This is a genomic window from Sulfitobacter sabulilitoris, from assembly GCF_005887615.1.
Lineage (GTDB): Bacteria > Pseudomonadota > Alphaproteobacteria > Rhodobacterales > Rhodobacteraceae > Sulfitobacter_E > Sulfitobacter_E sabulilitoris.
Genome location: NZ_VANS01000009.1, coordinates 1 through 54,586 on the forward strand (window position 1 = coordinate 1; position 54,586 = coordinate 54,586).

At 64.3% G+C, this 54,586-nt stretch carries 37 protein-coding genes; 19 read left to right on the forward strand and 18 right to left on the reverse strand.

The genetic code is table 11. From position 1 onward, the window contains the following. From FDT80_RS18955 to FDT80_RS18160, 9 genes are all read left to right on the forward strand, one after another. On the forward strand, positions 1-289 hold a 289-nt coding region (locus FDT80_RS18955; RefSeq protein ID WP_425472048.1), incomplete at its 5' end, for a hypothetical protein. 61 nt (positions 290-350) lie between these two features. Next, complete coding sequence (locus tag FDT80_RS18125) at positions 351-1,190, forward strand: sulfotransferase family protein (protein WP_138663747.1); 840 nt, start codon at positions 351-353, stop codon at positions 1,188-1,190. A 145-nt stretch (positions 1,191-1,335) separates the two neighbouring features. Then, a complete protein-coding gene (locus FDT80_RS19200; protein WP_138663748.1) occupies positions 1,336-4,179 on the forward strand; it encodes a calcium-binding protein in 2,844 nt (947 codons plus the stop codon). 110 nt (positions 4,180-4,289) lie between these two features. Further along, positions 4,290-6,599, forward strand: coding sequence for a glycosyltransferase family 2 protein (locus FDT80_RS18135; RefSeq protein ID WP_138663749.1), 2,310 nt, complete (start codon positions 4,290-4,292; stop codon positions 6,597-6,599). Between the two features lie 180 nt (positions 6,600-6,779). Beyond that, positions 6,780-7,550, forward strand: a complete 771-nt coding sequence (locus FDT80_RS18140; RefSeq protein ID WP_138663750.1) for a hypothetical protein — start codon at positions 6,780-6,782, stop codon at positions 7,548-7,550. A gap of 10 nt (positions 7,551-7,560) precedes the next feature. Then, positions 7,561-7,806, forward strand: coding sequence for a hypothetical protein (locus FDT80_RS18145; protein ID WP_212733882.1), 246 nt, complete (start codon positions 7,561-7,563; stop codon positions 7,804-7,806). A 4-nt stretch (positions 7,807-7,810) separates the two neighbouring features. Then, on the forward strand, positions 7,811-9,076 hold the full coding sequence (locus FDT80_RS18150; RefSeq protein WP_138663751.1) for an AMP-binding protein: 1,266 nt from the start codon (positions 7,811-7,813) through the stop codon (positions 9,074-9,076). Between the two features lie 12 nt (positions 9,077-9,088). Further along, positions 9,089-9,820, forward strand: a complete 732-nt coding sequence (locus FDT80_RS18155; RefSeq protein WP_138663752.1) for an SDR family NAD(P)-dependent oxidoreductase — start codon at positions 9,089-9,091, stop codon at positions 9,818-9,820. Next, the gene (locus tag FDT80_RS18160) at positions 9,801-10,211 is read left to right on the forward strand and encodes a hypothetical protein (RefSeq protein ID WP_138663753.1); all 411 of its coding nucleotides are present in this window, start codon (positions 9,801-9,803) and stop codon (positions 10,209-10,211) included. Before FDT80_RS18155 ends, FDT80_RS18160 begins: the two co-directional genes overlap by 20 nt. Here FDT80_RS18160 and rfbA read toward each other — a convergent pair whose 3' ends face one another. The 6 genes from rfbA to FDT80_RS18190 form a co-directional block, all read right to left on the reverse strand. After that, the gene (gene rfbA, locus FDT80_RS18165; RefSeq protein ID WP_138663754.1) at positions 10,212-11,117 is read right to left on the reverse strand and encodes a glucose-1-phosphate thymidylyltransferase RfbA; all 906 of its coding nucleotides are present in this window, start codon (positions 11,115-11,117) and stop codon (positions 10,212-10,214) included. It lies immediately after the preceding gene. Then, positions 11,114-11,968: a dTDP-4-dehydrorhamnose reductase gene (gene rfbD, locus FDT80_RS18170; RefSeq protein WP_138663755.1), complete on the reverse strand. Its 855-nt coding sequence runs from the start codon at positions 11,966-11,968 to the stop codon at positions 11,114-11,116. The genes rfbA and rfbD overlap by 4 nt, the downstream gene beginning before the upstream one ends. Beyond that, positions 11,965-13,005, reverse strand: coding sequence for a dTDP-glucose 4,6-dehydratase (gene rfbB, locus FDT80_RS18175; RefSeq protein ID WP_138663756.1), 1,041 nt, complete (start codon positions 13,003-13,005; stop codon positions 11,965-11,967). The genes rfbD and rfbB overlap by 4 nt, the downstream gene beginning before the upstream one ends. Before the next feature lie 3 nt (positions 13,006-13,008). Continuing rightward, the gene (gene rfbC, locus FDT80_RS18180) at positions 13,009-13,572 is read right to left on the reverse strand and encodes a dTDP-4-dehydrorhamnose 3,5-epimerase (protein ID WP_138663757.1); all 564 of its coding nucleotides are present in this window, start codon (positions 13,570-13,572) and stop codon (positions 13,009-13,011) included. A gap of 96 nt (positions 13,573-13,668) precedes the next feature. Further along, positions 13,669-14,325: an ABC transporter ATP-binding protein gene (locus FDT80_RS18185; RefSeq protein WP_138663758.1), complete on the reverse strand. Its 657-nt coding sequence runs from the start codon at positions 14,323-14,325 to the stop codon at positions 13,669-13,671. Between the two features lie 4 nt (positions 14,326-14,329). After that, the gene (locus tag FDT80_RS18190) at positions 14,330-15,766 is read right to left on the reverse strand and encodes a KpsE/RkpR family capsule polysaccharide export protein (protein WP_138663759.1); all 1,437 of its coding nucleotides are present in this window, start codon (positions 15,764-15,766) and stop codon (positions 14,330-14,332) included. Between the two features lie 117 nt (positions 15,767-15,883). On the opposite strand from FDT80_RS18190, the gene FDT80_RS18195 reads away from it, so the two are divergent. After that, positions 15,884-16,708, forward strand: a complete 825-nt coding sequence (locus FDT80_RS18195; RefSeq protein ID WP_138663760.1) for an ABC transporter permease — start codon at positions 15,884-15,886, stop codon at positions 16,706-16,708. A gap of 6 nt (positions 16,709-16,714) precedes the next feature. Further along, entirely contained in the window at positions 16,715-19,216 is a 2,502-nt protein-coding gene (locus FDT80_RS18200; RefSeq protein ID WP_246039999.1) for a glycosyltransferase, read from the forward strand. A 29-nt stretch (positions 19,217-19,245) separates the two neighbouring features. Here FDT80_RS18200 and FDT80_RS18205 read toward each other — a convergent pair whose 3' ends face one another. Continuing rightward, a complete protein-coding gene (locus FDT80_RS18205) occupies positions 19,246-19,566 on the reverse strand; it encodes a hypothetical protein (RefSeq protein ID WP_138663761.1) in 321 nt (106 codons plus the stop codon). A gap of 11 nt (positions 19,567-19,577) precedes the next feature. Continuing rightward, a complete protein-coding gene (locus FDT80_RS18210; protein WP_170311937.1) occupies positions 19,578-21,002 on the reverse strand; it encodes a DUF2793 domain-containing protein in 1,425 nt (474 codons plus the stop codon). Positions 21,003-21,180: 178 nt separating this feature from the next. Here FDT80_RS18210 and FDT80_RS18215 point away from each other — a divergent pair, with 178 nt between their 5' ends. The 4 genes from FDT80_RS18215 (at position 21,181) to FDT80_RS18230 (ending at position 25,694) form a co-directional block, all read left to right on the forward strand. After that, positions 21,181-22,116, forward strand: coding sequence for a glycosyltransferase (locus FDT80_RS18215; RefSeq protein WP_138663763.1), 936 nt, complete (start codon positions 21,181-21,183; stop codon positions 22,114-22,116). 212 nt (positions 22,117-22,328) lie between these two features. Then, complete coding sequence (locus tag FDT80_RS18220; protein ID WP_138663764.1) at positions 22,329-23,618, forward strand: coiled-coil domain-containing protein; 1,290 nt, start codon at positions 22,329-22,331, stop codon at positions 23,616-23,618. Position 23,619: 1 nt separating this feature from the next. Continuing rightward, on the forward strand, positions 23,620-24,756 hold the full coding sequence (locus FDT80_RS18225; RefSeq protein ID WP_138663765.1) for a class I SAM-dependent methyltransferase: 1,137 nt from the start codon (positions 23,620-23,622) through the stop codon (positions 24,754-24,756). Continuing rightward, positions 24,753-25,694, forward strand: coding sequence for a sulfotransferase family protein (locus FDT80_RS18230; RefSeq protein WP_138663766.1), 942 nt, complete (start codon positions 24,753-24,755; stop codon positions 25,692-25,694). Before FDT80_RS18225 ends, FDT80_RS18230 begins: the two co-directional genes overlap by 4 nt. Positions 25,695-25,727: 33 nt before the next feature. Here the strand turns inward: FDT80_RS18230 and FDT80_RS18235 are convergent, their stop codons facing one another. Next, positions 25,728-26,906: a nucleotide sugar dehydrogenase gene (locus FDT80_RS18235; protein WP_281278408.1), complete on the reverse strand. Its 1,179-nt coding sequence runs from the start codon at positions 26,904-26,906 to the stop codon at positions 25,728-25,730. Positions 26,907-27,283: 377 nt separating this feature from the next. On the opposite strand from FDT80_RS18235, the gene FDT80_RS18240 reads away from it, so the two are divergent. Both FDT80_RS18240 and FDT80_RS18245 read left to right on the forward strand, forming a co-directional pair. Further along, positions 27,284-30,634, forward strand: a complete 3,351-nt coding sequence (locus tag FDT80_RS18240; RefSeq protein ID WP_342777659.1) for an exostosin domain-containing protein — start codon at positions 27,284-27,286, stop codon at positions 30,632-30,634. 246 nt (positions 30,635-30,880) lie between these two features. Further along, positions 30,881-37,834, forward strand: a complete 6,954-nt coding sequence (locus FDT80_RS18245; RefSeq protein ID WP_138663768.1) for a S8 family serine peptidase — start codon at positions 30,881-30,883, stop codon at positions 37,832-37,834. 125 nt (positions 37,835-37,959) lie between these two features. Here the strand turns inward: FDT80_RS18245 and FDT80_RS18250 are convergent, their stop codons facing one another. Beyond that, on the reverse strand, positions 37,960-39,390 hold the full coding sequence (locus FDT80_RS18250) for a mannose-1-phosphate guanylyltransferase/mannose-6-phosphate isomerase (protein ID WP_138663769.1): 1,431 nt from the start codon (positions 39,388-39,390) through the stop codon (positions 37,960-37,962). Positions 39,391-39,769: 379 nt separating this feature from the next. Here FDT80_RS18250 and FDT80_RS18260 point away from each other — a divergent pair, with 379 nt between their 5' ends. Next, entirely contained in the window at positions 39,770-42,271 is a 2,502-nt protein-coding gene (locus FDT80_RS18260; RefSeq protein WP_138663771.1) for a calcium-binding protein, read from the forward strand. Positions 42,272-42,388: 117 nt separating this feature from the next. On the opposite strand, the gene FDT80_RS18265 is transcribed toward FDT80_RS18260, so the two are convergent. From FDT80_RS18265 to FDT80_RS18295, 7 genes are all read right to left on the reverse strand, one after another. Further along, positions 42,389-43,348 carry an SGNH/GDSL hydrolase family protein gene (locus FDT80_RS18265; protein ID WP_138663772.1) on the reverse strand — a complete coding sequence of 320 codons (960 nt, stop codon included), beginning with the start codon at positions 43,346-43,348 and terminating at the stop codon, positions 42,389-42,391. 2 nt (positions 43,349-43,350) lie between these two features. Further along, entirely contained in the window at positions 43,351-44,358 is a 1,008-nt protein-coding gene (locus tag FDT80_RS18270) for a GSCFA domain-containing protein (protein ID WP_138663773.1), read from the reverse strand. Positions 44,359-44,389: 31 nt separating this feature from the next. Continuing rightward, positions 44,390-45,364 carry a GDP-L-fucose synthase gene (fcl, locus tag FDT80_RS18275; RefSeq protein WP_138663774.1) on the reverse strand — a complete coding sequence of 325 codons (975 nt, stop codon included), beginning with the start codon at positions 45,362-45,364 and terminating at the stop codon, positions 44,390-44,392. An 11-nt stretch (positions 45,365-45,375) separates the two neighbouring features. Continuing rightward, a complete protein-coding gene (gene gmd, locus FDT80_RS18280; protein WP_138663775.1) occupies positions 45,376-46,497 on the reverse strand; it encodes a GDP-mannose 4,6-dehydratase in 1,122 nt (373 codons plus the stop codon). A gap of 181 nt (positions 46,498-46,678) precedes the next feature. After that, the gene (locus FDT80_RS18285) at positions 46,679-49,729 is read right to left on the reverse strand and encodes a hypothetical protein (RefSeq protein WP_138663776.1); all 3,051 of its coding nucleotides are present in this window, start codon (positions 49,727-49,729) and stop codon (positions 46,679-46,681) included. 95 nt (positions 49,730-49,824) lie between these two features. After that, positions 49,825-51,510: a M10 family metallopeptidase C-terminal domain-containing protein gene (locus FDT80_RS18290; RefSeq protein ID WP_170311939.1), complete on the reverse strand. Its 1,686-nt coding sequence runs from the start codon at positions 51,508-51,510 to the stop codon at positions 49,825-49,827. Between the two features lie 482 nt (positions 51,511-51,992). After that, positions 51,993-52,991, reverse strand: a complete 999-nt coding sequence (locus FDT80_RS18295) for a hypothetical protein (RefSeq protein ID WP_170311940.1) — start codon at positions 52,989-52,991, stop codon at positions 51,993-51,995. 224 nt (positions 52,992-53,215) lie between these two features. Between FDT80_RS18295 and FDT80_RS18300 the strand changes: the two genes are divergently transcribed. Next, positions 53,216-54,259, forward strand: a complete 1,044-nt coding sequence (locus FDT80_RS18300) for a tyrosine-type recombinase/integrase (RefSeq protein ID WP_138663779.1) — start codon at positions 53,216-53,218, stop codon at positions 54,257-54,259. Between the two features lie 38 nt (positions 54,260-54,297). On the opposite strand, the gene FDT80_RS18960 is transcribed toward FDT80_RS18300, so the two are convergent. Next, positions 54,298-54,586, reverse strand: a 289-nt coding sequence (locus FDT80_RS18960; protein ID WP_425472048.1) for a hypothetical protein, incomplete at its 5' end; no start/stop codon positions are given.

A 54,586-nucleotide genomic window follows, 5' to 3' on the forward strand; every position in this document is an offset into this window, starting at 1 on the left:
GACGCTGCGGCGCGGGTCGACGCGGTCGATCGACCAGTTCCTGATCGGCGCGCTGGGGTTCGAGGAGCTGCTGGCGAGCAGCCCGGCGGAATACGTGGCGCTGGCGCAGGGTCTGGCGCGCGACCCCGCCCGGCGCGCCGCCCTCGCCACGCGCCTGCGCCAGGCGGCGCGCAACCCGGTCTTCGTCGACAGCCCCGAGCATTCCCGGCGCATGCAGGCCGCCCTGGAAACCCTCATGCACTGGAAAAACACCTCAAACCCCCAAAACCACACACCAGACACACCATAAATCGCGCTGGCCAAGACTGCGCGATCAGCCTAAGTCATCCTGTGTTGCGCAAGGAGAAAAGATGATGACACAAAAGCCCGCGATATCGCCCGAGGACAACGCACCGCAAAAGGTGATCTTTGTCGGCGGCGCTCCCCGGTCGGGTACCAGTGTGACTCACGCGCTTTTGTGCACGGCCGAGGCGTGCAACCGCTATCATCCGGAGATCAGCTTTGTGCGTCCGGTGCTGGAATCCTATTCCGTCGGCCTGGAGAAGTGGCAGGCTCATACCTACTGTTTCTTCAAGGAGCCGCATCATTTCAAGCTGCATGTGCGCAAGCTGTTGCATCAGCAAATGGCCCATATCGCCAAGGTGCTGTCCAATCCCCGGGTGCTCTGTGTCAAGGACCCGCTGCTGACGCCATATTTTCCCGCCATGCGCGAGGTTCTGGGCTGGCCGTCCCAATACGTGACGGTCCTGCGCCATCCTCACAACGTCATACGGTCCTTGCAGGAAGTGGTCGAACGCAGGGGCGGCGAGTTCGGCAGGGGGCTGATCGACTTTGCGGTTCATGACTACATGAACAGCTATGCCCATCTCGAAGATCCGGCATTGGAAGGATCGCTTTTGTGCCTGCGCTACGAAGATCTCAACGAGCCTGAAACGATCGAGGCGTTGCGTGATTTCACCGGATTGCCGGGCATCAACCCGAATTCGATCTGGAAAAACAACAAGGGCCGCGAGTACACGCCGACGCCCCAGGAGCAGGCCGACCCGTGGTTTTCGCCCAAATACCACCGGCCCATCGACACCCAAAGCCGGTTGTCACCGCTGGCGCCGCATATTCGCGATGTCGTGAACGATGTCTGCGGTCCGATCATGGCCGATTACGGCTATGGTCCCGACGGCAGTTTCGACTGACCTCGAAGACCGGTCCACAAGCGGCGAAATTCAATTGTATTGTTCCGATTTGCCCCGGTTCTGCCACAGTGCGGCTAAGGTCCATTAAGGCCGTTTCCCTATCTTTTCCCGTGCACGGGGGTGCGTGGGAAAAGGAAGTTGTAGGATGGTCGGCTTGCGCTATGTGGCGACGCTTTCGGGCGACGCCGCGCCATTTTCACTGGGCATCACGGATCTGGAAATCGCGACGATCGGCGATGGCGTGCAGCTTTACGCGACCAACCGCTCCGATGGCGGATTAAGCGCTTTCGACATCTCGTCTGTCGAGGCGCCGGTGCTCTTGTCCCAACAGGATTTCCGGTCCGGTGTCACGCATCTGGCCACGCCGCAGATATCGATCCTGCACAGCGATGGCGGCCCTTTCATCCTGCCGGTGGGCATGACCCAGTCTTATGCGGCGGCCTACATGCTGGGGGACAGCGGCGAGATCGGGGCCCAGATGCGGTTTGCATCGCAGACGCCGCCGCCGACCGACCTGATCGCGCTGACCGAGGTCACGACCGGACCGCACACCTATATCGTCGCCGCACGGTCGGGCATGGCGGTGCCGTCCGTCTATGAAATCGGCGCGGACCAGCAGTTGAACCTGGTCAGTGTCGCGCAGGGCCAGACATCGGGGTCGGATCTGACGGGGCTGACGGGCATCACGCTGGGCGGCGGCCATTATGTGCTTGGCGTTTCTCCCGTCGGGAACCGGATCACCAGCTACCGGGTCGGGAACGACGGCCAGATTTCCGAGGTGGCCACCCTCGACAGCCTGACGAGCGGCCTGGGGTTCGACACGCCTCATGTGGTGTCGGCCGTGGCGGTCGGCGGTGTCGGCTATGCGGTTCTCGGCAGCGCGGGCAGTTCTTCGCTGACGGTGCTGCGGATCGGGGCCGACGGCAGGATGCAGCCGGTGGAGCATGTGGTCGATAACCTGCACACCCGCTTTCAGGGGGTCTCGGCGCTCGAGACATTCACGCTGGAGGACCGGGTTTTCGTACTGGCCGGGGGCGCGGATGACGGTGTCAGCGTCATGAGCCTGCTGCCCGACGGGCGCCTGATCCATCTGTCCACGCTGGCCGATACCGATGCGACGACCCTGCAGAATGTCACGGCGATTGCCGCAGGCTGGGCGGGGGGGCAGGCCCAGGTTTTCGTAACCAGCGAAACCGAGGCGGGGATTTCCCGCTTCGCGTTGGACCTGGGGGATATCGGCCTGACCCGGCAGGGCGGCAGCGGCCCGGTTGCGGGCACGGCGCAGGCCGATGTGCTGATGGCGGGCGCAGACACCACCGCGCTGAACGGCGGCGCGGGCGGCGATATCCTCGTTGCGGCGGGGCAGGCGGGCGGCGCCTTGCAGATGTCGGGTGGCGCGGGGCAGGACATCTTCGTGGCGGCCCACAACGGGCAGGTCCTGACCATCATGGATTACCAGCCGGGCCTCGATCAGCTGGACCTCAGCCTGTTTCCCATGCTGCGCAGCATGCAGCAACTGCAGATCGAATCCACCGGGCGGGGCGCCCGGCTCGAGTTCGGCGACACGGTCATCGAGGTCGTGACACAGGCGGGCCGCCCGCTCGATGCCGCCCATTTCACCGATGCGAACGGTCTGGCGCTGACCCGGTACAGCCCGCCGTCCGAGCCGGACCAGCTGACCGGAACCGACGCCGGGAACCTTCTGGAACTGGGGGCGGGGGGCGGATCGGCTTTCGGTCTGGGGGGCGACGACACGATCACCAGCAGTTGGGGAGATGCCTATATCGGGGGCGGCGCGGGCAACGACCTGATCGTGGGCGGGGCGGGCAACAACCTGATCTATACGGGCACCGGCAGCGACACGGTTCAGGGCGGCACCGGCGCCGACAAGATCCACGGGGCCGGCGGCCCGAACCGGCTGTTCGGCAACGACGGCAACGACTGGATTTCCGGGGGCGCGGCCGGGGATGGCATCGCCGGGGGTGCGGGCAACGACAGCCTGTATGGCGGGGCGGGCAACGACGCGATCTACCTGGGGCTTGGCGACGATATCGCGGGCGGGGGCGCGGGCAACGACCTGATCGTGGGCGGGGCGGGCAGCAACCTGATCTATACGGGCACCGGCAGCGACACGGTTCAGGGCGGCACCGGCGCCGACAAGATCCACGGGGCCGGCGGCCCGAACCGGCTGTTCGGCAATGACGGCAACGATTGGATTTCCGGGGGCGCGGCCGGGGATGGCATCGCCGGGGGTGCGGGCAACGACAGCCTGTATGGCGGGGCGGGCAACGACGCGATCTACCTGGGGCTTGGCGACGATATCGCGGGCGGGGGCGCGGGCAACGACCTGATCGTGGGCGGGGCGGGCAACAACCTGATCTATACGGGCACCGGCAGCGACACGGTTCAGGGCGGCACCGGCGCCGACAAGATCCACGGGGCCGGCGGCCCGAACCGGCTGTTCGGCAACGACGGCAACGATTGGATTTCCGGGGGCGCGGCCGGGGATGGCATCGCCGGGGGTGCGGGCAACGACAGCCTGTATGGCGGGGCGGGCAACGACGCGATCTACCTGGGGCTTGGCGACGATGTCGCGGGCGGGGGCGCAGGCAACGACCTGATCGTGGGCGGGGCGGGCAGCAACCTGATTTACGGCGGCGCCGGGGACGATACCGTTCATGCCGGGGCCGGCCGCGATGTCATCACCGGCGGTCCGGGGGCGGATGTCTTTGTGTTCGCCTCTGCCGCGCAGGCCGGCGTCGGGGCCGGTCGCGACGTGATCACCGACTTTACCGCGGGCATCGACAAGATCGACCTCAGCGCGCTGAACCTGACCTTTGTCGGCACGGCGGAGTTCAGCGGCACGAACCAGGAACTGGGGTGTGTCGCCAACTATGTCATAGGCGACATCGATGCGGACGGACAGAATGATTTCGCCATCGAACTTTGGGGCGGAGTGACGCTGACGGAGGATGATTTCATTCTCTAGGCAAACCCGTGCCGGGTTGCGCAGGAGGGGGGTTTCTGGCACCTCCGTCTGTGTTGCTTGAGATGCGGACGGCAGATCAATGCAGGATTAAAAATATGGATTGATCGAACATGCCAGTTGAGCGACCCGCCGTTAGTGTTCTGATGCTGTGCTTCAACGAGGCCGTCTTTATCCGGCGCGCGGTCCGGTCCGTCCTGGCACAGACATATTCGGGACAGATCGAGATCGTTCTGGTCGATGACGGGTCTTCCGACGGCAGCGCCGGAATTCTGCGCGAGGAACTGCGCCTGGCCGCCCGCGACACTGTCACGCTCAAGGTCATCACCAACGCGGCCCCGACAGGCAATGCGGATGCCTTTGTCGCCGGCCTGGAAGCGGCCCGCGGGCGGTTTTACCATGTGCTCGACTGTGACGACTACTGGATCGATCCGGACAAGCTGCTGATGCAGGTCAATCTGCTCGAGGCCCGGCCGGAGCTGGCCGGGGTGGCGCACCGGACCATCGTGCGCAACCAGATCGACCGCACCGAAAGCTTTCACCCCGAGCAGGAGCCGGCGAAGAACATCCTCACCTTCGAGGACCTGGCGGTCGACGGGATCTATTTCCACACCAGCGCGATGCTGTATCGCAACGATTTCTACCAGCCGCAGACAGACAGCGTTTCGGTGCCCGACATCTTTCACGAAGTGCGTGGCGATACGATCCGGCTGTATGTTCATGCGACGCGCGGGCCCATCCTTTACGTCGCGCAAAGCATGTCTGTCTATGACGACCACGGCGGGGGGATCTGGACCTCGCTGGACTGGCCGGGCAAGCAGGCGCTGCTGCGCAACCTGTATGACAGGATGGCCAAGCGGGGCTATCTGGCCGGGATGGGAGACGCCCGGGCAACGAGCTATCTGACCCAGCGCCTGACCGAGATCGCGGCCTATACGCCCACCACCCTGCGGCCGGTATCGCTCTATCCTGCGCAGGTATCCGTGTCGCCCCGCTACCGGCTGACGAACATCAGCCACATCGGCAGCCTGCGCGACATGGAAATCCAGATGGATACCCTGGTGCAGGAATCCCACTACGAGGATGCCCTGCAACTGCTGCAGCGGTTGCTCACGGCGGTCGCCTATGACCGCAACCTGGCACGGACGGGCACGCACCGCCGGATCGCCAGCTTCGAGGTGGATTGGCAATGTGCCCGGCTGGGCGAGATGATCGGGGCCAAGTACAATGTCCTGCCGCAGGCGCCCGCGGGCGATGACGAGGGGCCGGTGGTCTTTGTCGTCTCCGGCGTCGTGGACGACCAGGAAGGTCTGTGGCAGGAAACCCGCGACATTCTTGCCCTGTATCAGGGGCGGCGCCCGATCAAGATCATGTCGACCGAACTGCTTCCCAGCTCTCCGGCGCTGTGCGACATGCTGCGCGAGGAGGGGATCGAGGTGATGTGCAACAACGACACCCTGTCCGAAGCAAAGGTCGCCTGGGTGATGTGGCACCTGGCCCGGCAGGGGCCGTCACAGGTTTTCGTGAACCCTGCCCGGAACGACGTGGCCCTTTTGGCCGGTCTGCGGCGCGAACATGCATCGCGGATCCATCTTCTTACGGCCCTGGGCACCGGCTTTGCCCTGGGGCGCCTGAGCCAGGTGATCGACGGTTTCGTGGCGCGTCGCCCCTATGACCTTGCATATTATGCCAAGATCGCACCGGGCCGCGAGATTGCCCATGTTCCGTCCTATCCGCGCAAGGGCCGGATCGAGCCGCTGGCGCCGCTGTCGACCGATCCGCTGGTCAGCGTGACGGTCTGCACCGATCCGCGCAATATCGAACAGATCTATGACTACAGCTTTGACCGGGCGATTCCGGCGGTGCTGGAGTCGGGCGTGGCGCGGCATATCCACGTCGGAGAGCTGTCGGATGCCACGATCAACCGGATCCGCAAGGCGCTGGCGCTGAAGGGTCTGCCGCCAGAGGCGTTCGAGGTGCACCCCCACCCCGACGACCTGGCCACCTTCCTGCGCGACTGCGGCGCATCGGTGTTCCTACAGGTTTTCCCGGTGCCCGAGCATCGCCCGATGCAGGCCGCCCTGGCGGCCGGTCTGCCGACCGTGCTGCATTACGGCTATCTGCATCCGATGCTGGCGCTGGATGACATGTGCTATCCCGGTGCGCCGATCTGGGGCACCATCGGAGAGCTGTGCGCCATCCTGCGCGGCATAGATGACGCATGGCTGGCCGATCAGAGGGCGGGGATCGAGGCGCATCTTGCCCGCTTCGGATCCGCGGAGGCCGTCCTGAACGATCTTGGCGAAGGGCTGATGGCCGCTGTTCCGCAGGATCGGATCCCCGAGATCGCGGTGCCTGAAACGCACCACGAATTGCGCCGCCTGCTGACGGAACTGATGGGGCGGACGGTTTTCAAAAGCTGACAGGGCGCCGCGGGGCAGGCCGGCAAGGGTCTGCGCGGCGGTGCCGGCAGGGCTTACCCGGCCCAGGTTGTTATGTTAGACGCGGCCTGCATCACATGCTAAAGCCTGCGTCAAGATCTGTCGCCTTGCATCCTTTTCAAATTTTATAACGATATATCAGTAAGATAGAAAGACAAGACGATGGAAAGCAGCCTGATTGACCCCGCTGCCAAAATTGGCCGGAACGTCACGTTCGGCCACGGCGTCCGGGTCTATGGCAATGTCGAGATCGGCGACGATTGCCGGATCGGGGATTTCAGCGTGATCGGCCACCCGTCGGCGCAACCCGATACGGCGCAGCCGCTGCGCCTGGGGGCGGGCGCGACCATCCGGTCGCATGCCGTCCTCTACGAGGGGTCCGACATCGGCCCGGCGCTGGAGACCGGGCATCACGTCGTGATCCGCGAACAGTCGATGATCGGCGAGAACCTGCGCCTTGGCAATTTTTCGGATATCGAGGGCGCCTGCCGGATCGGGGATTTCGTGCGCATGCACGGCTATGCCCATGTCGGGCGCAATGCCACCGTGGGCGATTTCGTCTGGCTGTTTTCGCTGACCACGCTGATGAACGATCCGCTGCCGCCGTCGCATCTGTCTGATCCGGTGACCATCGGGGATATGGCGACGGTCTGCGTGAATGCGCAGCTGATGCCGGGTGTGCACGTCGGGCGGGGATCGTTCATCGCGTCGGGGGCGTCGGCGCATGGCATCATCCCGCCGGGGGTCATCGTGACCGGCCCGGACGGAGAAATCGCGGGCCCCGTGCGGTTCATGATGCATATGCAAAGCCGGACGCGCCACCCCTGGCCCCGCCATTTTACCGATGCCTATCCGACGCGGGTGCATGACCGGATCACCCGGCTGGCCGCAGAAATCGAAGCCGAAGCGGCAGCCGCCGCCCAGAATGACTGAGGAATGTTTGATGGACCGCAGTGAAATCCTGAACCTGATGAATACCGTGATGACCAAACGGGGCCGCCCGACCCTGACGGACGAGGCGCAAGGCACCCGCGAGGCGGGTTTCCGCAGCCTCGATTTTTCCGAAACCGCGCTGCGCATCGAAACCAGGATCGGCCGCGAGCTGTCGTTTGACGCGGCCTCGATGCGCCGTATCGAAACCGTGCGCGACGTTCTGGATTTCTTCGAAGACGCCACCCGCGCGGCGTGATCCGATGACCGGCATCCGCCTGCAGAACCGCATCTTCTTTACGGCCGGCGACGAGTGCATTGACTGGTCCGCGGCCCTGTCCGAGGCCAGTGCCTGGGCCGGGGCGGCGACACGGTTTGCCGGGCTCAGGGTCGTCTTCGTGGTGCGGGACATGCGCGCGGCACTGGCGGTTGTGGCCTACGGCATGGTCCACGACCTGGACTGGGGCGTGATCGAGGCGGCCCGGCTGAGCCCGGAGGTCGAGACACGGTTCGCAGAGGCGGGCGTGACCCTGATCGAGGCCGGCACGGGGGCCGCGCTGGGTCAACCTGCGCAGCCGGGCGACGTCGTGCCGGGGCGGGTCACGGTGCTGACCTCGGGCACCACCGGTCTGCTCAAGCTGATCCCGCACAGCAAGGCGACGCTGAACACCTTCGACCGGGTGCAGGGGCTGCCCGCCAACAGCTGGTTCCTGCCCTATCAGATCGGGTCCTATGCCTGGTATCAGATGGTCGCGCTGGGGGTGTTCGTGCCGGGCCAGGATCTGGTGCCGGGGGATTTCGCCGATCTGGCCCGCAGTTTCGAAACCGCCCTGCGCCGGGGCCGGGTGACGGCGATTTCCTCGACGCCGACATTCTGGCGCCATGCGCTGATGTCGATCGACCAAGACGTTCTGGCCGCGGCCCCGCTGCGCAACCTGTCGCTGGGCGGAGAAATCGTGGATCAGCCGATCCTGGACCGTCTGGCCCAGCTCTACCCGCAGGCCAGGATCCGGCACATCTATGCCTCGTCCGAAGCCGGCGCGGCGATCGTCGTCAGCGACGGGCGTGCGGGGTTCGACGCCAAGCTGCTGGAACACGATGACCGCACCATCGGGATCAAGGTCGAAGAGGACCGGCTCTATATCCGCTCGCCTTACGGCAATCACGCGGCATCGGGGGGGTGGATCGACACCGGCGATCTGGTCGAGGCGCGCGACGGGCGGATCCATTTCTGTGGCCGGGCGGGCAACACGATGATCAACGTCGGCGGACAAAAGGCCTTTCCGCCGGATATCGAGGCCCATCTGATGGCCCATCCGGAGGTGATCTGGGCACAGGTGACCGCGCGCCGTGCGCCGATGGTCGGGCACCTGCCGGTGGCCAGCGTCGTGTTGCGCACCACCATGGACGAGGACGCCGCCGAGGCGATGCTGACGCAGCATTGCGAGGGGCGCCTGGCGGAATACGCCATTCCGCGGATCTGGGATTTCCCGGACCGCATCCCCCTGCGGTCAAGTCTGAAAAGCTGAAAGGTCAAGCTCATGCATACCACCAACCAATCCATTATCGTCTCCGGCGGGTCGCGCGGGCTGGGGCTGCACCTGACCGAACGGCTGCTGGAGGCGGGCAACAAGGTCGCCACCTTCGCCCGCAGTCATACCGAGGCCATGGACCGGCTTGCCGGAACATACGGCGATGCGTTCTATTTCACGCCACTGGACGCGGTGGATGCACCGGGCGTGGCCGCCTTCGTGGCCGAGGTCGCCGACCGTTTCGGGGCGGTGGACAGCGTGGTCAACAATGCCGCCATCGGTCAGGATCAGCTGTTGATGCACACCGATCTCGACACCCTGCGCGGCATCGTGGATGTCAATGTCATCGGCCCGACCCTGCTGACCCGCGCGGCGATCAAGCACATGATCCTTCAGGGCGGCGGCAACATCTGCAACATCTCGTCGATCTGCGGGTCGCGCGGCTATGCGGGGTTGTCGATCTACGCGGGTTCCAAGGGGTATCTGGATGCCATGATGCGCGCGTTGGCCCGCGAGGTCGGCGAGGCGGGTATCTTCGTCAATAGCGTGGCGCCGGGCTTTTTCGAATCCGAGATGTCGTCGGTGCTGCTGCCCGAACAGCTCAACACCATCAAGCGCCGCACGCCGTCGGGGTCGTTGTCGAATGACGAGAACATCTTCAAGGTGGTCGATCTGGTGATCTCAGGCACGACGAACATGCAGGGACAGGTGGTATTCGTGGATGGCGGCATCACCACCTGATCCGGTCCGCGCCTTTGGCGGTCGCGTGATCCTCGACGCCGGGCGTGCCGGCCCCGCGTCCCATGACCGGACCGGGCTGCGCCACGTGTTCGTCCCGTCCCCCGAGGCGGCGGGGTGGCGCTATGCGCTGGATGTGGAACGCAAGGATACGCCGCTGGATCCCGGTCTTTCGGCGGTCCTGAGCGCGCTGGACCCTTCGGCGGACCCGTTGCTGACCTGGACCCGGATCGAGGTCGCAGCCAAGCTTCTGGATCGGCCCGCCCATCTGCTGTTGCGCCGCGCGCAGGCGCAGGGCTTGCCCGGTCTTGCCGCCGCCGCGGGGATCGAGGTGGCGGACCCGCCCCATCCGCATCACTGGATCAGCGTGGCCCGGATCCCGGACCCGGCGTGATCAGTCGCTGAGCAGACCTTTGAGATAGCGGCCGTAATCGTTCTTGGCCATCTGCCCTGCAATCCGGTTCAGATCGGTGCGGTCGATCCAGCCCTGGTGGAAGGCGATTTCATCCAGGCAGCCGGTTTGCAGACCCTGCCGTTTTTGCAAGGTCCGCACGAAGTTTCCGGCGTCGAGCAGGCTGTCATGGGTGCCCGTATCCAGCCAGGCGAACCCGCGCCCCATGCGCTGCACATCCAGGCTGCCTTCGTCGAGATACATTTCCAGAAGGCTGGTGATCTCGACCTCGCCCCGCTCGGAGGGCTTGACCCGGTGCGCCCATTCCGAGGCGCGGGCATCGAGGAAATACAGCCCTGTCACCGCATAGTTGGAGGGGGGCTTGCTGGGCTTTTCGACGATGCGCGTGACCTGCCCGCTGCTGTCCATCGCCACCACGCCATAGCGTTCGGGATCCGCCACGCGGTAGCCAAAGACGGTGGCGCCATCGGTCTTTGCGTCCGCATGGGTCAAAAGCTCCGACAGGCCGTGGCCGAAAAAGATGTTGTCGCCCAGGACCATGCAGGACGGCGCCCCGTCAAGAAAATCCTCGGTCAGGGTATAGGCCTGGGCCAGCCCGCCGGGATGCTCCTGTACGACATAGGTCAGGGCCAGACCCCATTGGCTGCCGTCACCCAGCATGCGGCGGAACTGATCCTGATCCTGGGGGGTGGTGATGATCGCGATCTCGCGGATGCCGGTCAGCATGAGAACCGACAGCGGATAATAGATCATCGGCTTGTCGTAGATCGGCATCAGCTGTTTCGACACGCCAATCGTGATCGGATACAGCCGGGTGCCGGACCCGCCGGCTAGAATGATGCCCTTGCGTGCGGTCCGGGCGCGCGCCGTGGGGGAATGGTCGGTCATGGAAAAGAGCCTTTCAAGTCTGCCAGCACGGATGCCAGCCGGGTCCGCCAGTCGGGGCGGGAAATGTCGAAAACCTGTTCCAGGCTTTTGCAGTCCAGCCTCGAATTGGCCGGGCGTTGCGCCTTTTGCGGATAGTCCGCGCCGGGAATCGGGTCCACCGCGCAGTCGAGACCGCTTTGGGCAAAGATTTCCTGCGCGAAACCGGCCCAGCTGACATCGGGTGCGCCCGACAGATGATAGATGCCCGAAAGGGCCGGCCGGTGGCGCAGCGTCTCGGCCAGCGTCAGGCAGCAGGCGGCGATATCCGCCGCGGGGGTCGGCCCGCCGATCTGATCGGCGACCACGCTCAGCCGGTCGTGCCGGGCCCCAAGCCGCAACATGGTCTTCACGAAATTGGTGCCATGGGCCGAAAACACCCACGAGGTGCGCAGGATCGCAAAGGGCCCGCCGGCCTGCGCCACCGCATGTTCACCCCTCTGTTTGGAGCGGCCATAGGCCCCCAGGGGCGCCACCGGGCTGTCGGGGCGAAAGGGAGCCGTGCCCGTCCCGTCAAACACGTAATCGGTCGAAATCTGGATGAATGGAATGTCCAGATCGGCACAGGCGCGGGCCATGGCGCCGGGGGCCTCGGCGTTGATCACGGTGGCGGCCGTCTCATTGTCCTCGGCGGCATCGACCGCCGTCCAGCCCGCGGCATTGATGACGGCGTGCGGGGCATGGTCGCGAATGGCGCGGGCGCAGGCCGCGGGATCGGCAAGATCGGCGGCCTGGCGGTCCAGCGCGATGACATCCGCCTGCGATTGCAGCGCCTGCGCGACCTGCCCCGTCTTGCCGAATACCAAAAGGGTCATGCACTCTTGCCCAGGCGCACCCCGACCCCGGCACGCTGCTGAAGCGCGCGCCACCACGGCGCGTTGTCCAGATACCAGCGCACCGTCCGCTCCAGCCCCTGTTCCAGGGTGACCGAAGGGCGCCAGCCCAGTTCGGTGCTGATGCGGGTCGGGTCGATGGCATAGCGCGCATCATGTCCGGGGCGATCGGTCACGAAAGTGATCTGTTCGGCATAGGGCCGGGCGGCCGGGCGCATCCGGTCGAGCAATCCGCAGATCATGTGCACCAGATCGATGTTGCGCGCCTCGTTCTCGCCGCCGATGTTGTAGCTGCGCCCGGTTTCGCCGCGGGTCAGAACCGTCAGCAGGGCGTCGGCGTGGTCTTCGACATAAAGCCAGTCGCGGACGTTTTCGCCCTTGCCGTAGACCGGGATCGGCTGGCCCGCCAGCGCGTTCAGGATCACCACGGGGATCAGCTTTTCGGGAAAGTGATAGGGGCCGTAATTGTTCGAGCAATTGCTCAGCACCACCGGCAGGCCGTAGGTTTCCGCCCAGGCCCGCACCAGGTGGTCGCTGGCCGCCTTGGAGGCCGAATAGGGACTGTTGGGCGCATAGGGCGTGGTTTCGGTGAACTGCCCGGTCTCGCCCAGCGTGCCAAAGACCTCGTCCGTCGAGATGTGGTGAAAGCGGAAGCCGTCCGGCTTGCCGCCGGCCGTCCAATAGGCGCGCGCGGCCTCCAGCAGATGAAAGGTGCCGGTGATGTTGGTGTCGATGAAATCGGAGGGCCCGTCGATGGACCGGTCGACATGGCTTTCGGCGGCCAGATGCATCACCGCGTCGGGGGCATGGGCGGCAAAGATCCGGTCGAGCGCGGCGCGGTCGCGGATATCGGCATGTTCGAACCGATAGAGCGGGTCTGCCGATACCGACGCCAGATTGTCCAGGCAGGCCGCATAGGTCAGGGCATCCAGGTTGACCACATCATGCCCGCGCGCGATGGCCAGGCGGACCACGGCAGAGCCGATGAACCCGGCGCCTCCGGTGACAAGCAGTTTCATGATCTATTCCTTGTAGCGAAAGGGCGATTTGAAATCCGCAAAGCGGGGGGCGTTCCGGTCTTTGGGTGACAGGATCGCGCGGGCGGGGTCAATCCCCCAATTGATCCCCAGGTCCGGATCGGCAAAGTACACCGAGCCGTCACAGTCGGGCGCATAGACGTCGGAGCATTTGTAGAGCAGTTCGGAATTGGGCCGCAGGGTGACGAACCCATGCAGGAAGCCCTTGGGAATGAACACCTGGCGGCCGTTTTCGGCAGAGAGCTCGACCCCGGTCCATTTTCCGTAGGTTTCGGAGCCTTGCCGGATATCGACCACGACATCCAGGACGGCGCCCGCGCCGGCGCGCACAAGCTTGTCCTGCGCGTGGGGCGGCGCCTGATAATGCAGCCCCCGCACGACGCCGGCTTCGCGGCTGAGGGAATGATTGTCCTGCACGAAGGCGATGTCGATCCCGATCCCGAGCATCGTGTCGCGGTTCCAGGTCTCGCTGAAAAAGCCGCGATCGTCGCCGATCCGGCGCGGGGTCAGTATCAAAACACCCGACAGCGATGTCTGCTCTACCTGCATTCTTATGCCTCGATCGGATAAGGGTTTGAATACCACCTGTTAGGGGATGGCGGGCGCGATGTCATCGGGCAATAACGGCGGCGCGCGGATCGCCCTTCAATCCCGCATGTTGCGCAGGTGATGTTTGATCGCATCCTGAATATTGTCATGCACGACCAGGTTGCCGTTTTCCAGCACCATGCCCATCGTGCACAGGTCTTCCATCGTCTGCATGGAATGCGACACGACGACGGCCCCGCTTTCGCGCATCCGGCGATGAAAGACCTGGTCGCTCTTGCGCCGGAACGCGGCGTCGCCGACGCTTGTGACCTCATCCACCAGGTAGGTGTCAAATCGGATGCCCATACTGACCCCGAACGCGAGGCGCGACCGCATCCCCGACGAATAGGTGCGGAACGGCAGGTGGAAATGCGGCCCCAGTTCGGCAAAATCCTCGACGAAATCAATCAGCGCGTCGGTGTCCACGCCATAGACGCGGGCGATGAACCGGGTGTTCTGCGCGCCCGACAGCTCGCCGTGGAAACTGCCCGCGAACCCGACCGGCCAGGAAATGGTCCCGTCCGAGATGACCCGCCCCGAGGTCGGATCCATCGTGCCCGCGATCATCTTCAGCAGGGTCGACTTGCCCGCGCCATTGCGCCCCATCAGCCCCACCGATGTGCCGGTGGGAAAGATCGCGTTCACCTGGTTGGCAACGATGTGGCGCTGTCCATCGATGGTGAAGGCCTTGGTCAGGTCCTGCAGCTGGATCATTCGATTAGCGTCTGTCCCTGATGCTGTAATAGATCAGAACGCCGATCGCCCAGGCCATCAGCAGGAAAAAGCTCGTGAGCGCCTGCAAGGTCCAGCGCCTGGGAAAATCGGATCGCTCGGCCATGGTCGGCTGGATATGTGCGGCCAGGTAGAGCGATTTACGCTTTGCCTCGGCCAGAGCCGCGTCATAGCTGACGAGGGCCGCGCGGTAGGTTTCCTCGGCGAACTCGCGATCCACCGTCAGCCGCTCGAACTCCGCCACCAGGGTTGCGTAGTCCTCTCCGCCGGGTCCTTGTCCGCCGATGCCGAATTTTTCACGTTCGGCGACGATGCGGTTTTCGATCACCTCGATCCGGCGGGTGGCTTTCTGGATTCGCGGGTCGTCGTCGCGGGCCGAGGTCCTGAGCAGATCAAGCTCGACCAGCGAGTCCGCCAGTTGCGCCTGCAGGTTGTTGAGCACGCCCATCTGCCCCTGCAGGTCGGCCTGCGGGTCCACGATCTGGGATCTGAGCCGGAAGGCGGTCAGATCGCTCCGGGCCTGCTTCAGCCGTTCCACCGCGTGTTCCAGTTCCAGCCGGGCATAGCTCGTGGCATCCTCGCGGGCATCGGCGGACAGCGCGTTGATCATGCGCGTGCTCTCTTCCAGGATCTTCGTGGCTATGGCCGTCGCATCGACGGGGTCGAAGGCGAGCACCCGAAGGGTCATCAGGCCGGTGCCCGTATCGTAGGTGATCTGAACCTTGCGTTTCCAATGGCGCAACAGATCTTCGATCGTGCCGCTCGGATCATAGCTGAAGATCGGGTCTTCGGGCCACTCGGCGCCATAGATCCGGCCCAGGTCGAGTTCCCTGTCGATCTCGGCCACCAGCCCCTGGCTGCGGATGAAGTCATAGAGGACATCCGTGTCCGAACTGCCGCCGCCCGACAGCTTGGTGATTCCGCCCAGAAGATCCAGCGAAGAGGACAGCTCTTCCTTGCGGATCGAAAAGGCGACCGTCGAGGCGTATTGATCCTTGGCAACCATCCACAGGTAGGCGGCGGCGACCACGATCGGCAGTATGACCAGCGCCACAAAGGACCACATGATGCCCCGATGCCGCTTCTTGATCGTTGCGGGGCCCGCGACCGGCTGAATCTTGGCGGGTCCGGCTTCGGCTGCGGCGGCGGTCGGCTTCGGCGCTATGCGCTTCAGGGCGTCGGGGCGCGACTTCCTGGCGGTATAGCCCGGCCGGCTTGGGGACGGGGCCAGGGCTTGGGTCGCGGCGGACCGGCTGCCGGGATCGGCCGAGGAGGGGGCTGCCTGCGCCTCGGAGGGCGGGGAGGGATCGGATCCGGCACCGGAGTCAGCATCGTGAAGCTCAGCTTCGGGAGACGTGTCGCCCTTGACCGCGCGAAACGCCGGCGCTTTCGCGTCCCGCTTGCCTCCCTTAGCTGTATCCATGGTCGGTTTCTCAGCCTCAAATTGCGAATTATGAATTTTGTCCCGCGGCTGTTTTATTACATAAGAACAGATGATACTTCCAGCGCCTGTTGCCAGCGCCCGTTCCCGGAGAGCCTGATGTCGAACCAGCCGCCCCCCGTGCCCTCTGCACCATTGGAACAGGATGCGCTGCGGGCCCGCAAGTTCCGGACATCGCGGACGATCACGGCCCTGATGCTCAGAGAGATGTCGACGACCTATGGCCGGTCCCCGGGGGGCTATCTGTGGGCCGTTCTCGATCCCGTGGCCGGTCTGTTCCTGCTGTCGGCGGTCTTCGCCGTCGCCTTCAGTGCCCCGCCGCTCGGGACCAGCTTCCCGCTCTTCTACGCGACCGGCTACCTGCCCTTCATGATGTTCAACGACGTCGCCAACAAGATGGCCACGTCGGTCAATTTCTCGAAGCCCTTGCTGGCCTATCCCGCGGTGACGTTCCTTGATGCGCTGATCGCGCGGTTTTTGCTGAACGTGCTGACGCATGCGATGGTCGCCTATATCATTTTCTCCACCCTGGTTTTCGTCTTCGGCGCCCGCGCCCAGATCGACTTGCCCGCGATCCTGCTCAGCACCGCGATGACCGCCGCACTGGGGATCGGGGTCGGCACGCTGAACTGCTACCTGATGACAAACTTCCCGATCTGGGAACGCGCCTGGCAGATCGCGACACGCCCGCTTTTCATCATATCGGGGATCTTCTTCGTCTATGGCGATCTTCCCCCCCTGGGGCGCGAAATCCTTTGGTACAATCCCCTGACACATGTGATCGGCATGATGCGCGTCGGGTTCTACGCGACCTACCAGGGCGATTACATCAGCGTCCTTTACGTGGCCTCCATATCGGCATTGACCTTCTGCATGGGGCTGTTGCTGCTGTGGCGGAACCATCGCCGCTTCATGGAAGGGTGACAGACCGTGCTGCGCCGCCTTCTGGGGCTGTTCGACCGTTACTGCGCCCAGAACCTTTTCATGCGCCTGCCCGGTTTTCCGCTGGAGGTTTCCGGCGCTGTCGTCGGAGAGGTCACGCAGATCGCCCGGCGCGGAAACCGGCTGGAGATCACGGGGGCCGCGCAGGCAGGGCGTGTCACGCTGCACTGTGGAGAAGACCGGGTTTCGACCGTGCCGCGCCGCGATCCCGCGCGCCCGGACGCCGCGGGGCGCTTCGTGCTGGATCTGCCCGTATCCGATGGCGCCTTGCAGTTGTCTCTCGACCGGACTGACGCCCATGTCTTCGCCTTGCCCCGGTTCCCGGCCCGGGCGTACCGGGTGTCGCGGTGGCGATTGGTGCCGCGGTTCGGGCTGGGGCTGTTGCGCGCCTCGCCGTTGATCCTGCTCTGGGCGGTCAAGAAAACCCCGGCCCTGCGCCCGCGCATCCGCGAGGCGCTTGGATTTTGGGTTCTGCCTTCGGCGCGGGGGCTTGCCCCGGATATCTTTGCAGGTTCGCCGGCCGGACCGCCCCTGCCGGAGGTGGAGGTGACCTGCGTGCTGCCGGTCTATGATGCCTTCGACCTTCTGCCCGATGTGCTGGACCGCGTGTGCCGCCACACGGATGTGCCCTGGCACCTGGTCATCATCGAGGACGCATCGCCCGACCCGGCCGTCCGGCCGTTCCTGCGCGATTGGGCAGACGCCCGGAACCGGGATCGCCCCGGCTGCGTGACCTTGCTTGAGAACGCGGTCAACCTCGGCTTCATCGGCAGCGTCAACCGGGGCTTCGAGCAGGCCTTGCCCCGGGGGGGGCCGGTGATCTTGCTCAATGCCGACGCGTTCGTGCCGCACGGCTGGGCCAGCCGCCTGATCGGGCCCCTGCTTGCCGATCCTTCGGTGGCCAGCGTGACCCCGATGTCGAACGATGCCGAAATCTTCTCGGTTCCCGTGATCTGCGCCCGCGGTGATCTGGCCCCCGGGCAGGGCGACGCGGTGGATGCGGTCGCCCGACGATTCGCCCCCGGCGCAGGGGATGCCCCCGCGCCCACGGGTGTCGGGTTCTGCATGGCCCTGGGGGCGGACTGGCTGGCCCGGGTGCCGCGCTTCGACACGGCTTTCGGCCGGGGATACGGCGAAGAGGTCGATTGGTGCCGACGGACGCAGGCGCTGGGGGGCAGACATCTGGGCGTGGCCAACCTGTTTGTCGAACACCGCGGCGGCGCGTCTTTCGGATCGGATGAGAAACGCCGGCTGATCGCGGCCAACAGCGATACGATCAGCATCCGCTACCCCGCATATGACATCGAGGTGCAGGACCACCTGCGCAGCGATCCCATGACCACGCCACGGCTGGCGCTTGCCATCGCCTGGCTGGCGGCCGGGGCAGGGGACCGGCCCGTGCCGATCTACCTGGCGCATGCGATGGGCGGCGGGGTGGAGCATTACCAGCGCCAGAGACTGGATCGGGATATCGCCCGGCTGGGCGGGGGGGTCGTGCTGCGGGTCGGCACCGCGCTGCGCTGGCGATTGGAACTGCATTGCGCCATGGGGGTGACCATGGGCGAAACCGACGATTTCGCGCTGATCGTATCGATGCTGACGCCGCTGACCCGGCGGCGCGTCGTCTATTCCTGCGCCGTCGGCGACAGCGACCCGGTGACGATCCCGGACCGGTTGCTGGACCTCGTCGACGATCCCGGCGCCACCACCGCTGAACTGGAGATCCTGTTCCACGATTTCTACCCGCTCAGCCCGTCGTTCAACCTGCTGGGGCAGGACGGGATGTTTCACGGGGTGCCCGGGTCGCAGACGCAAGACAGCGTCCACCGGGCCAGGCGACCGGATGGCAGCCCGGTCAGCTTGCGGGACTGGCGCGCGGCCTGGGGCCGGTTGATTGCGCGGGCCGATAGCATCCTGACGTTTTCGGCAGACAGCAGGACCCATGTGCTTGCCGTCTGGCCCGAGGCCGCGCCGCGCATCACCGTGACCCCGCACGAATTGCATCATGCCATACCGCGCCTGCTGCCGCGGGTCGGCGCAAAGCCGGTCGTGGGCGTCCTGGGCAATCTCAACCGCCAGAAGGGCAGTGCGCTGATCGCGGAGGCAGGCCGTCTCCTGAACGCCGGCACCGGTGACCTCGGGCTGGTGATCATCGGCGACACCGATCCGGCCTGTCCGCCCGCGCAGGGGGTAAAGGTGCATGGCGAATACAGGTTGCAGGACCTGGCGATCCTGACCCGCCGCTACCAGATCAGCGCGTGGCTGATCCCTTCGATCTGCCCGGAGACATTTTCATATACGACGCACGAGGCGCTGGCGACGGGCCTGCCCGTGTTCTGCCTTGATCTGGGCGCGCAGGCCGAAGCCGTGCGCGCCGCCGTGGGCAAGGATGGCCCCCAGGGGCATGTGATTGCCCGCCATGCGTCCCTGCACGATCAGGCACAGGCGGTTCTCGACAGGCTGCGCGCTGTCTTGCTCGCCGGGCGCTGACCCTGCCCCGCCGGGGCCCGGCCTTCGCATCATCCGGCGGACGGTACGCCCGAGCCGGTGAAGGGCGGCAGGGCGACGGGGCCATCCTCCGTCAGGGCGAGGGCGGCGGGAAACAGGGTTTCGCCGGGCGCGTCGGCGGCATGGGGCAGGATCACCGCCAGCCGAAGTACGCCGTTGATGCGGGTCACCTCCGAGACCAGATGATCGCATCCAAAGGTCCCGGAGGGCAGGCTGGCCCCTTCGGCAACGTGCGAGAAATCGCAGACCTTGCCGTTGATCGTCAAGGTTTCGCCTGCCCGGTGCAGCGTCAGTTCCGTCTCCAGACGTGTCGGAAAAAGGGTGATATGCATGATGCCCTCCATCAGAACCAACGACCGGTCGCGACCGCGTTGATGCGAAAGACCTTGTCCGACGTCCCCTTGTTGGCATAGCCGATGATGCTGTTGGTGCCGATCCCGCTTTGTGCGGAAACGCCGAAATGCTGGGCGGCATACGTGATGTCCGCCGCGGCCCCCGAGGACGATCCGGTCGCCGTCACAACGGCCGTTCCCGCGACGAAAGCTGCGGGAAAGGCCCAGGTGAGACTGCCGCTCGCGTTCGCCGGAACCGTGGTGTTCAGCAGGTCGATGCCGCTGCACGTCTGGGTGCCGTCGGCAAAACGGACATAGCTGCCGCTGGCATTGCCGCCGCGTTCGATGATGCTGCCGGTCGGTGTTCCGCCCGACTGGGACACCGCTCCGAGGATCAGTTCGTTGGTCAGCAGACGGGTCCAGTAGATCGGACTGGTATCGCTGGATTGCGCCCCGAACCAGGCGCGCAGCGCATTGATGCCGGTGGTGCGCAGACTGATGAAGGACCGCCGGCCGTCGGCCTGCGACTGCATCACCAGCAGGGTGTGAAGCCAGGCCGCGGATTCCGGCCCGTCGGGCAGGGCCGTTCCCAGATAGGTGTACATTCCCGGTTTCAACGCACGCTGGTGCAACGGCGTGCCCCCCGCAAGGACAAGCGGCGCGCCCACCCCGAAAGCGCCGACTTTCATCAGCCTGCCGGAGGTGGCGTCCTCCTCGTGCGACTGCACCGCCGATCCGGTCACCGGCAGGTTGATCTCGGCGCTGGTGTCGGTCAGCCGTATCCGCTCGGATCCCGCGGGTGACAGGGACATGTCGCCGGCCACCGGATCGACGCGCAACGCCTGGTTCCAGGTGGTGCCGTCGGCGCTGACCTTCAGCGACCAGCCATCCTCTCCTGCAAGGCCCATTTCGGCCCGCCCCGAAAAGCCGCTTTGAAACAGCAGGCTTGCGGTGTCAGCCGGGCCCGCCTTGTTCAGCTTCAGCTGATGTCCCGCGCCGGCGTGATTGAACAGCGTGGCGGGGCTGCTGACGGACAGCCGGTTCGTGGCATCCGGATCCGCCGAAATTCCCAGTCGTGCCGCCAGCAGTTGCGCGCTGGCGCCGTCCTGCCAGCCCTCATCGGTATAGGTAACCCGCGTGCCCTGCGACACGACATAGGCGGACCAGCCCGTCCGCGGGGAAATGAATTGCCAGCTGTCGCCATGGAAAACGGCGATCTCCCCATCCCGTCCTGCCCAGGCGCCAGTGCTGCCGTCGGCCACGATAAAGCATGCACCTTCATCCGGGGCGGCGGGCGGCAGGGTCAGGCTGCGGTCCTCGACGACAGCCTGCACCAGCACATCCAGTCGCCGGATCGCTTCGTTATGGGTTACGTGCTTCTGGGCCTGCGCGGGTTGAATGAACGGCAGGGCCAGCTTCGGGGATATGTCGGACATCACCACCTCCAGAGCTTCGGACAGGGCGAAGATGTAGGAAAAAGGAGGTAACAAGCGGTTAGACCGGCGTGCGTTGCGTCATCGGATCATTGCACAGGCCAATCGCTTCGGGCATCTAGCATGGCAGCCAGAACCGCCCTGGCCGCCGTCAGGCCGGCTCCTCAATTCAAGCAGGCAAATGTCCCAGACTTCGCGCCATATCACCATTCTGCTTTGCACCTACAACGGCGCGCGCTTCTTGCCGGAACAGCTTGCCTCCTACCTGGAGCAAACCCATCGAAACTGGTCGCTCTGGATCAGCGACGATGGCTCGACAGATGCAACACTGGACATCCTGCGGGCCTTTCAGCGCGACCACGGGGCCGCGCATGACATTCGTATCCTGCAAGGGCCGAGCCAAGGCAGGGCGGTGCTGAATTTCATGTCGCTTGTCTGCCATCCGGACCTTCCCGAAGGGCTGGTCGCGCTGTCGGACCAGGATGACATCTGGCTTCCCGAAAAACTGGAGCGCGCGCTGTCCCGAATCCCCGAAACACTGTCCGGGCCAATGATTTATTCCGCACAGAGCTACTACATCGACGATGCGGGCAACCGGCTCAGCAAGTCCGTGGTGCGCCCTCATCCGCCGGCCTTTTCAAATGCCGTGATGCAAAACATCATGAGCGGTCACAGCACCGTGCTCAATCCGGCGGCGCTTGCCCTGGTCCGGCAGGCGGGTGTCCCGCAACGGATCGAATACCATGACTGGTGGCTTTCCCTCTTGATCACCGCCGCCGGCGGGCGCGCGGTCGTGGATCGCGCCTGGGTCATTCACTACCGCCAGCATGGCGCGAACGTGCTGGGGGCGCCGGGCGGGGTCCGGGCGGGTCTCTACCGTATCCGGCGCATTCTGGGCAACGACTATGGCAACTGGATCACGGCCAACATCCGGGCCCTGCAAGAGGTCTCGGAGTTGCTGACAGCCGAACATGGCGCGTCTGTCCGGATGTTCCTCGATGCCCCCGTCCGGGCCGGGCCGGGCCGGGTGCGCCTGTTGCGCAGGTTGGGTTTTCACCGCCAGAGCCGATCCGCCACGATGCTGGTCTACATCGCCGCGTTCCTGGGAAAACTCTGAAAAATCCCGTGTTATGCCGGCTTGGGATCGGGGTTTGCCAAATCGCTCCGGCACGGTGTCGCGGGGCGTGGCGAAAAAACCGCCGTCGCGCCAAAAGAGTTGTTCCCGCTATGGCCGGGTGCAATAAGTGAGCCGGTATTGATGAGTGGAAAGCTCGGAAAGTGAGTAGTGACATGCCTCTCGGATCAGAACAGCAGACAGCTGCTTCAGACATGCACCTATTCACCGCCCAGGGCACAGATATCGACGACATAAAAAAGAGGGTCGGCCACCTCGCGCCGGACGGTCCGCAGATCGACGCGTTTTCCCATGCCGCGGTGGCCCAGGCCCTGGACAACGATCTCACCCCCGTCATCGTCTTTCAAAACGCCGGCAACGCCATCGCCAGGGCAATGGCCGACGGTGTACGCCCCTCCGAGGCATTGGCGGGATGGTGTCGCGATGTCACCGAGATCCTGCAGGTCCAGCGCAAGAACCGCCGCCGGATGGTACTGGTTGAAGACGTCTATCTGGCTCGGGCGCCCCAAGACGAACTGCAGAGCCTGCTGGACCGGTTTTCCCTGACGGCCTCCGCCCCGGTCGATGCATCCCCGGCCGGGTCCGATCCCGTGTCTTTCTGTCTTGCACTGAATATGGTCCAGACGTCGTCCGCGGCCCGCGCGCTGAGTGCGGAGCTGGAGGCAAGCAGCCTGTCCCATGCCGCGCCGTCGGTGACCGCCGACAGTATCGATGCGGCGTTCCGGGCCGTCCAGGAGACCGCCGCCGCGGCGCAGGACCGGGATCGTCATGCCGCAAGCCTCGCCGGGGTCCGGTCCGAGGTCCTGGCGTTGAAAGAGGGCGAGGCGGGGCTGCAGGATCGGATCGCGGCCGCAGAGGCGGCGGCGAAGGCCGACAAGGAGGCGCGGGCGGCGGCGGAACAGGACGTCACCCGTTTGGAACAGGCGCTCAAACGGGGGGCGGCATCCGACGGCGAACAGGCACGCCAACTTGTCGAAGCCTCGGAGCGCGAGGCGATCGCCTTGGAAGAGAGAGAGCTGCACCAGGCACATCTGATGCAGTTGCAGGCCGAGATTGCCGCCTGCATGGAGCGGGAGACGTATCTGCAAAACCGTCTCTCCGCCGCCCGGCAGCAGGGCGAGGAATACGAGACCCGTCTTGCCGAGATGAAAGTGAAGATCAATCAAGCGCAGCAGGCGCAGAAAACCTCCGAGGACCGCCGCGCCGCTGTGCTTGATCAGGTGTCCGCAGCCGAGGCGCGCAACATGATCCAGTTCAACCAGATCAAGAGGCTCAACAGGGAGCTGGCACAGAGCCGCTCCCGTCTGGTCGAGGCCGATACGCAGCAGCGGCAGCTTCAGGAGCAGGCGCAGGTCCTGAACGAGCGCGTTGCGGTGCTAGAGACGGAGCGCGCCAGGATACTGTCGTCGAATTCATGGAACGTGACAAAACCATTGAGAGCGGCGAACAGGATCCTGGGAAGCACGTCCGGCAAGGAGAAGTAGAATGCGCGCCTCTGTCCGCGGGACCCTTCTGCATATCGGCTCGGGCGACGGCAGCGAGCTGCCGCTGCATATCGCAACCGGCGCAGAGCGGATCATTCTGGTCGAACCCAATCCCGAGCATGTCGCGCGGCTCGGGGTCCTGGCCGCGCAGGCGGATAACATCACGGTCCTGCCCCAGGCGATTGCCGAACGCGGGACCGAAGCGGAACTGGCGGTCTACAACATGCCCGGTCTCGCGTCTTTCACACCGCCGACCGGCAGCCTGCGGCAGATCTATCCCGGTTTGCGCATCTCGGGCCGGCATTCCGTCGAGACCCTGACCCCCGCGGATTTGCGGGACCGGCTCGGGGACATGCCGGCTCCCGTCAGGCTGATCCTCGATGCCCCCGGAACAGAGACTGTTTTGCTGACGGCATGGCAGGCTGACGACACCCTTTCCGGGATCGACGACATCGAACTGCGCTGCGCGGCAGAGCCCGCCTTTGAGGGGTCCGCGTCCTGCGCGGAACTGTGCCAGTTGCTGGAGAATGCCTGTTTCGAGCCGAGCGGCCGCGATTTCTCAGACCCCGACTGGCCGGTCCTGTCTTTCAGGTTCGACCGTGCGGGAGCGGCACTGCGGGCGGAAAAGCTGCGGGTCCGGGCGCTCGAAGAGCGGCTCGCCGAGACCGATGCGGCCCGCGACGAGGCCGTTAAATCCGCCGAAACCGCACGAGCGGCGCTGGCAGAGGTTCAGAGCCGGCTGGACGACCTCGGACCCAAGGCGGACTGGCGCGCGGATCGCATCAAGCAATTGGAGGAGCAGCACGCCGAGGCCCTGGCCGACCACGCAACCCAGGCCAAGGACCATGCCGCGCTCAAGTCCAATCTCGATCTGGCCTTGCGGATGCAGGCGATGAGTGCCGCCGATCTTTCCGATCTGCGCAAACGCTACGAGACGCTTCTGGCCCGCAAGGAAGGCCAGGACAATCTGATCTCCCAACTCGTGGTCAGGCTGGAGGAAGCGTCAGGGCATTTGCGGGGCCTGGCCGCCGATCAGGCTTTCGCGCCCGACGCCCTGCCCGCAACCTCCTCGGCCACCCCCGAAGATCCCGAACCCGCGACGAAAAAGGCGGGATCCCCCCGGAAAGCCCGCGGATGACGCAAGCCGGGGATGACCGTGAACCGCTTCAGGGCGCGATCGCCAACGCCCTGGACCTGATCCGTCGCAACGGTTCCGTGATGGATGGCTCCGTCACGACCACGGCGCCCCTGGGCAGCCTGCTCGATCAATGCCGCGCCCTGCACCGCGCCTCGACCGAAGACCGCGCCGACCCCATCCGCCTGGTGCATCATTTCGCCTGCAGCGGCGGCACGATCATCTCGAAATGCCTGGCGGCCATGCCCAACGCCGTTCTGCTGAGCGAGATCGACCCGCTCAGCACCATTCCGATGGGCTACCCCAACCGGTTTTGTCCCACCGATTTGATTGAACAGTTGCACCGGACGCGTCACCCCTGCCCCGACAGGCTGGTCATCGACATGTTTCTTGCAAGCCTCGACGTGCTTTATCAAAACACGATCAGAAGCGGCGGCTATCTTGTCCTTCGCGAACACTCCCACTCCCGGTTCTGCGAAAACCTGGACTGGACGGACCGCCCAACGGTGCGTGAAATGATCGCCGACCGTTTTGCCGTGCGGTCCGCCATTACCATCCGTCATCCGATGGCGTCCTACACATCGCTGCAAGCCAATAACTGGGTCCGGTTCACGCCATCCACACTCGAGGAATACGCCAGACGCTACACGGCCTTTCTGGATCGCCACGCAGGGTGCCCCACACTCCGCTACGAGGCGTTCGTGGCCGACCCCGAAGCGGCGATGAAGATGCTGTGCGGCCTGCTCGATCTTCCCTATGCGCCGGGCAGCCCCACACTTGCCCCGACGATTTCCATGTCCGGCGATAGCGGGCGATCCGGCGCCACCATCGCCCCGCGCCCCAACCGCGAGATTTCGGAAAAGCTTGGCGAAGAGATGAAGGCCAGCCCCACGTATCGCGCGCTGTGCGACCGGCTGGACTACGATCCCGACTTCAGGTGACCCCCAGATGACCGCCGCGCGATCCCGCGGGGGTCAATCGGACCCGAACAGATCGCGCGAAAAGATCCGATCGGTGACATCCGACAATTCATCCGTCGCGCGGTTGGCCACGATCAGGTCCGCCTCGGCCTTGAACTGTCCAAGATCGCGCAGGACGGCAGAGCCAAAGAACTCGTCCTCTTGCAGGGCGGGTTCGTACACGATGACCCGCACGCCCTTGGCCTTGATCCGTTTCATGATGCCCTGGATGGAGCTGAACCGAAAATTGTCCGACTCGCTTTTCATGGCCAGCCGGAAAATGCCCACCGTTTTCGGAACCCGCGCCAGGATCTGATCCGCGATGAAATCCTTTCGAGTGCGGTTCGCCTCCACGATCGCCTGGATGAGATTCTGCGGCACGTCCTCGTAATTGGCCAGCAGCTGTTTGCTGTCCTTGGGCAGGCAATAGCCGCCATAGCCGAAGGACGGGTTGTTGTAATGGGTGCCGATGCGCGGATCGAGCCCGACACCGCCGATGATCTGCCGGCTGCTCAGCCCGTGCACGAGCGCGTAGGAATCCAGCTCGTTGAAGAAAGCGACACGCATTGCCAGAAACGTGTTCGAGAACAGCTTGATCGCTTCCGCCTCGGTGGATTGGGTGAACAGGACAGGCACATCCTGATCGATCGCGCCCTCCCGCAGGGCTTCGGCAAAGATCCGGGCGCGATCCGATTCCTCGCCCACGATGATCCGCGAGGGGTACAGATTGTCGTGAAGCGCCTTTCCCTCACGCAGGAATTCCGGCGAAAACAGGATGTTGGGATTGCCCAGCTCGGCCCTGATCCGCGCCGTATATCCGACGGGCACCGTGGATTTGATCACGATCGTCGCATCCGGGTTGATCTGCTGCACCAGCGTCAGCACCGCCTCGACCGAACTGGTATCGAACTGGTTCGTCGCGGGGTCGTAATTGGTCGGGGTCGCGATGATGATGAAATCGGCGTCGGCATAGGCCTCTTGCGGGTCAAGCGTGGCCCGCAGGGAGAGCGACCGGTTGGCAAGGTAGTCGGACACCTCGGTGTCGATGATCGGGGATGTGCGGTCGTTGATGTCCGCGACCCGCCCGGGATCGATGTCGATTGCGGTGACATCGTGATGCTGGGCAAGCAAAACCGCATTCGAGATGCCGACATACCCAAGGCCTGCCACACCGAATTTTATTTTAGACGTCATAGCTGACCCGCCACATTATGCAAAAAAGCTGCGCAGTGCGGATTTTTCGCTCAAAACACCCAAGACAGGGACGCATACCAATATGCCGCGCTTTCTGGCCGTCTCCGTCACCCCTGTCAAGCAGGGGCGGCACGGGCGGCGATCGCGCCGGAGCCGCTTTGTAGCACCCCGCCCACAGGCCGGCGTCACGCGGACATCTTTCGCGATCCGGGCAGGGAAGATGTTGTCGTGCAGCCCAGAGCCTCTATACAGGCGTCCAGACAATTCGCTTGTAAAAGGTAATGATCGAAAAGGTTGCAACCTTGACGGGATGTGCCTGCCTCTTCACTGCCTGCTGCGCTGCAGAAAGAGATTTTTTCGGAGTTCGCAACGCCAAGATGCCACCTATCGTTTATATTGTTACACCTTGCATGAACGCCGTCGATACGATCGATCGCACCATCCTCAGTGTCGTGACCCAGGCCGGTGATTTTCGCATTCGCTACCATGTTCAGGACGGTGGCTCGACCGACGGGACATTCGAACGGCTGCTGTGGTGGCAAAAGCGGCTGGCGCATCCCGATTTTCCGGTGCAATGCCGTGGGCTGGATTTCACCTGCGTCGCGGAACCCGACACCGGCATGTACGACGCCATCGTCACGGGCTTTGAAACCCTGGACGCCGACGCCGACGCCTTCATGACCTGGATCAACGCGGATGACGTGCTGATGTACGGGGCGCTGTCGACGATAGCGCGGCTCGAGGCCCAGTTTACCCCGGAACAACTCTCCTGGGTCGGGGGCAGCGCTGCAATCATCAAGAACGATCACCTGGTGCATTCGCTTGACCGGCAGATCCCGACCGCGGTCATCCGCGAAGGGCTGTGCGAAGGGCTGCACTGGACGTTCGTGCAGCAGGAGGGAACGTTTTTCCGCAAATGGCTCTGGGATGCCGTGACCCCGGCCCGGACCATCCGGCCCATGCGTCTGGCGGGCGATTGGAACCTGTGGCGGCTTTTCGCGGCGAAATGCGCCTTCAACCAGCTTGAAACACCGCTTGGCGGCGCGCGGTTCGTGCAAAACCCGGATATGGCCGAAGCCAGGAGCAAAGCCTACTTGGCCGAAGTCGATTCACATATCGCGCGGCCCGAACGTACGCAGGCAATGATCGGCCTCGACACGACGCAACCGGTCACGCACAGGCAGGTCTCGGCGCATCAGGACAATGTTTTCAGCATTACGGACAAGGGCGCGCAGGATGCGTTCGCGCGCCACTATCAATCGGTCGTGGGCAGGCCGGCGGCCACGGAGGGGCGCAAGATACCGGATCGTCTGATTGCCAGGGGATCGGCGCGTCAGAGCGGCCGCGACCTCGATACGCCGACCGGCGGCGACCCCGTTCTGCGGCAAGGGAACCTGATCGCATACGATCACGGCTGGCAATATCCCGCCATCACCGAAAAGCACGCCTTCCTTACGCTCAAGGCGGCCGGGGACATTCCCTCCGGTGTCACGTATGTGGCCTATCCCTGGGCTACGCTGATCGACAAGGTCCAGTCCGGAACGAAGGATGCGGGAGAGCACCTGACGAGGTTCCGGGCCTTCTGCGCGGTGCTGCCCAAGACCACGCGCAAGGTTACCGTCTGCCAGCATATCCGGATGCGCGATTACCTGTATCTGTTCGAGGAGGCAGGGATCGACAATATCTTCTGGACCCATGCCACGCTGCAGGACCGCGATGCGCCGGCCGGCGGCCGGCAGACAGTGCGGCCCTTTCCATTGTACCCGGTGCAGATGTCGCAGGAATTCACCGACCCGGACGGCCACCGGCGCCCGCATCTGTTTTCATTCATCGGCGCAAAATCCAACCAATGGTACATGACGGATGTCCGCGCCTGGATACTGGATATGTTGGCCGACGACGAACGCGGGCTGATCATCGGCCGCGACACCTGGCATTACAACAAGGTCGTCTACGATCTTCAGATACGGTCCAACGCAGGCAGTGCCGATAACGACCCTTCGTCGCTGATCAACCAAAGCGCCTCGGATGAGTTTCGCGAAAGTCTCTATCAAAGCGTCTTCTCGCTTTGTCCCTCGGGGTCCGGCCCGAATTCGATCCGGCTTTGGGAATCCCTTGGCGCCGGCGCCATTCCGGTCATCATGGCCGATACCTATGCGCCGCCCGGTGACCCCCGCCTTTGGGAGCAGGCCGCCGTTTTCTGCGCGGAAACGCCCGAAGCCGTGAAAGCGCTTCCCGACCGGCTTGCCGAAATCGCGGCGGATCCCGCACGATTGGCCGCGATGCGGCACGCGATGCGGCAGCTTTGGCTGCTATACGGCCCGCACAGCTTTGTCACCGATGTGCAGATGCTGATGCTCGAACTTGGCTCCACTCCCGGCGCGGCCTCGCCGATCGTGCGCGCCCAGAACAGCGACCTGCTGAATGAGCTTTACGAAACCGCCGCCAATTCGACCGAAATGCCGCAGCGGCAGGCGCAGCTGCTTTTGAAAAGCTGCGCCACGGCGCTGTTGCTCGCACCGGCAAAAATCGATGTGCTTGCCCAAAGCGACAGCCTCGAAGCCAGGGGGGTTGCCAAGGCGCGCGCCGCCGTCGGTCAGGGCCATGAACTGTGCCTGCACTTTGATCGCGTGCTCGACCATGCCCGCCGCCGCCGCAGGACCGTCAAGGCCCCCGCGGTCGCGCATGGGGCCGTGCCCGCCGTTGCGTTTTTCGGCAAGCACGGCAACCGCACCCCCCTCAGCTACGATCCGTTCCAGCGGGTGCTGGGCGACCAGCTTTTGCTTGTCGATGACCTTTCCGCCGCCGATGTCCTGCTGACCGGCTTCAACATCGACCTGCGCGACAAGATCGACACCCTGAGGCCCGTCCTTGAGGCCCGGCCGGACACAAAGATCGCCGTGATCTCGGAAGAACCGCTGTGGGACACCACTTGGAGCGGCGGCTTCGAGGATCGGGCGAGAACGATGACGGCGTCGGGCGCCGAATTGTCCTATCGGTTCATCAACCACCAGAATTCGACACTTTTCGATTTTGACCGGATCCCCTATTTCCTGCTGACGAACGACAGCTTCATCGTCCGCTATCGCAACCTTCTGGCGGCGCAGTCCGATGTCTCTCCGGCCGACCTGCTGACGCGATGGGCCTCGGCCCCGGTGCGCGCGGCGTTCTTTGCCGAGGTCCGCAAGGGCGAAACCTATTCCCGGAACTTCCCCGAGCACGACATCTACGGGTTGGGCACCTATCGCACCGAGGTCGCCGAGGCGACCAAAGGCGACGGCGTCATGCGTGTGGGCAAGGGCTGGACCGCCGGAAAGGCCACGGCGCCGCGCCGACAGGCCCTGCCCGACTGGCATCTCGATAAACTGGCGACGCTGACCGGGCAATGCAGGGTAATGTCGTCGTTCGAGAACACGCATCAGCACGCCTATGTGTCCGAAAAGATATTCGACGCTTTTGCCGTGGGCGCCGTCCCGACCTATTACGCAAGCCCGCGTCACCGGGTTTTCGACCTTGTCCCGCAAGAGACCATGATCAACACCTTCGGCCTGGATGCCGCCGCCGCCGCCCGCCGCATTGCGGAATTCGAACCCGATCTGGACTTTGCCAAGGCCTATTGCGCGGCCCGCGACAACCTGTGCCGACGGTTCAGCAGCGGCGGGGACATCATCGCCGAACGGCGGCGTATTGTCCGTGAGGTCGTGAAGGACATCACCGCGCTGGCATGATGCGCCGGATACACCGCCCGAGCGACCGGCGCCGCCGCGCGCCCGTCCGAGCGACCGGCGCGGCTGCGGCGCATCGCCCGGTTGGGCCTGGGGTCACTGGGGCGCCGGTGGCATTTTTGCAAATGTATCAATTTTTCTAAAGCGCCTTGGACGCACGGTCCCGATTATCGGGTAGACATCAAACATTGGCCATAATTTCCAGTATCATTTCGATGCCGCAAGCTTGTCAGCAATGAGGACGTTTTTTTGCCCACACGTTTTACCCCGACGGACCCGATCTACGCATTTCAATGGCACTATGACTATCTGGGGCAAAGCTTCGGGCTGAGCCGCGAAGGTATCGAACGGGTCTGGGCGGAATACAGCGGCGCCGGCGTGAATATCGGGGTCTTCGACACGGCGGTCGACCCCTACCACCCCGAATGGGCCGACCGTTTCAATTTCGATGCGCAGATCGAGATCACGACACCGTCCGGCGCCGTGTACGAGGTGTCGAACGTCGACCGCGTGGAAAACCATGGCATCGGTGTCACCGGCCTGATCGCCGCGGGTGCGAATGGCACCGGCACCATCGGCATTGCCCACGGGGCCACGATTTCGTCTGCCGATGTCTATTCCGACTATGACCTGAGCCTGTTTCCCGCCTTTGCGACCTTCGAGAATGAAATCGACGCGCCGCTGATGTCGCAGATCATGGGCGCCTACAAGAACTTCGACGTCGTCAACGCCAGCTGGCACAACGACTCGCTGTATAACCAGCCCTTGGCAAACGGCGTGGAGATGACCGCGCAACTGGCCGCCATCCGGTCCGCCGCCGACGAAGGCCGCGGCGGTCTGGGCACCATCATGGTCATGGCCGCCGGCAACGATTTCGACGATATCTATTACGACGACAACGGCGTTGCCCGACGTATCTACATCGAGGATGAGGGCCAGAACCGCACGGCGGATATTCCGATCGATTTCCTGCGCTCAGGGCTGCAGGACAGCCCGACCTCGGCGCCGCGCGTCACCGTCGAAGACATCGCCGCGGGCACCCTGACAGCGGCGGAAGCCAGCGCGGGAACCGATCGCCGGGTCGCCGCACGCGAAACCATCGTGGTGGGCGGATATACCCAGCGGCTGGAACTGCCCGATGGCAGTTTTCACGAAAGCCAGGTCGCGCCCTTTGCCTCCCGCGGCTCCGCCCTGCTCTTGTCCTCGCTCACGCGGATCAACCAGCCGCTGACGGATGTTCTGTCCGACAACCGGCTGTATCCGGGGCTCGGCGACAGTCCCAACCTGTTTGCCTCGCACCTGGCCGAATACGGCGATGGCATCGTCACGACCGGGATCGCCTCCGAAGTGGGATACGGCTGGGACGACGGGCAGCGGACCTATCCGGGCTCCACCAACAATTTCGGCGGCACCTCTGCCGCGACGCCACAGGTCAGCGGCGCCGTGGCCCTGATGCTGGAAAGCAACGAGACCCTGGGCTGGCGCGATGTGCAGAACATCCTGGCTCTGTCCGCGCATCATGTCGGGTCCTCCGTCTCCGGCTCGTCCAGCGGCTATGACAGCGAGAAGTTCGGCTGGGTCATCAACGGCGCGGACAACTGGAACAACGGCGGTCTGCATTATTCGGCCGACTATGGCTATGGCGCGCTCGATATCTTTGCCGCGGTGCGCATGGCCGAAGTCTGGTCGCTGTTCGGGCCGGCACAGGTGTCCGCCAACGAGGCCAGCGCCTCGGCGGCGGCAAACGCGAATACGACAATTCTCGGCGGGGGGGCCACAACCCCGGTCACGACCTCGCGCGACATCGTCCTGACGGCGGCCAATCTGGACGCGGAATACGTGGATCTCACCCTGGCGCTGATCCACCCGAATTTCGCCCAGCTGGATATTTTCCTCGTCTCGCCCTCGGGCACACGCATTGCCCTGCATGACGTCTCTTCGGACAATTTCGCCCATGCCGGTGTCTCGGATGCCGGCCTGACATGGACCTTCCCGGTCAACAGCTTCCGGGGCGAAGACCCGAATGGCACGTGGCGGCTCGAGGTGGTGAACCGCGGCGGCTCGACCGGCCAGCTGCTGAACGTGTCGATCGACGTATATGGCGGCACTGCCACCAGCAACGACGTCAGCCATTTCACCAACGAGATATTTTCCGCGCAGTTCGCCGGGCGCCTGGGCCAGGATATCGTCGACACCAACGGCGGCAACGACTGGATCGACCTTGCGGCGGTCACTGGGAACGTGGAGGTCAACCTTGCCCGCGGCGGTGCCCTGACGCGGAGCCAGAACGGCACCGCGACCACCTTCGCACGGATCGGCGCGACGACGGATATCGAAAACGTCGTCAGCGGCGACGGAAATGACCGCCTGGTCGGCAATGGGCTGAACAACCGCTTGGTGGGCGGCCGCGGTGCCGATACGCTTCTGGGCGGCGCGGGCAACGACACCCTGGAAGGCGGGGCCGGGGCCGACAGCCTCGAGGGCGGCACGGGCAGCAATACGGTCGCCTATACGCTGTCGCGCGGCGCGGTGGCGGTCAACCTTGCCTCCGGCGGCGCAAGCGGCGGCGATGCCGCGGGCGACAGCTTCGGCAACATCCAGAACCTGACCGGCTCGGACCACGATGACCAGCTGTCCGGCTCCGCCGCTGCCAACGTGCTGATCGGTGGCAAGGGCAACGATGTCCTCGCGGGGAATGGCGGCGCGGACAGCCTTTACGGCGGGCTTGGCGACGACACCCTGGCCGGCGATGCGACCTCGGCCCTGGTGAATGGCGGCGCGGGCGACGACCTTGTCGATTTCAGCGCGGCCGGAGGCGGCGTCAACGTCAACCTGGGCGCCGCGCGCTTTGTCGGCATCGAAGGCCTTGCCGGAGGCGCCGGCAATGACACGCTGACGGGGGATGCAGGCAACAACATCCTGATCGGCAACGGCGGCGCCGACCAGCTCATCGGCGGCGGCGGGATCGACACGGCCTCCTACCGGACGGCCCTGTCCGGGGTGATCGCCAGCCTGTCCAGTCCGGCGGGAAACACCGGCGACGCGGCCGGTGACACCTATACCGGCATCGCCAACCTCGAGGGCTCCGGGTCCGCCGACAGCCTGACCGGGAATGGCGGCGCGAACCGGTTGATCGGGAACGCGGGCAACGACACGCTGACCGGGGCCGCGGGCAACGACACGCTGGTCGGCGGGACTGGGGCCGACAGGCTGATCGGCGGGACAGGAACGAACACCGCCGATTACAGCGGGTCCAACGCAGGCATTTCGGTCGACCTGGTCACGGGAACCGGGCTCGGGGGCGACGCCCAGGGCGACATCCTGACCGAGATCCAGAATGTCATCGGCACCGGTTTTGACGATGCGCTGACCGGATCGGCAGGCAGCAACCGGCTCGAAGGCGGGGATGGCAACGATACGCTGATCGGGTACGGCAGCAACGACGCCCTGTTTGGCGGGGCGGGCAACGACTTGCTGATCGCAGGCCTGGGGGCCGATACCCTGAGCGGCGGGGATGGCAACGATACGCTGGATGGCTCCGAAGGGGCGGCATCGCTTTACGGCGGTGCGGGCGACGACGTGCTCCTGATCGGCTCCGCCACGGCGGTGATCGACGGCGGCGACGGCAGCAACACCGTCAGCTTTTCCCGCTCGGGCGCGAGCGCGGGGCTGAACGTCGCTCTGGCGTCACGGGCCGACTTCGTCAACATCCACAACCTGGTCGGGACGGGTTTCAACGACACGCTGACCGGCGACGGCAACGACAACGTGCTGGAGGGCGGCGGCGGGGCCGACGTTCTGACCGGCGGCGCGGGCAATGACTATGCCGCCTACACCGGGTCGACCGCGGGCGTGAACATCAGCCTGCTGACCGGGGCGATGCTGGGCGGCGATGCCCAGAACGACACGTTGAGCGGGATCGGAAACCTGATCGGGTCGGCCAACAACGACACGTTGCAGGGCGATGGGGCCGACAACATCCTTTACGGCGGCGCGGGCAACGACCTGTTCCTCGCCTCGGCTGGCAACGATGTGCTCTATGGGGGCGCCGGGACAGACACGATCAGCTATGCCGCCGCAACGGCCGCCGCGTCGATCACGCTCGGCATCTGGCGGCAGCAGGACGATCCGGCCTCGACCGTGCCGGTGGCGCAGGGCAATGTTCTGCTTGGCATCGAAAACGTCATAGGCACCAACCTGGCCGACAGCCTCACGGGCGATCGCGAAGACAACGTTCTGGTTGGCGGCGCGGGCAACGACACCCTGATTGGCGACGCCTTCGGGGGCTTTGGCAACGACACGCTGTACGGCGGCGCGGGCAATGACGAACTGGATGGCCACCTGGGCGACGATCTGCTGTACGGTGACGCCGATGACGACATCCTGACGGGGAACGCGGGCAACGACACGCTCTTTGGCGGCACCGGCCTGGACTTTCTTGCCGGGGGCGACGGCGCCGACAGCCTTCATGGCGGCGACGGCAACGACCAGTTGTTCGGCCAGGCGGGCAACGACCAGCTGCACGGCGACGGCGGCAATGACGAAATCAACGGCGAGCTTGGCAACGATACGCTGCGCGGCGGGCTCGGGCTGGACAGCCTGCTGGGCGATGAAGGCAACGACCATCTTTATGGCGATGCGGGCGCCGACCAGCTGTTCGGCGGCAATGGCGCAGACCAGCTTTTCGGGGGCGAGGGAAATGACTCCCTTGAGGGCGAAGACGGAAATGACACGCTTGCGGGCGACGCCGGCGACGACACGGTCAACGGCGGCGCGGGCAACGACATCCTGACCGGGGATGACGGCAACGACATGCTGATCGGCAGCTCCGGACAAGACACCCTGCAGGGCGGAAGCGGCAATGACGAGATGTACGGCGGCATCGGGGTGGACAGGCTGCTGGGCGGTATCGGCAACGACCTGATGAATGGCGGGGATGGCAACGACACCCTGCTCGGGGATGACGGTGACGATACCCTGGCCGGCGGCGCGGGCAACGATTTCCTCGATGCCCAGGTGGGCAATGACGTTCTTTACGGCATCTCGGGCTCGAATATCCTGCTTGGACGCGCGGGACTGGACAGCATCTACGGCGGTATCGGCGCCGACCTGATCTATAGCGGCGCCGACGACGATCTGGTGAACGGCGGAGACGGCAACGACAGCATCTACGGCGGCGCGGGCAACGACCTTCTGGTCGGCGGCGCGGGCAACGATTACATCAGCGGCGAAGGCAACGGGGCCAACAGGCTCTTTGGCGGAGACGGCATCGACACGATCGTCGGCAGCGGCGGAAACGATGAGCTCTTCGGCGACGGCGGCAACGACCTGCTGGTCGGCAGCAACGGCAACGATCTGGTGAATGGCGGCGCGGGCAACGACCGCCTTTACGGCGGCCGCGGCAATGACAGCATCGTGGGGGGCGACGGCGACGATTATGCCGAAGCCTATATCGGGGCCAACTTCATGTACGGCGGCCTTGGAAACGACACGTTCCACGGCGGCTCCGAAGCCGACAGCATCTATGGCGAGGGCGGCAACGACCGCCTGACAGGCTGGGCCGGCAACGACCTGATCAACGGTGGCGACGGGGCCGATACGCTCTTTGGCGGCGCGGGCAGCGACACCATCGCCGGGGGCACCGGCAACGACTACATCAGCGGTCAGGGCGGCGGTCTGAACATCCTGCTCGGCGATGGCGGCGACGATACCGTCATCGGCGACAGCGGGGCGGACGAGCTTTACGGCGGCGACGGAAATGACATCCTGGTCGGTGCGGCGGGCAACGACATCGTGAACGGCGGCGCGGGCAATGACCGTCTTTATGCCGGCACCGGCAACGATACGATCGTCGGCGGCGACGGCAACGACTATGCCGAAGCCTATGTCGGGACAAACGTGCTCTCCGGCGGCTTCGGCAGCGATACGCTGCATGGCGGGTCGGGCAACGATTCACTCTATGGCAACGAAGACGGCGACTATCTCAAAGGCTGGGCCGGCAACGACCTGATCAACGGCGGCGACGGGGCCGATACGCTCTTTGGCGGCGCGGGCAGCGACACCATCGCCGGGGGCACCGGCAATGACTACATCTCGGGCCAGGGCAGCGGGCTGAACATGCTCTTCGGAGAAGGCGGCGAGGATACCGTCATCGGCGGCAGCGGGGCGGACGAGCTTTACGGCGGCGATGACAATGACATCCTGGTCGGTGCGGCGGGCAACGACGTTGTGAACGGCGGCGCGGGCAATGACCGTCTTTATGCCGGCACCGGCAACGACACGATCGTCGGCGGCGACGGCAACGACTATGCCGAAGCCTATGTCGGGGCAAACGTGCTGTACGGCGGCTTTGGCAGCGACACGCTGCATGGCGGGTCGGGCAACGACACGATCTATGGCAACGAAGACGGCGACCGCCTGACCGGCTGGGCCGGCAACGACGTCCTGAACGGGGCTGCGGGCAATGACACACTGTTCGGCGGCGCCGGTAGCGACACGATCGCTGGGGGGACCGGAAACGATTACATCAACGGCGGCGGCAGCCTGGCCAACACCCTTTACGGGCAGGAAGGCGACGACACCATGATCGGCGGCACCGGCGACGACGTGCTGATCGGTGATATCGGAAACGATGTTCTTGCCGGGTCGGCGGGCAACGACCTTCTCAACAGTGGCGCGGGCGACGACAAGCTTTACGGTGGTGGCGGCAACGACACCCTGGTCGGCGGGGACGGCAACGACTACCTCGAAGGCTATATCGGACAGAACCTGTTCTATGGCGGGGCCGGCAACGACACCCTGGTCGGCGGCAGCGGAAACGACCTGCTCTTTGCCGATATCGGCAACAACCGTATCTGGGGCGCCGTGGGCGACGACACGCTCGTGGCCGGTGTCGGCAAGGATGTCATGACCGGCGGCGCCGGCGCCGATGTCTTCATCTTCGAGAACGCCAGCCGCATCGGTTTCGGGGAGGCGCGGGATGTCATCACCGATTTCACCAGCGGCACCGACAAGATCGACCTCTCCGCGCTCGCGACCCAGTTCAACGGCGCCGCGGGGCTGATCGGGGGCGGACAGGCCTCGTTCTTCTATCAGGCATCCTCGGGGTCTCTGATTGGCGACGTCACCGGCAACGGCGGGTCCGACTGGGTGCTGCAACTGGATGGCGTCACCACCCTGCAGGCTACCGACTTCCTGCTCTAGACGGAAAAACAGCGGCTCCGACGGGGGCCGCTGTTCCGCTCATCCAAGGCGTCTTGCGAAGAGGCGATGTTCAACGCTCGGGCGGCAGGATGCGCGCCGTCCTGTTCCCGCTCCGAGACGGGAAATCATTCACGCGCGTAGATGTCCTCGTAGCGAATGATGTCATCTTCGCCCAGGTAGCTGCCTGTCTGCACCTCGATCAGCACCATCGGCACTTTGCCGGGGTTGCGCATCCGGTGCACCGCGCCCAGTGGAATATAGACGGACTGGTTTTCCGTCACGAGCGTGACCTCGTCATCCACCGTCACTTCGGCCGTGCCCTCGACCACGATCCAATGCTCGGAGCGGTGGTGATGGCTTTGCAGGCTCAGCGCGGCCCCGGGATGGACGACGATGCGCTTGACCTGGAAGCGTGTGCCGACGACCAGGCTTTCGAACCAGCCCCAAGGGCGATGATCCTTGGGAAAGGATTCCGCCTGCGTGGCGGCCTTTTCCTTCAGCGCCAAAACAGCCAGCTTCACATCCTGCGCGCGCGACACGTCGGCCACCAGAACCGCGTCGGGCATTGCGACGGCGATGATGTTGTTCAGACCAATACCCACGACCTGCAAATTCGGATCTTCGGAGCGCAGCAGCGTGTTGTCGCAATCCAGCGCCGTGGCCGCCCCGGAGGTGGCAACGCCGCGGGCGTCACGACCGGTTTCGCGCCAGACGGCATCCCAGCCGCCCAGATCGGACCACCCCGCCGCAAAGGGCACCACCGAAAGGTTCGTGGCCTTTTCCATCACCGCGTAATCGATCGAGATATCAGCGGCCTGCGACCATGGCTCGACCGCCAGCCGCAAGAACCCCAGGTCGTGCCGGGCGTCATCCACGGCCGTCTGAACCGGTGTCATAAGATCGGGGGCGTGCGCACGGAAGGCGGCCAGGATGCTGCGCACCGAAAACAGGAATATCCCCGCGTTCCACAGGTAATTGCCGGCCTCGAGCATCTGTTGCGCACGGGCCGCGTCCGGCTTTTCGACAAACCGCGCAAGCGACAGGGGACGGGCCGCGAAATCGCCCGGCTCTTCGGCCAGCTCAAGATAGCCATAGCCGGTTTCGGGATGCCCGGGCTTGATCCCGAAGGTGACAAGCTGACCGGCCTGCGCGGCCGGCAAGCCTGCCGTCACCGCGTCCCGAAAGGCCTGCGCATCGGGGACCACATGATCGGAGGGGGCAATCAGCATCACGCCATCGGGGTCGGTCTTCTCCAGCCACAGGGCGGCGGCCAGCACCGCGGGTGCGGTGTTGCGCCCGTCGGGTTCGATCAGGATGGCCTTGGGATCGATGCCCATGGCGCTCAACTGCTCGGTCACGATAAAGCGGAAATCCGAATTGGTCAGCACGGTCGGCGCGGCAAACCCGTCTCCCGACAACCGGTGCGCCGAGACCTGGAACAGGCTCTCGTCGCCCAGCAGTTTGGCGAATTGTTTGGGATACGACTTGCGCGACAACGGCCAGAGACGCGTGCCGGAGCCGCCACAAAGGAGTATGGGATGGATTAGAGCTGTCACACGTTTGCCTATCAAAAAGTGTGGGATGCCTGAAGGGCACTATAAAGCTGCGTCATTCCTTGTCCGGAATAGACCATATCGGCTATCGCAGATAGGGCTTCGATTTGCAAAGCCTGATGGCCGGTTGCACCGCGGGCCGCCATTTTCGGGGCGCAGTACGCAGCGGTCGCACAGGCCCGAATCCGCGTCGGGCCAACCGCCTGAAAATTGCCAACCACGGATACCGGGATACAAGGATAAGGCGAAAATGCCCCAAAAGGGTTGATCGGTGCAAAAAATGGCGGCACCTTGCAACACAAGGCTTTCCGTAAGGGAACTGCCAGATTGAAACGTCCAATTTTGGTCACTCTTTGCAATAGAAATGTAGGAGATTTACATAATGCTGATCACCATCCTGGGGCCCGATGAAAGATTTTTCGATAATGCATTTTTCGATAGTTTTGGCGAAGTAGACCTCGATCTCGTAAGCGCGACGTCCACCCGTGTTGAGGTGGTGAACAACAGCACGGGCGCGGTCACCGTATTCAACGGCACTGGCTTTACCTTTTCGTCCGGCGCCGATCCGGCTCCGACCGGCGGCACGATCACCTCCATCGGCTTTTTCCAGAGCGGCGCATCCGTCGCGTCGCTCACCGGCATTTCCTGGGATCTGGTTGCACTGAATTTCGCGCTCGACCAGGATTCCCAAGGCAATCCCCAACCGCTCAACAACCTGGTGACCTCCTCGGGTCCGATCACCGTCGATGCCACGAATTCAACCGTTCCGCTGCTTGAATTCGGCATCGACTTCCTGCCCGTGCCCTACACCGTGCTGGGGACGCAATTCGGCGACTCCCTGGTTGGCGGAGACGCCAACGATCGTCTCGAAGGGCGGCTTGGCGACGACACGCTGAACGGCGGGGCAACCGGGAACGATACGCTGGAGGGCGGCCTGGGCTCGGATGAATTGTTCGGCGGGGCGGGAAATGACCTGCTCAATCCCGGCGACAACAACAACTACGACTACATCGTTGCAGGCATCGGCAACGATACGATCACCTTCGACGACGCCACCGCAGACGCCTATTTCGAGATCGAGCATGGCGATCTGAACAACGCGATCACTGTCAATATCAACGGCAACACCAACACAGGCAGCATCGACAAGGGCGCCAGCGGCACCACGACCCTGGTCAACGTCGCCAATTCGAACAGCGATTTCAACTCCAACGGCGGGCTGCAGGTCGACGGCACCCGGTTCGACGATGTGTTCAATATCACCAACCTCGATACCGGTTGGATGGCGATCAAGATGGGCCAAGGCAACGACACGCTCAATCTTGGCGCAAGCACGGGCTTCATGCGGCTTGATCTGCGCGACGACGGCTTTGGAACAGCGGCCACCCAAGGGGTCGTCGCCAATCTGGCCACGGGGGTGATCGCCAACGACGGCTTTGGCTTTACCGACACGATCAGCGGCCCGGGCCGTATCAACGAACTCCGTGCGTCGTTCGAGAACGACAACATCACCGGCAGTGCTGGCAATGACAGCTTTATCCTGATGGCTGGCAACGACACGCTCGACGGGGGCGACGGCATTGACCGGGTCCGCTATGACCGCAACGGCGTGACGAACCTGGATGTCAATCTGGCGACGAATACGGCAACCGGTCTCTGGGCCCGAAATGGAGAGAACCTTGCCTTTACGCACAGCATCTCGAATGTCGAGAATGTCCGCGGGTCGCGCGATGCCGCGGACGCCATTCGCGGCGACCAGTTCAACAATATGTTCGAAGGCCGGGGCGGCGACGACACGCTTCTCGGCGAGGGCGGGGATGATACCCTCTACCTCGGGCTTGGGAACGATCTGGGCGGTGGCGGTGCCGGCAATGACAGCATCATTGGCGAGGCCGGGGCCAACACCATCTACGGCGGGGCCGGCGATGACACCGTTCAGGGCGGCAGCGGCAACGATACTGTCTACGGCGGCGGCACCGGAACCAATTCGCTGCTCGGCAACGATGGCGACGATCTGATCTTTACCGGCGGTGGCGGCGATTTCGTGGGCGGCGGGGCCGGCAACGACATCATCCGCGGCAATGCCGGGGCGGACACGATCTTTGGCGGCGTCGGCAACAACAATGTCGGCGGCGGCGGGGGCGACGACATCATCCGCATGGCCGGAGGGGCCGACACCGTCTACGGCGGCGCCGGGAACGACAATATCGGCGGCGGCGCGGGCAACGACCTGATCTATGGCAGCGCGGGCAGCAACGTGATCTACGGCGGCGCGGGCAGCGACACGGTCCAGGGCGGCACCGGCGCCGACACGATCTATGGCGGCGGCGAAGGGGCCAACGTGCTGCTGGGCAACGACGGCGCCGACCAGGTCTATGGCAGCCTGGGCAATGACTTCATCGGCGGCGGCGCGGGCAACGACACCACGCTTGGCGGCGATGGCGCCGATACGATCTATGCCGGCACCGGCGATGACTTTGTCGGCGGCGGCGCGGGCAACGACGTGATCTATGGCGGCGCGGGGGGCAACCGGGTCTATGGCGGCACGGGCAACGACACCTTCGTCGCGGGCGCCGGACGCGATGTCGTCACCGGCGGTCCCGGGGTCGATACCTTCGTGTTCAACTCGGCCGCGCAAATCGGCGTCGGGGCGGCGCGCGACGTGATCACCGATTTCACCAGCGGCACCGACAAGATCGACCTCTCCGCGCTCGAGACCCAGTTCAACGGCGCCGCGGGGCTGAGCGGGGGCGGCACGTCGTCGTTCTACTACTTCGCCGGGGGCGGGCTGCTGATCGGCGACGCCGATGGCAACGGATCCGCCGATTGGGTGCTGGAACTGAGCGGCGCCCCCACCATCGGCGCGGATGATTTCATCCTGTGACACCGACGGGCCGCGGGGGCCACATCCCCGCGCGGCCTCTTCGCGCGGGCCGGACAGCGTTTGAGACACCGGGACTGTCCGGCCCGCGCAAGACCAAGGTCCTTCGGGATCACTTGTTCAGTCAAAGGACGGCGTATTGCCCGTGGTCAGAAGATGGCCAAGTTGCCCGATACGGTCCGAGGTGTCGGCCTCCCCCTTGAGCAGGGGTGTGTCGGGAAGGTCGGGCAGTTGTGTCATGGAAATCGTGTCCCATGACACGGGGTCGATGATCTGAGCGCCCAGTCGTTCATAATAACAAAACTGGTCATAACACCTGAGGCGTCGGTCTTCGTGACCATCGGTATATTGCACGATGCCGGACCGCGGCCCCATCAAATAGGTAAAGCCGCATAAATCCATACCGGCGGGGATCGTGAGAGAAATCGTTTCGCCTACGGAAATCGGCGTCATCTCGACTGAATATCCGCTACGCGAAAAGGTGGATAGTCTGTCACCCCGACCAGGAACATGCTCTGAGACATGAATCGCGCTGAACAGGGCGACGGGGCGTTTCCGGTCCGGTCCGGGCGTGACCCGGGGGTGTTCCAGAAAGTCGGCCAAAGCCCGGGCATATACGGCAACCCCTTCGGAATTGGGATGAACCACATCCCGCAGCAACCCGTCACCATCGGGAATACACAGGTACGGCAGCCCGTTCGTGGCACAAAACTCCTTGTGCATCGCGAACAACCAGTCGGTTTGCGCATCCACGTCTGTCCGGGGAAGATCCAGCAACGCCAATGCGATACCGCGATCTGCGCAGGCATTTATGAGGGTTGCCAGTGTATTTTGATGATCGGCGGGATGCCGTCCAAACTTCCGAAATCCCGGAGTTGCGAATTCCGCAATGATCGTATCGGGATTAACGTCATCGAGGATCTCGGAAAGCAGATGCCGCATGTGATAGGGTTGCAGACCGCCCAACCCGACTTTGCGCAGCGTCATCGCCGCCCCGTCACCGATCAGCTTGCCGGCCTGCTCGACAAATCCGGGGGTCTCAGCGGTAACGCTGAATCCGAGGATCAGAACCTTTTCCAAATTCAGACTACATATTTGGCAATGAAATGGGAGACGACGAACTTGACCATATCCGGTCGTACATGAAGTTCATCGTCCTGCCAGGCCAAGCCGCGCGGTGAGTTGGTGACCATTTCGAAACTTGGAAAGTAGTCAATGTAATCATGAGTATCAGCCAGCTTTTGCGCCACGACACGCAGCAATGATTTTGAGTAGGTGTTCGCGACGACCACATCCTGACTACTCCAAGTCGTAGACATTGGCACGGGCGAAACGGTCAGTATGAATTTTACATCCTTGTTGCTTTTGCTACGGATCATTTCGATCGATTTGTCGATTGCACTAAAGGACTGGTCATAAGTGCTATTGATGAATTCAAAGCGTTCGCCCGCTGATTTCATAAGTCGCGGCGGGGGGCTTGAATTGAGAAAAAGCCCTGAGATGGTATCAAACCACGTTTCTGTCAAACCCAGAGTTATAAAGATAATATCTGCATCAAGCACTTTGCCTACGAGGTCTTCAACGGTATCGCGAAGGTCGGAAAGCGTCTCAAACGGCAATGGCTGAAGAATGGCAGCCAATTGCGGATCAACCCATTTGCCCTCTTCCACTTCCAGAAACCCACGGTCCTTGGGGTTGGTTTTTCCAAGAACGCGCTCCAATTCGCTGTGAATGGCCTGTGTGCTGTACTTGTTCAGCAGTGATCGTGGATTGGGGACATTTTTCATTGCCCCAAGGCTGCTCTGCAAAAGAGCAGCATCAAAATTGAATTTCGTCGTAATGACATCCACACCACTGTCGGTCAGCGAATTTTCTACATTACGGGCAAAACAGGAGCCAATTGTAAATACAGATGAGTCTCTGGAGATACTAAATTTCGGGTCCACGTTAATCGGCATGTATGTGCTGGATCTAAATCGCTCCATTGCCGTATTCACATCGCCTTTTTCAGCTTCGACAACCGGAACCCATCTTTTGAACTTATTTCTAAATGCAGTCCGCAGCGCATCTTTTGAAAAATAGCGGGTCATCGTGAGTGTCCTTTTATCGAATAATCAGAAGCTATGATCGAATGGAACGTGCCGATTGCATGACGAACCACTCATATGTCCCCGCCAGCCCGTCCTCCAGCGAAATGCTCGCGCGCCAGCCCATGTCCGCCAGACGCGACACATCCATCAGCTTGCGCAGCGTACCGTCCGGCTTGCTGGCGTCGAACCCGATGGCGCCGGTAAACCCGGTCACCCGCGCCACCATATGCGCCAGTTCGGCGATGCTGACGTCGGTGCCGGTGCCCACGTTGATATGGCTCAGCATCGGCGCGGTATTGGCGGCATAGGCATCCCTGGGCAGATCGAGCACGAACAGGCTTGCCTCGGCCATGTCGTCGACATGCAGGAATTCGCGCATCGGTTTGCCCGTGCCCCAGATCTCGACCCTGTCCACGCCATCGCGGACCGCTTCGTGAAAGCGGCGGATCAGGGCGGGCAGGACGTGGGAGTTCTCGGGGTGGAAATTGTCGCCCGGCCCATAGAGGTTGGTGGGCATGACCGACCGGTAATCGACGCCGTGCTGCCGGTTATAGCTTTCGCACAGCTTGATCCCGGCGATCTTGGCGATCGCGTAGGCTTCGTTGGTCGGCTCCAGCGGGCCGGTCAGCAATGCGTCCTCGGCCATCGGCTGCGGGGCGGCCTTGGGGTAGATGCACGAGCTGCCCAGTTGCAACAGCCGCGTGACCCCGGCGGCAAAGGCCTGATGGATCACGTTGCATTCGATCATCAGGTTTTCATAGATGAAATCGGCCGGATAGGTGTTGTTGGCATGGATGCCCCCCACCCTGGCCGCCGCCAGGATCACCACGTCGGGGCGCTCGGCCTGCATGAACTCGCGCACGGCGACCTGATCGGTCAGGTCCAGTTCAGAGGAGGTGCGGGTGATCAGCTCGATCGCCTCGCCCGCGTCCTGGCGCGCCTGAAGACGGCGCAGAATGGCCCCGCCGACCATGCCACGATGACCTGCGACGTAGAATTTTTCCATTCCGCGGATCCTCAGTTTTCGATCGTGACAGGCGTATCGTAGCCATGCTCTTTGAGCAGGGCGTGGCGCTTGGCGGTCCTGAGATCGCTGGCCACCATCTCGGCGCACATGTCCTGAGCCGTGATCTCCGGCACCCAGCCAAGCTTGGCCTTGGCCTTGGCGGGGTCGCCCAGCAGGGTTTCCACCTCGGCGGGGCGAAAATATTGCGGGTCGATGCGCATGACGACGTCGCCGGTTTTCAGCGCCGGGGCCTTGTCGCCGGTCACGCCCGCCACCACGGCTGTCTCATCGATGCCGCTGCCCTTGAACTCCAGCGTGACGCCCAGTTCCGCCGCCGACCATCTGATGAATTCGCGCACGGAATACTGCAGGCCCGTGGCGATGACGAAATCGTCCGGCACATCCTGTTGCAGCATCATCCACTGCATGCGGACATAATCCTTTGCGTGGCCCCAGTCGCGCAGGGAGTCGATATTCCCCATGTAGAGACACTGCTCCAGCCCCTGGGCGATGTTGCACAGGCCGCGGGTGATCTTGCGGGTCACGAAGGTTTCGCCGCGCCGCGGGCTCTCGTGATTGAACAGGATGCCGTTGCAGGCGTACATGTCATAGGCTTCGCGGTAGTTCACGCAAATCCAGTAGGCATACATCTTGGCGACCGCATAGGGACTGCGGGGATGGAAGGGCGTGGTTTCCGTCTGCGGAATTTCCTGCACCAGGCCGTACAACTCCGAGGTCGACGCCTGATAGAAGCGGGTTTTCTTTTCCAGCCCGAGAAAGCGGATCGCCTCGAGCAGGCGCAGGGTGCCCATGGCATCGACGTCGGCGGTGTATTCGGGGGCCTCGAACGAGACCGCCACATGGCTTTGCGCGCCCAGGTTATAGACTTCGTCGGGCTCCACCTCGGACAGGATCCGCGTCAGGTTCGAGCTGTCGGACAGATCGCCGTAATGCAGCTTCAGCTTGGGGTTCGGCTGATGCGGATCCTGATAGATATGGTCGATCCGCTGGGTATTGAAACTGGAGGCCCGGCGCTTGATCCCGTGGACATCGTACCCCTTCGCCAGCAGGAGTTCCGCAAGGTAGGAGCCATCCTGGCCCGTGATGCCGGTGATCAAAGCTTTTTTGGCCATCTGATTTCCCAAAATTCAAAACTGGACGAGAGACGTGCGACAAGGGTCCCGAAGCAAAAGACCTCCTGACAGAAGTGCCGATCACCTGCCGCGTCGGTTAGCAAATACCCCCCCTCATTACAAGCGCACCGCGGGGTCCTCAGAGAAACCGCATCAACAAGGCGCGACCGGCCGGACGCCGTCACAGGACCGTAAAAATCTCGGCCAGAACCTCGTCCACGACGCGGCGGCGCTCCTCCATGACGGTCGTGGCATTCCCCAGGCGGGCCCGTAGATCCGCCGCGGTTTCCAGCCAGGCTTCGGCCGCCGCGAGGTCGGGGACCGTGGCCTCGATCCTGCGGGCGGCCCCGGCGGCGGGCAGGCCGTAGGTGTTGATCATCGCCTCCGGCAGAACCAGGTCGTGCAGCCGGTGGCCCGGCCCGGCATAGCAGATCGGCATGGCCCCGACCGCAAAGGCATCCACGATCTTTTCCGAGACATAGCTGTGCTGATGCGTATTCTCATAGGCTCCACAGAACCGCGTGCGCCCCTGCAGGCGCGCCAGCTTGTCGAGGTGCCAGTCCGGCAGCGCCTGTCGCCTTGCGCCCTGCCCCGGCCAGCCCTGCCCAAGCCGCAGCGCATCGGGGTTGCGCACCTGCCCGGCCACCGCCGTGCGGTAATGGCTGAGCCCCTGTATCCGCCCGTCGTCAAACGTCACATCAAAGATCGGATCGGTCCTGCACTCGGCCACAAAGGCCAGGGGCAGCGGCGCGTCCTGCCAATGCTCAAGCATGTCGCGCGGACGCATATGTACGTATTTCGCCAGCATAGAGACATATCTCGGAGCGAAATGATCGGCTGTCAGCAGAAAATAGGGAATGTCCGCAAAGTCGAAAATCCGCGAGTTCATATGGTTCAAGGCGCGATAGGGCTGCATGGTCCCGCCACAGTCGAACTGGCGGTCCCTGTCGGCAAATCCCCCGCTCCAGACCGTATCCCACAAGGGTTCTTCCGAGATGACGGCGATCTTGACGGACGGGTTGGCCCGGACCGCCGCCGCAAGGGCCTCCGCGTTTTCCGCGAGGTCGAGGTTCCAGCCGGTCAGGATCAGGTCCGCGGACTCGGGTGTCGGCGCCTCGTCGATCCGCCCCCCCGCGATGCGGCGAAACGGGGCATACCCGAGCGGCGTCCGCGCGGACCGGGGCCCAAGATAATAGATCCGCGGCGGATGTCCGATCCGGGCGGGGGCAGACCGGGCCGCCGCCGCCTGACCGGCGTGTTCGGCCATCAGGATCTGAATGTCATGCGCCAGCGCATCGGGCCCATACAGCAGCCAAAGCTGATCCAGAGCCAGGAACAGGCCCTGCATCTGCTCCGGGTCCGCCTCGAGCGTGGCCAGACGGTCCGTCAGGGTTTGCAGGTCCTGGTCCGATGCCCCGCAGAACACGACCGCGGATTGCCACAGCTCCGGATCACCGGGCAGACCTTCGCCGGGGGCATCCGCGAGGATCACGGGCACGGCCCCGGCCGCAATCGCCTGCCACAGCATCAGCGAATTCCCCCCCGCCCCCGCAGGACACAGCGCAAACCGGCTCCGTTCGGGACAATCGGCGCCGGGCCCGATGTCCGCGGCCAGGGGAAGACAGGCCCGCGCCTGCGAACAGGCCAGGCGCACGGGCCGGTCCCCATCCGTCCGGCGCTCCGGAGCATCCATGGCCGCAACCTGCGCGAAAGCGTGCAGCCGCACCCCCCGCAGGGCCGCGGCCTGGCGATCCTGCGCCGTCACATGCGGCCAGAAGACATCCGTGACCCCGGCGATCTTGAAAAGATCGAGATGCGCCATCATCCCGGGGTGCTGGCATATCGTGATGCGCGGGCCGTTGTCCGGCAGTTGCGCGCAAAAGGCCCGGAACGCGCCGCGCCTGCGGTCGAGATCCGGGGCCGATGTCACATGCGCCTCGATCAGGCCGGCCCAGGGGTAGCCGACATAGCCTGTCCCCTCCGGCACCTGCGCCAAAGCCTGGATCTGGCGAAACCCGCGCCATTCGGTAGCAGGCCGGTCCTGCCAGTCGCGGTCAAAGGCCCAGATCCGGTTTGCCCGCCACATCGGATCGCCCAGCGGGTCCGTCGCCCTGCGGCGCCCCAGGGGGATCATGCGGTCGATGTCCGCCTCCATCGCGGCGGCATCCCGCGAGGCGCGGTGCAGCAGGTCGCGGTAGCCGGGCAAATCGGTGAACGGCGCCTCACCCGTCCGCGTCAGGCTGGCAAGCGACGGCCTGTCGGGGGGGGCCGCAGCGGGCCACACGCCGTCATGGACCACCCGTTCGGGCGCGATCGCTTCGGGCAGGGAAAGAGGCGCCTCGAACCGGCTGTTGAACCAGCGGCGGGCCCTGTCGGAGATGTCCTGCTCGACAATCCGCAACCTCCCTCCTTCGGCGTCGTCGGCAACGACCAGACGCCGCAGCGGGCCCTGCCCCAGAAGATCGCGCAGCGCCAGTTCGCGCTGCCGCTCGGGGGCCGTCCTGTCGATCCCGCGCCGGACCTGGATGCGCTTGTGCAAGGCGAGCCGTTGCGCCACCGTCCCGTAGGCCCCCAATGGCCGCGGGCTTTGCACGAGCTTTGCATGCCGGGCAAAACGTTGCCACAGATGCCATTCCTCCAGAAAACCGTCGGACGTCAGGACCGCCGCGCCCTTGGCGACCGTCCACAGGCCGCGACGAAAGAAAACGCCCCCCTGCCGCAAAAAGGGCCAGCACATCCCATCGCACAGGCCCTGCGCCACGACCTCGGTCGGGGTGGGAACCTCGACCCCGGCGATCAGCCGGTGGTCCCGTATCTGCGCCGCGGCGCCACTGATCCACGGCACCTGCTGTGCCGTGAACTGCCGGCCCAGGGCGGCAACATGATCAAGCGCGCCGGGCAGGAAGACATCCCCCTCCCGCACCCACGCCATGAACGTATCGGCCCCGGCAGAGATGCTTTCGATGCCCTGTGCGATGGCTGCATAAAGTCCGGCAGCAGGCGTGCGGCCATGTGAAAACCGGATGTCCCGGCACTGGATGGGGGTTTGGGGGTCGTCCAGCCTGGCCTGCCAAGCGGCAAGGCGGCGCGCCACCGCCCCGGTGACCGCGCCATGGGGCACATGCACCCGCACGCGAAAATCGCCGGCCTGCGTGACAATGCTCAAAAGCGTGCGGTCAAGCTCGTCCGCGGCTTCGGGACAAGGAATAACAAGGCAGACGGTGTCAGACATACGGCACTTTCATGTTGCGGCCGTATATGGGTCACATCTTGCCGGTCCCGCAAGGGGAACGGTGCGCCCGACGCGCGCCGCCGCCCTTCGGGGGGCTACAGGATGAAATCATCCGCCGTCAGCGCCGGAGCCTCCGACACCTCGATCGCGAAATCGTTCTGACCGTCGCCATTCGTATCGCCAATGGCAAATCCGGAAACATAACGCAATTCTCCCGCGGTGCCGCTGAAAGCCGCGGCGCCGACGAACTGCAGGGACAGCGCGGTCAGATCGATCTTGTCGACACCTGCCGCGAAATCGGTGATCGCATCCCGGCTCGCCTCGATCCCGGCCTGCACCGCCGACCCGAACACGAACACATCCGCCCCCGGGCCGCCATTGATCACGTCACGCCCGCTGCCGGCATAGATGGTATCGTTGCCACTGCCCCCATAGATCCAGTTATTTCCAAGCCCGCCAACGATCATGTCATTGCCGCCGCCGCCACCGGCCAGATCGTCGCCCGCGCCGAGGTAGATCCTGTTCGCGCCGGCGCCGCCGTAAATCTTGTCGCTGCCACTGCCGCCGGCCAGGAAATCGGCCCCCCCACCGGCGGTGATCACGTCGGCGCCATCGTTGCCCAGCAACACGTTCGCGCCATCCCCGCCGCCGTGAATCTCATCCGCGCCGGTGCCGCCCTGGACCGTATCGTTGCCATAGCCCCCCCAGATCCGGTTGGTGCCCGCGCCGCCATAGATCACATCGTTGCCCGCACCGCCGCCGGCCAGGTCAGCGCCCAGCCCGAGGTAGATCGTATTGGCGCCATTCCCCCCGTACAGGCGGTCGTTGCCCGCACCGCCGCCGATCAGATCGTTGCCCGACCCCGCCGTGATCGTGTCGTTGCCTGCATTTCCCAGCAGCCTGTTTGCCTCGGCCCCCTCGCCGTAGATCCTGTCGGCGCCGGTGCCGCCCTGGACCGTATCCGCGCCGGACCCGGTATAGATCAGGGTCTGACCGGCAGAACCGTAGATCACGTCATTGCCCGCACCGGTCATGATCTGTTCCAGCGTTGTCCCGTCCGCGATCATCAGGTTGCCCCGCAGCCCGTAGACGCTCGAGACCTCATGGGGGCGCAGATCCACCACCTGGTCGGCACCGCTCGAGCGCAGATCCAGCGTATCGAACCCGCCGTCGTCGACAATCGTCCAGGACACCTCCGGACCGAGGGTTCCGGCCGCGCGCATCTGGCTGATGCGGTCATAGGTGCCGCCGGCGGTCGAGCCATCGCCATATATCGTGTCGCCCGGTCGCAGCACGGCCTTGCCGTAGAGCGTCTCCATCGCAAGGGTATCCGCCAGCATGGGCACCATCACGAACGAATAGCTGGCATCGACAAAGGTGTTTTCGGTCTGGCTGAAATAGGACATCACCGACATCTGCCAGCTGTCGTTGGCATAAAGATTGTCTCTGCCGTACTCGGCGCTGCCATCGTAATTGCCCGTGTGCCCCAGCCCCAGCGCATGGCCGATCTCATGGATATAGGTCATCATGGAATAGCTGTTGAAGCCGGTTCCGTTGCTGGCCAGCCAGTTGGTGGAGACGTTCACGCTTGAGCTGATGATCTCCCCGTTCCCCGAGATGGTGCTCCGTGAGGAGGCGCCCGGGCTATTGTCGTCAAAGCTGATGTCGGCATCGCCGGCCACGGTGTTGAACGAAATACCCGTGACCGTCGTCCAGGCCTCGAGAGCCAGAAGCGCGGTCTGTTGCCCCTCTTGTGTCAGAGCGGAAATATTCACGCTCACGGAGCGATCCGGTCCAAGGGCGAACGCATGCGAGGTCCCGCCCCAATAGTCGTGGCTCAGCTGCCGGGCGACTTGGACGGGTGTATATACGACGGCGCCGTTTTGTTGTGTGTTCTGAGCGGCCATGTACTCTCCTGAATATCTCTCCGCGGTCAGCGCGGGGTCCGGTTGTCCTGTTCTGTCCTGTCCGCAGACCGGTTTGGGTCATCCGCGGGATCACGGCGCCGTGGGAATAGCACCGCCATCCTGGATCACAAAGCGCCCCCGTGGCGCCTCAGCACAAATCGGCGCAAAGCGGCAGGGTTCAGCGAAACTCTGCGCATGATCGTCGCCCCGGAACATTCCGAAAATCGTAATGCCCGCCAAAACCGGCGATATTGTGGAGAAACCATGCAGTCGGGTCATCCGGTCCCGCCACGGGCCGGAAAGACCCCGAGCCCTGCACCCCCGGCCGGTAAATCCACGCGTCGGCACGGTCCGGTCTATCGCGCGGTCCAAAGCCGGAACCGCCCTTGTCCGGTGATCTCGCGCACCACATTCATGGACTGCATCCTGCCCAGCATCCGTTCGGCGGAGGCTCGGCTGATCCCGGCAAGGCAGGCGGCGTCCTGGGTGGTCAAGATGGGGCGCGCCGTCAGTGCCTCGATCAGCTTTGACGGGCTGGTGCCGTTGATGCCGGAGGTGGCGGCCCGGGCTGCGGCGGCCCAGACCGTGATCCGGTCCAGTTCGAGCATCGCCGTTTGCGCACCGCTGCGGGTGGCCGCGATCCACCGGGACAGGCGGTCTGCGATGCTCGCCCCCTGCCGCCAGACATCGCGACCGGGCGCCAGGGGCGCAAAACCCAGGCTGCGATTTTCCGACCCGGCAATGCGCGCCGCGGCCACCGCCGGCTCCACCAGCGCCTCGGCATGCGACAGCCCCGCGACAGGCCAAAGCGCAAAACAATACGCCGCGCGGGTGATCGGATGACTGTCGGCCAGTTCCGCCATGCCCTCGCCAAAGGCCTCTGCCGCGAGATCGAATTCAGCACCGACAGGCCGCAGGAGCAGGGTGTCGGCCAAGGCCGGAACGTCGACCCTGTGCAACCCCAGGAAACCGCGCAGATCCGGCAGGGGGCCGGGCCGGTCCGAAAGCCGGCGCATCGCCCAGCGGGCTTCGGCCAGGGCCGCCGGATCGCCCGACACGCCACCGGCGGCGCGCAGGTGCTGGCCGATCCGCTCGCGTGGAATACGCGCCCCTGCGGCCCAGAGCATCGCCTCGATCTCGATCAGCGCCAGACGCTCGCCCGCGCCGGAGCCGGGCACATGGCGGCAGGCCTGATCCAATGCCGACAGCGCTCCTGCCGCCCGCGCCAGGTCGGCCGCGTGAGATGCCTCCGCTTTGCGCCAGGCGGCCGGGTCCGTCAGCCGGCGGTGATCGGCACGCGGCCCCGGCATGGCAAAAGGATCGTCACCGGAAAAGGCGGCTTCCTCGGCGGGCACGAACCACAGATCGGCGTCGCGCCCCGGCGCATCGTCACAGGGCGAAAACGCAATCCCGGTCTCATCATTTTTATCTTTATTTTTAGGACTTTGATATCTCATATCCGCATTTTATCGGCATATTGCCGACAACCAAAGAACTTTGTGCCCTGACCCATCAGTCACGATAAGTAACCATTATCATGCCTATTGCATGCACCGCGTTTTCATGGCCAGATCACCACATGAACAGCCCCGCTCCTCTTACTGGCATCGCGCTTTCGACCGAGGACGAGGCCGCCCTGAGCGCCCTCTACCGGCATGGCACCCCTGAAAACACCCTCCGCGCCTGGGAGCGCGACCTGGTGTATATCACCGCCTGGAAAGCCGCCGTATTTGTACAGCCGCTGTGTTGGCCGGAAGACGAACGCGTCGCCCTGCGGTTCGTCCTCGACCACTCCACCTCCCTGACCGGGCAGCCCGACAGTGCGGCTGGCATCGCCGCGACGGAACTGGTGAAGCTGGGGCTGCGACGCTCCCTCGCCTGCCCCTCTCCGGCAACGCTGGATCGGCGTATCGCCTCCTGGCGGGCGTTCCACCGGATGCGCAATCTTGCCAGTCCCTTCGCGGCTCCGCTCATCATGCAGGCCCGCACCAAAGCGAGACGGGCCGCCGCGAAACCCCGGCAGCCCAAATCCCCCCGCCCCATCACCCGCGAGATATTGGAACGGTTGCTGAGCAGCTGTGACGATTCGATCCGCGGATTGCGGGACCGGGCGATCTTGATGCTCGCTTTCGGCTCGGGCGGGCGGCGGCGATCCGAACTGACCGCTCTTTACCGCGAAGACATCGACACCGGCGACTTTGCCAAGAAGGGCCTGGTCTGGATCCGGCTGCTGGAAACAAAGACGACCCGGATCGAGGACGCACCGCGACTGCCGCTCAAGGGGCGCGCTGCCCGGGCCGTGATGGGATGGATCATCGGTGCCAGGATCGAAACGGGTCCGCTCTTTCGTCCGGTATCGAAATCGGGGCGCGCCCTGCCCCGGTCGCTGGCACCCGACGCGATCCGCGTTATCCTGCGGCACAGGCTGCGTCTGGCCGGGTTGCCAGAAGACTACGCCACTCCGCATGGTCTGCGCGCCGGCTTTCTCACCCAGGCGGCCCTGGATGGCGCGCCGCTTGCCGCGGCCATGAAACTGAGCCTCCACCGATCCGCCATTCAGGCCCAACGGTACTATGCGGATGTGGAACTGGAAGACAATCCAGCCACGGATCTGCTTGGTTAGGCTCTGATACCAGGCCGCACGACCACCCCCAGCGCGATTTATGGTGTGTCTGGTGTGTGGTTTTGGGGGTTTGAGGTGTTTTTCCAGTGCATGAGGGTTTCCAGGGCGGCCTGCATGCGCCGGGAATGCTCGGGGCTGTCGACGAAGACCGGGTTGCGCGCCGCCTGGCGCAGGCGCGTGGCGAGGGCGGCGCGCCGGGCGGGGTCGCGCGCCAGACCCTGCGCCAGCGCCACGTATTCCGCCGGGCTGCTCGCCAGCAGCTCCTCGAACCCCAGCGCGCCGATCAGGAACTGGTCGATCGACCGCGTCGACCCGCGCCGCAGCGTC

Coding starts and splice junctions, on each gene's coding strand:
- gmd (WP_138663775.1), bottom strand. CDS start 46,497: ATGGCCAAAAAAGCTTTGATCACCGGCATCACGGGCCAGGATGGCTCC.
- FDT80_RS19200 (WP_138663748.1), top strand. CDS start 1,336: ATGGTCGGCTTGCGCTATGTGGCGACGCTTTCGGGCGACGCCGCGCCA.
- rfbA (WP_138663754.1), bottom strand. CDS start 11,117: ATGACCGACCATTCCCCCACGGCGCGCGCCCGGACCGCACGCAAGGGC.
- FDT80_RS18155 (WP_138663752.1), top strand. CDS start 9,089: ATGCATACCACCAACCAATCCATTATCGTCTCCGGCGGGTCGCGCGGG.
- FDT80_RS18210 (WP_170311937.1), bottom strand. CDS start 21,002: ATGTCCGACATATCCCCGAAGCTGGCCCTGCCGTTCATTCAACCCGCG.
- FDT80_RS18235 (WP_281278408.1), bottom strand. CDS start 26,906: ATGACGTCTAAAATAAAATTCGGTGTGGCAGGCCTTGGGTATGTCGGC.
- FDT80_RS18260 (WP_138663771.1), top strand. CDS start 39,770: ATGCTGATCACCATCCTGGGGCCCGATGAAAGATTTTTCGATAATGCA.
- rfbD (WP_138663755.1), bottom strand. CDS start 11,968: ATGACCCTTTTGGTATTCGGCAAGACGGGGCAGGTCGCGCAGGCGCTG.
- FDT80_RS18285 (WP_138663776.1), bottom strand. CDS start 49,729: ATGTCTGACACCGTCTGCCTTGTTATTCCTTGTCCCGAAGCCGCGGAC.
- FDT80_RS18300 (WP_138663779.1), top strand. CDS start 53,216: ATGAACAGCCCCGCTCCTCTTACTGGCATCGCGCTTTCGACCGAGGAC.
- FDT80_RS18215 (WP_138663763.1), top strand. CDS start 21,181: ATGTCCCAGACTTCGCGCCATATCACCATTCTGCTTTGCACCTACAAC.
- FDT80_RS18225 (WP_138663765.1), top strand. CDS start 23,620: ATGCGCGCCTCTGTCCGCGGGACCCTTCTGCATATCGGCTCGGGCGAC.
- rfbB (WP_138663756.1), bottom strand. CDS start 13,005: ATGAAACTGCTTGTCACCGGAGGCGCCGGGTTCATCGGCTCTGCCGTG.
- FDT80_RS18240 (WP_342777659.1), top strand. CDS start 27,284: ATGCCACCTATCGTTTATATTGTTACACCTTGCATGAACGCCGTCGAT.
- FDT80_RS18135 (WP_138663749.1), top strand. CDS start 4,290: ATGCCAGTTGAGCGACCCGCCGTTAGTGTTCTGATGCTGTGCTTCAAC.
- FDT80_RS18140 (WP_138663750.1), top strand. CDS start 6,780: ATGGAAAGCAGCCTGATTGACCCCGCTGCCAAAATTGGCCGGAACGTC.
- FDT80_RS18205 (WP_138663761.1), bottom strand. CDS start 19,566: ATGCATATCACCCTTTTTCCGACACGTCTGGAGACGGAACTGACGCTG.
- FDT80_RS18150 (WP_138663751.1), top strand. CDS start 7,811: ATGACCGGCATCCGCCTGCAGAACCGCATCTTCTTTACGGCCGGCGAC.
- FDT80_RS18190 (WP_138663759.1), bottom strand. CDS start 15,766: ATGGATACAGCTAAGGGAGGCAAGCGGGACGCGAAAGCGCCGGCGTTT.
- FDT80_RS18270 (WP_138663773.1), bottom strand. CDS start 44,358: ATGACCCGCTATTTTTCAAAAGATGCGCTGCGGACTGCATTTAGAAAT.
- FDT80_RS18230 (WP_138663766.1), top strand. CDS start 24,753: ATGACGCAAGCCGGGGATGACCGTGAACCGCTTCAGGGCGCGATCGCC.
- FDT80_RS18220 (WP_138663764.1), top strand. CDS start 22,329: ATGCACCTATTCACCGCCCAGGGCACAGATATCGACGACATAAAAAAG.
- FDT80_RS18185 (WP_138663758.1), bottom strand. CDS start 14,325: ATGATCCAGCTGCAGGACCTGACCAAGGCCTTCACCATCGATGGACAG.
- FDT80_RS18125 (WP_138663747.1), top strand. CDS start 351: ATGATGACACAAAAGCCCGCGATATCGCCCGAGGACAACGCACCGCAA.
- FDT80_RS18160 (WP_138663753.1), top strand. CDS start 9,801: ATGGCGGCATCACCACCTGATCCGGTCCGCGCCTTTGGCGGTCGCGTG.
- rfbC (WP_138663757.1), bottom strand. CDS start 13,572: ATGCAGGTAGAGCAGACATCGCTGTCGGGTGTTTTGATACTGACCCCG.
- FDT80_RS18195 (WP_138663760.1), top strand. CDS start 15,884: ATGTCGAACCAGCCGCCCCCCGTGCCCTCTGCACCATTGGAACAGGAT.
- fcl (WP_138663774.1), bottom strand. CDS start 45,364: ATGGAAAAATTCTACGTCGCAGGTCATCGTGGCATGGTCGGCGGGGCC.
- FDT80_RS18145 (WP_212733882.1), top strand. CDS start 7,561: ATGGACCGCAGTGAAATCCTGAACCTGATGAATACCGTGATGACCAAA.